Source organism: Enterobacter sp. JBIWA003 (assembly GCF_019968825.1).
In the GTDB taxonomy this organism is placed as follows: Bacteria; Pseudomonadota; Gammaproteobacteria; order Enterobacterales; family Enterobacteriaceae; genus Enterobacter; species Enterobacter quasiroggenkampii.
The window spans coordinates 111472-169142 of the sequence record NZ_CP074170.1 but is presented as its reverse complement, the minus strand read 5'-3'; the positions used below and the strand labels follow the sequence as shown (position 1 = coordinate 169142).

Here is a 57671-nt window from a genome sequence, read left to right as displayed (position 1 = left end):
ATGACTTTATCGTTGCCCGCGAAACCGAAGGTCAGGCGCTGAAAGCGATGATTGAGCAGCGCCTTGAAGGCGTCAGCGCTGAAGTGGCTAAGGTTCGCACCCATATGCCGGAAGTGCTGCAGTGGCAGCGCGAGCGCCTTGTCGCCAAACTGGAAGAAGCAGAAGTTCAGCTGGAAAACACCCGTCTGGAACAAGAGCTGGTGCTGATGGCGCAACGTATCGATGTCGCTGAAGAGCTGGACCGTCTGGAAGCGCACGTTAAAGAGACCTACAACATTCTGAAGAAGAAGGAAGCGGTGGGCCGCCGTCTGGACTTTATGATGCAGGAGTTCAACCGTGAGTCGAACACCCTGGCGTCTAAGTCTATCAATGCAGAAGTCACCAACTCCGCGATTGAGTTGAAAGTGCTGATTGAGCAAATGCGCGAGCAGATCCAGAATATTGAGTAATGCCTTTCCGGGTGGTGTCGACGGCGCCACCCATTATTATTTCTAATCCATCCTAACACCTGATTTTGCGTTTCACCGCCGCTCATCAAGCTCATTCAACTTAACTTGATAAAAATATATAGGGCAAACCCCGTCGCCTTAGAAAAACTCAATCGTGATCTTGCGCACAAATCGCTAACCTCCCCCGCATTCACACCGGAGGGTATATGCTGCTTCACATTCTTTATCTCATTGGCATCACCGCAGAAGCCATGACCGGCGCACTTGCCGCCGGACGTCGCCGTATGGACACCTTCGGCGTGATCATTATTGCTACAGCGACCGCGCTGGGTGGCGGATCGGTACGAGATATCCTGCTGGGACATTATCCGCTCGGCTGGGTAAAAAACCCTGAATACATTGTTATTGTCGCGATTGCCGCCGTGTTGACCACCATCGTGGCGCCCGTTATGCCCCATCTTCGCCGTCTTTTTTTAGTCCTTGACGCTTTGGGTCTGGTGGTTTTCTCCATTATCGGGGCGCAAATCGCGCTGGATATGGGCGAAAGCCCGGTCATAGCCACTATCGCCGCGGTCGTAACAGGTGTATTTGGCGGCGTACTGCGCGATATGTTCTGTAAGCGCATTCCACTGGTTTTCCAGAAAGAGCTTTACGCTGGAATATCCTTTGCCTCTGCCGTTCTGTATATTGCTTTACAACATTATGTTTCGAGCCATGATGTTGTGGTCATTGCCACGTTATTATTTGGTTTTACGGCTCGCTTGCTGGCGCTGCGCTTAAAACTGGGATTGCCCGTTTTTCATTACACGCAGGACACCCATTGAATTCTCAACAAAACCACAACAAAGTAGTAAAAAGCACCTTTTGTTATCCCATATAACCGGGCCAAACGCGATAAAATGTCGCCACTTTGTCCCCATAAACTTGCGTTAAAACAATGTCCTTTGCCAAAACGTCAGCACTGATTATTAATAAAAAACTCAGCAGCCATTTTTTAATTTTGCTGCTCGTTTCCGTGCTGATTCAGTTATGGCCAGTATTTTTAACACAACCTGCGCGATTTGCAGTGCGCATTGCGATTTGTAATGCGCTCTTACTGGTCTGCGCCGCAGCGATCTATCGCACGCTTCCCGGTAAGATCGTCGCATTTGTTTTAACCGCCCTGCTTACGTTGAATTTTGCGGTTGCTTACAGCACATGGAGTGTCTACCAGAGCGAATTTAACACCGTATTTGCGATGAGTATTCTCGGCACTCACGTAGCCGAAGCGAAAAGCATGTCAGGTTTATACCTGCACTGTTTACCAGCCGCGGTTGCTTACTTTGTTGTCACCTGGTACGCAATCAAATCGACGAGCGAGCATGTTTCTTCCCGTGTGAGAACTGTCGGCTTCGTTCTGCTTGCCGTTTATTTGGGCTGGTATTCAACGGCAAACTGGCTAAAAAAACGCCACGATCTTGAAGTTTATTATCCGCTAAGCTCGCGGATTTTAACCAATACGCCGTTTTACACCGGTGCAGAGTTCATTATTGCCCATCGCGATAACGCGCTGGCGGAGAAAATTAGCCAGCACAGCGTCAATTATCCTGCGTTGCAATATCATGATACGGGCATCGAAAACTATGTTGTTATCGTGGGTGAATCCGCACGTCGCAGCAATATGAAGCTCTACGGTTTTCACCAGGATACCACGCCTGTGGAATCCAGGCTGGCGAAGGACGCCCTCATTTTTAGCAATGCTATTGCCCCCGCGTCAGCCACCGTGCTTTCCGTGCCGATGATTTTAAGTAAAGCTGATCCAGACCACTTCACCACCGATAAGCTTGCTGACAATATCGTTAGCGTCGCTAAAAAAACGGGCTATCACACCGAGTGGATTAGCGCCCAGGGTAACACAGACAAGAGCAATAACTACATTGTGGCCATTGCCTCTATCAGCCATAAAGCCCAGTGGATTGATACCCGTTATGACACCGAGCTTTTACCGGCCCTGGATGAGGCGCTTAAAGCCCCCGGCAAGAAGTTAATTTTCCTGCATATCAACGGCAGCCATGAGATGGCCTGCGATCGGTATCCGGCATCAGCGAATATTCTGCATACCGGCAACAAATATGAAGATTGCTACAATAACGCGATTCTGTTTACCGACTACTTCATTGGCGAAGTGGCTAAACGTCTGCAGGGCAGCGCATCCTCTCTGCTCTATTTTTCAGACCATGGGCTGGAAAAAAACCCGCAACTGAATTCCATCTATATGCATGGCTCACGCAACCCAAGCAAAGAGGCTTACCAGGTCCCCCAGTTTATCTGGTATAGCCAGCAAGCCCTGAATGCCCAAAAAAGAGCGGTGGGGTGGGTACATGAAGCGTGGCCCACAGCAAGCAATTATGAGTTGATGTTAACGTGGCTTGGAATCACAACGGGTGTTGATCAATGCAGCTCGGTGCTTGCACCGTGCTATCAGGCTCCTACACTGATCCCGGTAATTGATGGCGGCCGCCACATCTATGACTACGATCAGCTTCGCGAAACCTTCAGTTCACCAGACAGACATACCCCCTGGCGCAAAGCTAAAGCAAGCTCGCTCTAAAATCCGGGCAGACCCTGCTTGCCTAGCCAGGAAGCCAGGCCGGCAACGCCAGGGTCATGGATGAATGCAACAATTTGTCGCGCCTTCTTCTCTCCCGTTCCCGGCAGGCTCTGCCAGTCTTTTGCGTTACGTCCGCTCAACGTTTGCCACGTTACGTCCCCCATCGCCTTCAGCGAAGCCTGTGTCAGCGGAACACCCAGTGCCATGAGCCAGCGGATAAAAGGCTTCTCGCGCACCAGATTAAATCGATGCCAGAGCGCCAGCCCGCGCGCGGAGGAAAATCCAGGCGTAGCCTGCATTTGCGCCTGCGTTAATAACAGCCACGAAAAGAGATGTTCAAAATGATGCGCCTGCCAGAGGGTCCGCCAGCCTGACTCACCTAATCCTTCAATATCAAATACCTGCTTTGAGCTGAGCCACGTCAGTCGGGCAAAGAACTGCTCCATACACTCCGGCGAAGCATAGAAACAGCTAAGCGCATGATACCGCGAGGCGGGAGGCTCAGGTTTATGTCTGTCCGTCCCGCGCCAGACCACCTTATCAAACCGGGGAATACCCTGCCCGGCCAGGCTGACCTGGATCTGATCCCCCGGGGCAATATCCAGCCGCTGCCAGCGCTCAACTGAGCCCAGACTCACCCGCTGCACCTGTTTATCATCCAGTTGCACGGGTTCCAGCGCGGCTACAACGGACATTTTGCCCGTTCGCCCCACGGAAAAATGAATATCACTCACCTCGGCTACCTGGGCTGCTGGCATATATTTCCACGCAACCACCCAGTTGCCTTCGCCCGGCAACCAGCCTTCCCCCGCGGGCGCATCCTCCGACCGCACCACAATGCCATCCGTGGCAAAGGGTACTGCAGCTTCGTGCCAGGCCGCGCGTTGTTTCTCGACGGCGTCAACAGATTCGGCGGGTAGCGTATACCGTGCCGGCAGCGTAAAACCGGCCTGAGACAGTTCAGCTAAAGATGTCTGCATATTTTTCGGCCCATCCGGCCAGGCCCAGATGAATACGCCAAGCTTATTCAATAGCGCGTTATCCTTTTGGCGCATCATCGCACCTGCCACCTTTGCGCGAGCGTTCATCCCACCCATCTGCCGCTGAATGTGACTGTCGCTTAGCCAAAAAAGCTCGCCCTGTAAGACGCTGTTCGCCAGCTTGCCGGTGAGCTTTTGCGGAACAGACGGGATTAAACGTACCTTCCCGGTCCAGTCCTCCCCTTTCAGGCCATCACCGCGACTGATGGCCTGGATTAACTTTCCGTCACGGTAGACCAGCGTTACCGCCACACCGTCAACTTTGGGCTGCATCCACAGATGTTGCCGCGCACGCATCCATTGTTTCAGCTCCTCTTTGCTGGCCACCTTGTGTACGCCCGTATGGGCAACAGGATGTTTGACGCTCCCGGTCAGCGGAGGAAGTTTCTCTCCTGAGAATTCAGTGCCAAAACAGCGCTGCCACTGCGTTAACCGCCCGTTAAGCTGATCGTAAACCTCGTCGTTAACTTCGCTCACGCCCTGCTTCCAGTAAGCGTCATCCCAGCGTTTGATTTGCGCGCTTAATGACGCCATCTCTTTCTCTGCTTTTGCCTGCGACCAGACCGGACATACCGCCGCGCCATAGCCACACCACAACAGCATTAACCCGCTTATCCATCGCCACATCGCTACCCCTCCTTTGCGTTGCAGAAGGTATACCCCGATGTCTGAAACAACGCTAACGGCAACGGTTCACACTGCGAGACGCTATCCGGTATTTCCTGGGGTTGCTGAAAACCACGGATAAAACCTGAAAACGGCACGCAAAATTCAATAATCCAGGGGAAAAAGTGTGACAAAGGCTACGTCACACGGCAGTGACGTGTATAATAAGCCCGTATGTAGGACTTCTTCGTTAACACATACAAAAGACTCTCATGGCTCAAGGCACGCTTTATATTGTTTCTGCCCCTAGTGGCGCGGGTAAATCCAGCCTTATTCAGGCACTGTTAAAAACCCAACCGCTGTACGACACACAGGTTTCTGTTTCTCACACCACGCGAGCGCCGCGTCCGGGTGAAGTGCACGGTGAACACTATTTCTTTGTGGATCACGACGAGTTCAGAGCGATGATCGGCAGAGATGCGTTTCTTGAACACGCTGAAGTATTCGGTAATTACTACGGTACCTCGCGTGAAACCATTGAGCAGGTTCTGGCCACGGGCGTGAATGTGTTCCTGGATATCGACTGGCAGGGTGCACAGCAAATTCGCAAGAAAATGCCTGACTCGCGCAGTATCTTTATTTTACCGCCATCGAAAGATGAGCTGGATCGCCGCCTGCGTGGCCGCGGTCAGGACAGCGAAGAAGTCATCGCAAAGCGTATGGAACAGGCTGTTGCAGAAATGAGCCATTACGCGGAATATGATTACCTTATTGTGAATGATGATTTTGATGCCGCGCTGAGCGATCTCAAAACCATTCTTCGTGCAGAACGTCTGCGTATGAGCCGCCAGAAGCAGCGACATGACGCATTAATCACCAAACTGTTGGCAGACTGAACCCACTTTCAGTATCATGCCCAGTCATTTCTTCACCTGTGGAGCATTTTAAGTATGGCACGCGTAACTGTTCAGGACGCTGTAGAGAAAATTGGTAACCGTTTTGACCTGGTGCTGGTCGCCGCGCGTCGCGCTCGTCAGATGCAGGTAGGCGGTAAAGATCCGCTGGTACCGGAAGAAAACGATAAAACCACCGTTATTGCACTTCGCGAAATCGAAGAAGGTCTGATCAACAACCAGATCCTCGACGTGCGTGAGCGCCAGGAGCAGCAAGAGCAGGAAGCCGCAGAACTGCAGGCCGTAACCGCTATTGCTGAAGGTCGTCGTTAATTAAACCTGCGGGTCGCCCTTGTATCTGTTTGAAAGCCTGAATCAACTGATTCAAACCTACCTGCCTGAAGACCAGATTAAGCGTCTTCAGCAGGCGTATCTCGTTGCACGTGACGCTCACGAGGGCCAGACACGTTCAAGCGGTGAACCCTACATCACGCACCCGGTAGCGGTGGCCTGTATTCTGGCCGAGATGAAACTCGACTACGAAACGCTGATGGCCGCGCTGCTGCACGACGTGATTGAAGATACCCCTGCCACTTACCAGGACATGGAACAGCTGTTTGGCAAAAGCGTTGCCGAACTGGTGGAAGGGGTCTCTAAGCTTGATAAGCTGAATTTCCGCGACAAGAAAGAGGCGCAAGCCGAAAACTTCCGCAAGATGATTATGGCGATGGTGCAGGATATCCGCGTCATTCTCATCAAACTCGCTGACCGCACCCACAACATGCGCACGCTGGGCTCACTTCGCCCGGATAAACGTCGCCGCATTGCCCGTGAAACTCTCGAAATCTACAGTCCGCTGGCGCACCGTTTAGGTATTCACCACATTAAAACCGAGCTGGAAGAGCTGGGTTTTGAAGCGTTGTACCCGAACCGCTATCGCGTAATTAAAGAGGTGGTGAAAGCCGCACGCGGCAACCGTAAAGAGATGATTCAAAAGATCCTCTCTGAAATCGAAGGGCGTTTGCAGGAAGCGGGGATCCCGTGCCGCGTCAGCGGTCGCGAAAAACACCTGTACTCCATCTACTGCAAAATGGTGCTCAAAGAGCAACGTTTTCACTCGATCATGGATATCTACGCCTTCCGCGTGATTGTCCACGATTCAGATACCTGTTATCGCGTGCTGGGGCAGATGCACAGCCTCTATAAACCGCGTCCAGGGCGGATGAAAGATTACATCGCCATTCCAAAAGCGAACGGCTATCAATCTTTGCACACCTCGATGATCGGGCCGCACGGCGTGCCTGTTGAGGTGCAAATTCGTACCGAAGACATGGACCAGATGGCAGAGATGGGTGTGGCCGCGCACTGGGCCTATAAAGAGCACGGTGGCGAAAGCAGCACGACCGCACAAATCCGCGCCCAGCGCTGGATGCAGAGCCTGCTGGAACTTCAGCAGAGTGCGGGTAGCTCGTTTGAATTTATCGAGAGCGTGAAATCCGATCTCTTCCCGGATGAGATTTACGTTTTCACCCCAGAAGGCCGCATTGTCGAACTGCCTGCGGGTGCAACACCGGTCGACTTCGCTTACGCCGTGCATACCGATATCGGCCATGCCTGCGTGGGCGCGCGCGTCGACAGACAGCCTTACCCGCTGTCTCAGCCGCTCTCCAGCGGCCAGACGGTGGAAATCATTACCGCGCCGGGCGCACGTCCAAACGCGGCCTGGCTGAACTTTGTCGTGAGTTCTAAAGCACGCGCCAAAATTCGCCAACTGCTGAAAAACCTCAAGCGTGATGATTCCGTCAGCCTTGGGCGTCGTCTTCTCAACCACGCGTTGGGCGGCAGTCGCAAGCTGGCTGAAATCCCGCAGGAGAACGTCCAGCGTGAACTGGAGCGCATGAAGCTCGCGTCGCTTGATGACCTGCTGGCAGAGATTGGCCTCGGCAACGCCATGAGCGTGGTGGTGGCGAAGAACCTGCAGCAAGGCGACACGACAGCCGTGCCTGCAGCTACGCCAGGCCACGGACATCTGCCGATTAAAGGCGCGGACGGGGTGCTGATCACCTTCGCAAAATGTTGCCGTCCAATTCCTGGCGACCCGATTATTGCGCACGTCAGCCCGGGTAAAGGGCTGGTTATCCACCATGAATCCTGTCGTAACATCCGCGGCTACCAGAAAGAGGCCGAGAAGTTTATGGCGGTCGAATGGGATAAAGAGACCGCGCAGGAATTTATCACCGAAATTAAGGTGGATATGTTCAACCATCAGGGTGCCCTGGCGAACCTGACGGCAGCGATCAACACGGCGTCTTCCAATATTCAAAGCCTGAATACGGAAGAAAAAGATGGCCGCGTGTACAGCGCCTTTATTCGTCTGACCGCCCGCGACCGCGTGCATCTGGCGAATATTATGCGCAAGATCCGCGTCATGCCGGACGTGATTAAAGTCACCCGTAACCGAAACTAGCGGCATGAATTCACAACGTTACGCGCGGATATGCGAAATGCTCGCCAGGCGTCAGCCTGACCTGACGGTCTGCATGGAGCAGGTCCATAAACCGCATAACGTCTCTGCTATCGTTCGTACCGCCGATGCCGTCGGTGTGCATGAAGTGCACGCCGTCTGGCCGGGTCACCGGATGCGAACCATGGTCTCTGCCGCGGCAGGCAGTAACAGCTGGGTTTCCGTCAAATCTCACCAGACAATTGGCGAAGCCGTATCGCACCTGAAAGGACGCGGGATGCAGATCCTTGCCACTAACCTGTCCGCTAAGGCCGTGGATTTCCGCGAGATCGACTACACCCGCCCGACCTGCATTTTGATGGGTCAGGAGAAAACCGGGATCACCCAGGAAGCACTGGATCTGGCGGATCGGGACATCATCATTCCGATGATTGGCATGGTCCAGTCACTCAACGTCTCCGTGGCCTCCGCGCTCATTCTGTATGAAGCGCAGCGCCAGCGTCAGAACGCCGGCATGTACGAGCGCAGCAACAGCATGCTGCCGGAAGAGGAACAGCAGCGCCTGTTGTTTGAAGGTGGCTATCCGGTGCTGGCTCGCGTTGCGAAGCAGAAAAAATTGCCTTACCCCCACGTCAACGCGCAGGGCGAAATTGAAGCCGATGCCGAGTGGTGGGCCACCATGCAGTACGCCGGGTAAGCGATGAAAGGCCGCCTGCTGGATGCCATCCCGCTCAACAGCCTGACGGGCGTGGGCGCGGCGCAAAGCAATAAGCTGGCTAAAATTGGCCTGCACACGGTGCAGGATCTCCTGCTTCACCTCCCCCTGCGTTACGAAGACCGCACCCAGCTTTACAAGATTGGCGATCTCCTTCCCGCCATTTACGCCACCGTTGAAGGCGAAGTTCTGAACTGCAACATCACCTTCGGCGGACGCCGGATGATGACCTGTCAGATCAGCGACGGCACCGGCATTCTCACCATGCGATTTTTCAACTTCAGCGCGGCGATGAAAAACAGCCTGGCAACGGGCCGCAGGGTGCTGGCCTATGGCGAAGCCAAACGCGGAAAATATGGCGCAGAGATGATCCACCCGGAGTACCGCGTGCAGGGCGATCTCAGCACGCCAGAGATGCAGGAGACGCTCACCCCGGTTTACCCGACGACCGAAGGCATCAAGCAGGCGACGCTGCGTAAGCTCACCGATCAGGCGCTGGAGCTGCTGGATACCTGCACCATTACCGAGCTGCTGCCGCCCGAGCTGGCACAGGGCATGATGAGCCTGCCCGAGGCGCTGCGTACCCTGCACCGCCCGCCGCCAACGCTGCAGCTCAGCGACTTAGAAAGCGGCAAACACCCCGCTCAACAGCGTCTTATCCTTGAGGAATTACTGGCCCATAACCTGAGCATGCTGGCGCTGCGCGCCGGCGCGCAGCGTTTCCATGCCCAGCCATTAAGCCCGCGTGATGAGCTCAAAGATAAGCTGCTGGCCTCCCTGCCGTTTAAACCCACCGGCGCACAGGCGCGCGTCACCGCCGAGATTGAACGCGATATGGCGCTCGACGTGCCGATGATGCGCCTGGTGCAGGGCGACGTAGGGTCCGGTAAAACGCTGGTTGCCGCGCTGGCCGCCCTGCGTGCGATTGCCCACGGCAAACAGGTCGCGCTGATGGCACCGACCGAACTGCTGGCGGAACAGCACGCCAACAATTTCCGCGCCTGGTTTGCACCGCTCGGGATTGAAGTCGGCTGGCTTGCCGGAAAGCAAAAAGGCAAAGCGCGCCTTGCGCAACAGGAGGCCATCGCCAGCGGGCAGGTGCAGATGATTGTCGGCACGCACGCTATCTTCCAGGAGCAGGTGCAGTTCAACGGCCTTGCGCTGGTGATTATCGATGAACAGCACCGCTTCGGCGTGCATCAACGTCTGGCGCTGTGGGAAAAGGGACTGCAGCAGGGCTTCCACCCGCATCAGCTGATCATGACCGCCACGCCGATCCCGCGCACCCTGGCGATGACGGCTTACGCCGATCTGGATACCTCCACCATCGACGAACTTCCCCCGGGTCGTACGCCGGTCACAACGGTTGCCATTCCTGACACGCGTCGCAGCGACATCATCGACCGCGTGCGCAACGCCTGCACCCACGAAGGGCGTCAGGCCTACTGGGTTTGTACGCTGATAGAAGAGTCGGAACTGCTGGAAGCGCAGGCTGCCGAAGCCACGTGGGAAGAGCTTAAGCTGGCGCTGCCGGAGCTGAACGTGGGCCTGGTTCACGGACGCATGAAGCCTGCCGAAAAGCAGGCGGTGATGCAGTCGTTTAAGCAGGGCGAGCTGCATTTGCTGGTCGCCACGACGGTCATTGAAGTGGGCGTGGACGTCCCGAATTCTAGCCTGATGATTATCGAAAACCCGGAACGCCTGGGCCTGGCCCAGCTCCACCAGCTGCGCGGACGCGTTGGCCGTGGCGCGGTAGCGTCCCACTGCGTCCTGCTCTACAAAGCCCCGCTCTCGAAAACCGCCCAGATGCGTTTGCAGGTGCTGCGCGACAGTAACGACGGTTTTGTGATTGCGCAAAAAGACCTTGAGATCCGCGGCCCCGGTGAACTGCTGGGCACGCGTCAGACGGGGAACGCGGAATTCAAAGTCGCGGATTTGCTGCGCGATCAGGCCATGATCCCCGAGGTTCAGCGCCTCGCCCGCCACATTCATGAACGCTACCCCGAACAGGCGGCAGCGTTAATTGAGCGCTGGATGCCGGAAACCGAACGCTATTCCAACGCCTGATTCAGGCAAACATCGGCAGCATCAGGTACAGCTTAATCACCAGCGCGTTGACGATATCAATAAAGAACGCCCCGACCATCGGGACCACCAGAAACGCCATGTGCGATGGCCCGAAGCGTTCGGTGATCGCCTGCATGTTGGCGATAGCCGTTGGGGTGGCCCCCAGACCAAACCCGCAGTGACCCGCTGCCAGCACCGCCGCATCATAGTTTTTGCCCATCATCCGCCAGGTGACAAACATGGCGTACAGCGCCATAAACAGGGTTTGCACCGCCAGAATCGCCACTATTGGCAGCGCCAGCGAGGCCAGCTCCCACAGCTTGAGGCTCATCAGCGCCATCGCCAGGAACAGCGACAGGCAGACGTTGCCGAGCACTGACACCGCCCGTTCAAACACGCGGTAGAAGCCCATTAGCGCCAGACCGTTGCTCAGGATCACCCCGATAAACAGCACGCAGACAAACGTTGGCAGCTCAAACGCTGAGCCCGCCAGCCATTGCGCAACCACTTTGCCCACGGTCAGGCAGATGGCGATCATCGCGATGGTTTCAATCAGCACCAGCGAGGTAATGCTGCGCCCGACGTCCGGCTTTTCGAATGCTGTCGGCACCAGCTCATCGTCCGGCCTGCCGTCCGGCGTGGTGGAGTGCTTCACCAGATAGCGAGCCACCGGGCCGCCAATCAGGCCACCCAGCACCAGACCAAAGGTCGCGCAGGCCATCGCCACTTCCGTCGCGTTTTCAAACCCGTAGCGCTCGATAAACAACTTGCTCCACGCGGCCCCGGTACCGTGGCCGCCTGACAGGGTAATCGACCCCGCCAGCAGCCCCATCAGCGGATCCAGTCCCAGCAGCGACGCCATCCCGATACCAATGGCGTTTTGCATCAGCAGCAGCCCCACCACCACAATCAAAAATACACCGAGCACCTTACCGCCCGCCCGCAGGCTCGCCAGGTTGGCATTCAGGCCGATGGTGGCAAAGAAGGCCAGCATCAGCGGGTCTTTCAGGGACATATCAAAATCGATTTCCCAGCCCATGCTTTTTTTCAGCACCAGCAGGGCCAGCGCCACCAGCAGACCACCGGCGACAGGTTCAGGAATGGTGTATTTCTTCAGAAGGGGAACGCTATGTACCAGCTTACGACCAAGCAGTAAGACCAGCGTTGCGGCAACAAGGGTCGACAACGTATCGAGATGAATCATAGAAGGCTCCTTTTTTGCGCGTGTTCCCTACACACGCGGCGTTATCCTGGGCCGGTTTGCGCTCTTCATGAGCCCCCGGCGCAAAAAGTGTAATTTTTTTTCCCGATGCGTTGTAGAAAACCTGCTCACAGCGGCAGATTTTCTTGCCTTTTTTTGCTGGCAATCGTTTGCTTTTACCAGGTGGTCAGATAAAATGCCCGCTTTTCCACCGTGGGATTGCCGCCGATGTCCGTTAACACCATAGAGTCGCCTGATGCGCAACCGATTGCGCAGAAGCAAAATAGCGAACTGATTTACCGCCTTGAAGATCGCCCGCCGCTGCCGCAGACGCTTTTCGCCGCCTGCCAGCATCTTCTGGCGATGTTTGTTGCGGTGATCACCCCGGCGCTGCTGATTTGCCAGGCGCTCGGCTTACCGGCGCAGGACACGCAGCACATTATCAGCATGTCTCTTTTCGCCTCCGGCGTGGCCTCGATTATTCAAATTAAAGCGTGGGGTCCGGTGGGGTCGGGATTATTGTCGATTCAGGGCACCAGCTTTAACTTCGTGGCGCCCCTGATCATGGGCGGTACGGCCCTGAAAACCGGCGGCGCGGATGTCCCGACCATGATGGCGGCGCTGTTCGGCACCCTGATGCTGGCCAGCTGTACGGAGATGGTGATCTCCCGCGTTCTGCATCTGGCTCGCCGCGTTATCACCCCGCTGGTTTCCGGCGTCGTCGTGATGATTATCGGCCTGTCGCTGATTCAGGTGGGCCTTACCTCCATCGGTGGCGGCTATGCCGCGATGAGCGACCACACCTTCGGCGCGCCGAAAAACCTGCTGCTGGCAGGCGTCGTGCTGGCCATCATTATTCTGCTTAACCGTCAGCGTAACCCTTACCTGCGCGTCGCCTCGCTGGTGATCGCCATGGCGGCGGGTTATCTGCTGGCCTGGGCGCTGGGTATGCTGCCGGAAAACACCGCGCCGACCAACAGCGCGCTGATCACCGTCCCCACGCCGCTGTACTACGGTCTGGGCATTGACTGGGGCCTGCTCCTGCCGCTGATGCTGGTCTTTATGATCACCTCTCTGGAGACCATCGGCGACATCACCGCCACCTCCGACGTCTCCGAGCAGCCCGTTTCCGGCCCGCTGTACATGAAGCGCCTGAAAGGCGGCGTGCTGGCGAACGGCCTCAACTCGTTTGTCTCTGCGGTCTTCAACACCTTCCCGAACTCCTGCTTCGGTCAGAACAACGGCGTGATCCAGCTGACCGGCGTGGCCAGCCGCTACGTTGGCTTCGTGGTGGCGCTGATGCTGATCGTCCTCGGCCTGTTCCCGGCGGTGAGCGGCTTTGTGCAGCACATCCCTGAGCCGGTGCTGGGCGGCGCAACGCTGGTGATGTTCGGGACGATCGCGGCCTCCGGCGTGCGTATCGTCTCCCGCGAGCCGCTGAACCGCCGCGCAATCATGATTATCGCGCTTTCGCTGGCCGTCGGTCTGGGCGTTTCTCAGCAGCCGCTGATCCTGCAGTTTGCCCCGGACTGGGTGAAAAACCTGCTCTCTTCCGGCATTGCCGCAGGCGGTATCACCGCTATCGTGCTGAACCTCGTTTTCCCGCCTGAGAAAAACTGATTTCTCTCACGGCAGGCAGTCAATGCCTGCCGTGACATCTAATTACACCATTCCCGCCTTGAGGATTGCGCATAAATCGTGCATAACTCCCTTATGTGCGTTTTGCGGGATGGAAGACCATGAAATTTATTGGAAAGCTACTCGTCTACCTTTTAGTAGCCCTGCTCATTGTGATGCTGGCGCTCTATATTCTGCTCCAGACCCGCTGGGGTGCGGCTCAGGTCAGCAGCTGGGTAACGGTGAATACCGACTACGAACTCAGTTTCGACAAGATGAATCACCGCTTTTCGTCGCCTTCCCACCTCATTCTGGAAAACGTCACCTTCGGTCGGGACGGAAAACCCGCCACCCTGGTTTCCAAAAAAGTGGATATCGGCCTGAGTAGCCGCCAGATAACCGATCCGCTGCACGTGGACACCATCGCCCTGTTCGACGGCACGCTGAACCTCTCCCCGCAGACCGCGCCGCTGCCTTTCCAGGCCGATCGTCTGCAGCTGAACAACATGGCGTTCAACAGCCCGAATACCGAATGGGATCTGAGCGCGCAGAAGGTGACGGGCGGCGTCAGCCCATGGCAGCCGGAAGCGGGCAACGTGCTGGGTAATCACGCGCGGATCCAGATGAGCGCAGGCTCGCTGACCCTGAACGGCGTACCGGCCACCAACGTGCTGATCGAGGGCCAGCTTAACGGCAAGGAGGTGGTGCTGAACACGATTGGCGCCGATATGGCCCGCGGCTCACTCACTGGCTCCGCCCTGCGCAACGCCGACGGGAGCTGGATTATCGACACCATGCGCCTGAATGAAATCCGCCTGCAGAGCGATAAAACGCTGACCGCGTTCTTCGCGCCGCTGGCCACTATCCCCTCTCTGCAGATTGGTCGTCTGGACGTGACCGACGCCCGGCTTCAGGGCCCGGACTGGGCGGTGACCGATCTTGATTTAAGCCTGCGCAACCTGACGCTAAGCAAAGGCGACTGGCAGAGCCAGGAGGGCCGTCTGTCGATGAACGCCAGCGAGTTTATCTACGGCTCCCTGCATCTGTTTGACCCGATCCTGAATGCGGAGTTTTCCCCGCAGGGCATGGCGCTGCGTCAGTTCACCTCCCGCTGGGAAGGCGGCATGGTACGCACCTCCGGCAACTGGCTGCGCGACGGTAAAGCGCTGGTGCTGGACGATGTCGCCATTGCCGGGCTGGAGTACACCCTGCCGCAGAACTGGAAAACGCTGTGGATGGCGCCTCTGCCGGAATGGCTGAACAGCGTCACGCTGCAAAAATTCGGCCTGAGCCGCAACCTGGTGATCGACATCGATCCTGCCTTCCCATGGCAGATCACTTCTCTGGATGGTTATGGCGCAAACCTGCAGCTGGTGAAAGATCGCCAGTGGGGCGTCTGGGGCGGCAGCGCGACCCTGAACGGCGCGGCGGCAACCTTTAACCGCGTCGACGTACGTCGTCCGTCGCTGGCGCTGAATGCCAACGCCGCCACGGTGAATATTACCGACCTCAGCGCGTTTACCGAAAAAGGCATTCTGGAAGCGACGGCGACCGTTTCACAACTCCCGCAGCGGCAGACCGCAGTGAGCCTGAACGGGCGCGGCGTCCCGCTCAACGTGCTGCAGCAGTGGGGCTGGCCTGCGCTGCCGATTGCGGGCGATGGCAATATTCAGCTCACCGCCAGCGGCAGCGTGCAGGCCAGTGCGCCGCTGAAGCCAACGGTGAATGGGAAGCTGAGCGCGGTGAATATGGATAAGCAGCAGGTAGAGCAGACGATGACGGGCGGGGTAGTGTCGGCGGTAGCGCCGGCACAGTAAAAAGCCGGGTGGCGGCTTCGCCTTACCCGGCCTACGAGGTTTTGGTTCCCTCTCCCACAGGGAGAGGGTCAGGGTGAGGGCATCAGAGCGCATAATTACCGTAGGCCCGGTAAGCGAAGCGCCACCGGGCATTTTCCACCTCAGAGCTGAACCACCACCTCATTCCCTTCGGCTTTCACCACCACGCCCCACTCGCTGCCCGCCTGTGAGCCGCCCTTCACGCCGCTCACCGTCTGCACGTTGCGCAAACACACCGACCAGTTTTGCGCGTCTCCCGTGCCGGTAAAGGTCACGATGTCGCCCTGACGCGATGCCTTCAGCGTAAACGCCACCGCGCCGTTCGCCGAAGGCACTTCGCTCACTGCCGTTGCGCCATCATCCAGGTTAAACAGCTGGAAGGCCGTCCCCTCGTGCCACGCGTAGTCGGGTTTCTGGTTATTATTGCCCAGCGCCAGCAGCGTGTTGTCGCGCACGTAGACCGGCAGGCTCATGAAATCGTGCTGCTGCTTATGCCAGCGGCTGCCCTGGATTTCGTCGTTGTGCCACAGGTGCGTCCAGCGCCCTTCCGGCAGGTAGAACTGCACGTCCCCCGCCTCGGAGAACACCGGTGCCACCATTAACGAATCCCCCAGCATGTACTGACGGTCGAGGTAATCGCACGCCGGATCGTCCGGGAACTCCAGCATCATCGCCCGCAGCATCGGCGTGCCGAACTCGCGCGCCAGCGTCGCCTGACGGTACAGATACGGCATCAGTTGGCACTTCAGCTGCGTGAAGTGGCGCACCACGTCGCAGGACTCGTCATCGTACGCCCACGGCACGCGGTAGGATTTGCTGCCGTGCAGGCGGCTGTGGCTGGAGAACAGCCCGAACGCGCACCAGCGCTTGTAGACGTGCGCCGGGGCGGTGTTTTCGAACCCGCCGATATCGTGGCTCCAGAATCCAAAACCGGACAGGCCAATCGACAGCCCGCCGCGCAGGCTTTCCGCCATTGATTCGTAGTTGGCGTAGCAGTCGCCGCCCCAGTGCACCGGGAACTGCTGTGCCCCCACGGACGCGGAGCGGGCAAACAGCACCGCCTCTTCCTCACCCACCGTCTCTTTCAGCACGTTCCACACCAGCTCGTTATAGATGTAGGCGTAATGGTTGTGCATCTTCTGCGGATCGGACCCGTCGAACCACTGGACGTCGGTCGGGATACGCTCGCCGAAGTCGGTCTTGAAGCAGTCGACGCCGATATCCACCAGGCCTTTCAGCTTGTCTGCATACCACTGGCGCGCGTCCGGATTGGTGAAGTCGTAAATCGCCAGCCCCGGCTGCCATTTGTCCCACTGCCACAGGGACCCGTCCGGGCGCTTGAGCAGGTAGCCATTCGCTTTCAGCTCCTGGAAGATCGGCGACTTCTGGCCAATGTACGGGTTAATCCACACGCAGACCTTCAGCCCTTTCTCCTTCAGGCGACGGATCATTCCTTCAGGGTCCGGGAAGGTCACCGGATCCCACTCGAAGTCACACCATTGGAAGGCCTTCATCCAGAAGCAGTCGAAGTGAAAGACGTGCAGCGGCATGTCGCGCTCGGCCATACCGTCGATAAAGCTGTTCACCGTCGCTTCGTCGTAATTGGTGGTGAACGAGGTGGTGAGCCACAGGCCGAACGACCAGGCAGGCGGCAGCGCCGGACGCCCGGTGAAGCGGGTATAGCGGTTCAGCACCTCTTTTGGCGTCGGGCCGTCGATCACGAAGTACTCAAGATATTCCCCTTCCACGCTGAACTGCACCTTAGAGACTTTCTCAGATCCCACTTCGAACGAGACATTTTCAGGATGATTCACCAGCACGCCGTAGCCGCGGTTGGTCAGGTAGAACGGGATATTTTTATAGGACTGCTCGGTGCTGGTGCCGCCGTCGCGGTTCCAGGTCTCGACCATCTGGCCGTTGCGCACCAGCGCGGTGAAGCGCTCGCCCAGACCATAGACCGTTTCCCCCACGCCCAGATCCAGACGCTCAAAAACGTAATTGCGGTGGGTATTGCTGTCCTGCACGTAGCCGTTATTTTTCAGCTGGCTGCCGGTAATGCGCTGGCCGTTGCGCAGGAAGTCCAGCGCCCAGAACTCGCCTTTGGTGACGCGAACGCTGACGCTGCCGCTTTTCAGCTCGGCAAATTCGGCGTTGTTTTCGATCTCAACCTTCACGTCTTTCAGGACGTTCAGCGGATAATGTGGACCATTGTTCAGTGCGCCCTGGAAGTGCTCGATACGCACCCCGACAATCCCTTCCTGTGGAGCAAACAGGCGCACCGTGAACATCAACGTGTCGAGCTGCCAGGTGCGTTCGCGCACGTCACGCGGCGCCACATACACCACCAGGTCATTACCCTGCTGCTCCACGTCGAACACCTGAACCGGATAGGTCACATTCAGGCCCGGTTGAATAAGCCAGTTTCCATCACTGATTTTCATGCTTTCGTCCTCTTAGTTCTGTAATTCTTTGCTGACCGGCAGGGTTTCAAATTCCTGCTGATTACGGCGCGCGCCCTGTGCCAGCTCGCCCAGGATTTTGGTCAGGAAGGGGGTTTTCAGCGTGTAGTAGCGTTTGGCGATGATGGCGCTCAGCACGTAGCAGACCGCCGGGGCCAGGGTAAACAGGCCGATAATGATGCTGATGGTCGCGCTGTTCTGGGTTTTGGCCGCCGCGTCGTAGCCGCCGCCTGCCAGCATCCAGCCGATCATCGCCCCACCCAGCGCCAGACCCAGCTTCAGCACGAACAGCGTGCCCGCAAAGCTGATGCCGGTCAGCCGCTTGCCGTTGGTCCATTCACCGTAGTCGACGGTATCGGACATCATGACCCACTGGATCGGCGTCACCAGCTGGTGCAACACGCCAATGACGAAGATAAAGGCGAACATCACCACGGTGGCATGCATCGGGACGAAGAACATCGCCACGCTGACCACCGCCAGCGCGGCGTTGGTCCACCAGAAGATGCTGACCTTGCACTTCCAGTCGGTGAGCGGTTTCGCCAGCGCGGAGCCAATCAGGTTGCCGACGCAGTAGGTGGTGAGGAACGCGACGAACACTTCCGGCGAGCCCATGATCCAGGTGCAGTAGTACATCATCGCGCCGCCGCGCACGCAGACGGCAAGGATGTTGAGGATGGTCAGCACGCCCACGATGCGCCACTGGTCGTTTTGCCAGATATCGCGCAGGTCTTCGCGCATGGAGGTGGTGCTCGGGGGCACCTGGATACGCTCTTTGGTGGTGAAGAAGCAGAACGCCAGCATCAGGAACGCGACCACCGACAGCACGGCGATGCCGCCCTGGAAGCCGAACGCCTTATCGTCGCCGCCAATCAGCTTCACCAGCGGCATCATCAGCACCGTGGAAAGCATGCCGCCCGCGGTCGCCAGCACAAAGCGCCAGGACTGAAGGGAGATACGCTGCGTCGGGTCACTGGTGATCACGCCGCCCAGCGCGCAGTAAGGAATATTGACCACGGTATAGAGCAGGGTCAGCAGCGTGTAGGTCACGGCGGCATAAACCATTTTGCCGTTGAGGCTAAGGTCCGGCGTGGTGTAGGCCAGCACGCAGACGATGCCGAACGGGATCGCGCCGAACAAAATCCACGGTCGGAACTTGCCCCAACGGCTGCGGGTACGGTCGGCAATCAGCCCCATGCACGGGTCGGAGATCGCATCCAGCGCACGCGCCAGCAGGAACATGGTGCCGACAAACCCGGCGGGAATGCCGAAAATATCGGTATAGAAAAACATCATGTACAACATGACGTTATCAAAAATGATGTGGCTGGCGGCGTCTCCCATGCCGTAGCCAATCTTCTCTTTTACTGACAATACTTCGCTCATCTTTTTTTATCCTTCACGCTATAGGGGGCGCTGAGACCGGTTACAGTGTTTTTAAACCATTGTTTCTTGAGCGGGTATTGCGTTTTCTGGTTAGCAGATTACGTTTCTTGTTTTTTGTGATCGCGGTAAATATTGGAGAGCACGAAGGGCTAACATGAGGATTTTGTTAGGAATTAACTGAAACAGGGGTGTACAGGTCAAAAGAGAGGTGAAAAAAGTGGTGTGGGGTATGTGGTAAATGTCTGAAAGTAGCTATAATGCGCCCCGCCTCCATGTAGCAATCGAGGCGCGGAAGATCGTCATCTCCGGTGAGGTGGCTGGACTTCAAATCCAGTTGGGGACGCCAGCGTTCCCGGGCAGGTTCGACTCCTGTGATCTTCCGCCAATTAGCCTCTACTGAACTCTTCTGGTGTTAACAAAACCCCTTATAAACCCTTATATATTAAGCTTTCTTTGTATTCTGAGGTCAACCAGCTTCAACCTGCATCAAGCAGTTTTTGGGGGTGCATTCGGGGGTGTCATTTTCCTCTTAGAATATCAGCACCCCCATAATGGTAAAAATGTGATATATAACAATGGGATTTAAAGGCATCTTTGTTATACAAGGGGTGCGCTGGGGGTATCAGGTTAGTTACTGGCTGAAATCCCCAGGAGGATGGATTCATCAAAAGCTGGAGGATGTCATGGCGCTAACCGATGTTAAAGTGAAAACCGCGAAGCCAAAAGAAAAGCCCTATAAACTGGCTGATGGCGGCGGTATGTACCTGCTGATTAACGCTAATGGTTCCAAATACTGGCGAATGAAGTACCGCTTCGCCGGTAAAGAAAAGATGCTGTCTATTGGCGTCTACCCCGATGTTTCACTGGCTGATGCGCGCGAAAAGCGCAGCGAAGCTAGAAAAATTCTTGCTGCGGGAAGCGATCCGAGCGAAGTAAAAAAAGAAGAGAAAATGGCCCAGCAAATGAGCCTGAAAAACACTTTCGAGGCGGTTGCTCGCGAGTGGCATCAGACCAAAGCCGATCGCTGGTCATTACGCTATCGTGATGAAATCATCGATACCTTTGAAAAAGATATCTTCCCCTATATCGGCAAACGTCCTATAGCTGAAATCAAACCAATGGAACTATTAGAAGCACTACGTAAAATGGAGAAACGCGGAGCGCTGGAGAAAATGCGCAAGGTTCGTCAGCGCTGTGGCGAGGTGTTCCGCTATGCAATTGTCACAGGCAGGGCCGACTACAACCCCGCTCCCGACCTTGCCAGCGCATTAGCTACGCCGAAAAAAGTACATTTCCCCTTCCTTACTGCCAATGAACTTCCCCACTTCCTCAACGATCTGGCGGGCTATACCGGCAGCGTTATCACGAAAACAGCGACTCAGATCATTATGTTAACCGGTGTACGCACGCAAGAATTGCGTTTCGCACGCTGGGAGGATATCGATTTTGAAACAAAACTATGGGAGATCCCAGCGGAAGTAATGAAAATGAAGCGGCCCCATATTGTGCCGCTCTCAGAGCAGGTTATCGCACTGTTTAAACAGCTTGAGCCGATATCAAAACATCACCCACTGGTGTTTATTGGCAGGAATGATCCGCGCAAGCCGATCAGCAAGGAAAGCATCAATCAGGTCATTGAGTTGTTGGGGTATAAAGGCAGACTGACGGGGCATGGTTTTCGCCACACGATGAGCACCATCCTGCATGAACAGGGCTTTAACTCAGCGTGGATTGAAACGCAGCTTGCACATGTTGATAAGAACGCGATTCGTGGGACGTATAATCATGCGCAGTATCTTGATGGGCGTAGGGAGATGATGCAGTGGTATGCGGATTATATTGGTGAGCTGGGGAAAGGTGGGGTTGTTGTAGAAGGAACGTTTGGGAAGATAGCATAAATTTAAAATCAACCATCTAGAAGTAAGGATGGCTACTGGCAATCTCATGATGCTTTATCATTAAAAAGCTCTGAGCTACGGCAAAAAGAGAAGCTATCGAAGAGGCTAAGCACACACACTGTGGTTCGAAAATGCGTACACTCTTTCAGTGCCCCTATCCCATCAGGCATTAGAAATCCTTAATCATATCCCCGAGCTTAAAGATGAGCGCTCATGCAGCCATGAGCCGATGAGTGAGAACACGGTGAATAACGCACTGCGGCTGATGGGCTACGATACAAAGGTCGATGTCTGTGGTCACGGTTTCAGGGCAATGGCTTGTAGCTCATTGATTGAATCAGGGCTTTGGTCGAGGGATGCTGTTAGGCGCCAGATGAGCCATCAGGAACGTAATGGTGTCCGCGCAGCTTACACTCATAAAGCGGAATTTCTGGATGAGCGCAGACTGATGCGGCAATGGTGGGCTGATTTTCTTGATGCCAATGAGGGGAAACCAGTGAGCCCATTTGACTTCGCAAAACTCCAGTCTCGATAGCAGCCTGCATCAAACCAATGAGGAAAATGCGGGATTCAAAACACGTAGATCGAGATGCAACTCGCTCACGTAGATAAGAACTCAATTCGCGGGAAGTATAACCATGCACAATATCTGGATGAAAGGCGGGAGATGGCGGGTCAAGAACACAGTGGTACGTGGACTACACCAGCAGTATCATTACTACCGTACCTAAGCAGGAAATAGCATGAACTTAGACGGCCGGCCTTGTTGCTGGTCGTCTTTTTTATTTGATATGCGCGTGCTGCGTTACGGGAGAATAGGCATTCATGGTTCTGCAACAACCAAAGCTTAGGATACTTGACCCCGAATGTACTAACCTAAAGTAAAATCTACAGGATGTATCACAGAAATCTTGCTTAAACTGCTTGTATTTTCAGTCGTATCGTAATCACAGTGAAACACTTTCATTGACGTCAAATGAAAACAAAATTGACGTCCTGACGTCTTATTTGTATGATGGGTCTATCATCAAAAAACTGGATATTTACACATGTCTTTGGCTCCGGGTGTTGTTCGAGACTCAATAATCGCCTGTTTTTTAAGGTTAGGAAGAGAAGCCTCGATCGAGGAAATTACCAACAATGTATATAAGGATATTGGGTCAATTTCAAAGTCCTCAATCAGATCTTATCTGAGCCTTAATACTCCAGGCTTGTTTGAGCGAATGGACCGCGGAATTTATCGCCTAAGCGATGAAAGGAGAGGCACCACCTCTGCAAACTTATCGTCACAACCTAAAATTATTGGAAAATCTACGATATTTCTTGATAATGCAATTGAATGGTTAAAAAGGCAAAAAGACAACTCTGTACATGCAGTTGTAACGGATCCCCCTTATGGATTGGTCGAATATACAAAGCAGCAAACTGAAAAACTGAGAGCTGGAAAAGGTGGAATTTGGCGTAAACCTCCGTCTTTTGATGGACATAAAAGAGCTCCTTTGCCTCGGTTTACCGTTTTACGGGAAGAAGACCGCCAAAATATTTCAAGGTTTTTCACTGAACTATCACTCCAACTTGAAAGAGTTGTCGTACCAGGGGGCAATATAGTAATCGCATCGAACCCTCTTTTGTCTCACATCGTCGCGGAGGCTATGTCCTCATCAGGCTTAGAACTGCGGGGATATATTGCAAGGCAAGTCATGACCATGAGAGGTGGTGACAGACCTAAAAATGCACATGATGAATTTGACGGTGTTTCTGTTATGCCTCGTTCTCAATGGGAGCCTTGGGTTATTTTGAGAAAATCGCTAGACGGGAGAGTTCAGGATAATTTAAGAAAATGGAAGACCGGCGGATTCAGGAGGATTTCCGCAGAACAGCCATTCGGTGATGTGATTAAGTCTCATCCAACGCCTGCACATGAGAAGAAAATTGCCCCTCATCCCTCATTAAAACCACAAAATTTCATGCGTAAATTAGTCAGAGGGGTGCTACCGCTAGGTGAGGGGATTATCCTCGACCCATTTATGGGTGCGGGTTCAACTATGGCAGCAGCAAACCATATAGGTTATGAAAGTATCGGTGTTGAAATTGATAGAGAGTTTTTTGAGCTTGCAGAAAAAGCAATCCCTACACTTTCTACTTTACCGTCAAAGACTTAGCTCAAATCTTTATAAATCCAGCTATTCCTTAGTTTCTTCAACCCTTCCTTATGAAGGGTTGCAGTTCTCGTTCCCAGAGCTCCCCGATCATTACGCCTGAAGTCATTTTCATCGACATGACAAAGATATACTTCAGTGAATCTCATTGATTTCCGGTCCGATGCAGGTTCTGTCTCATTATCAACGTTGTAAACAAATACACACATCCATTGAGATCTTGCGCCATGGGTATCTACTGCACCACCACTTTTTCTTGTGGTTTTGATTTCTATACCTTCTTCGCCAGCAGGTACTGCATCATTCGAATATTTCCCCCTGATGACAAGATCAGGATGCCCATTAAAATGCTTATTCTCAACAAGAGATCTGGAGAACTTAGCTAAGGAAGCTGTGACCATGTCTGAAATGAGGCCAGACATGGCAGCAGGTCTCATCATATCATCAAGCCGACGAAGCCCTTTTGTCGATAGGAGATTGTTAACATCATGAAAAAAATCATAAATATCTTCCATTGCATGCTCGAAATCACTAAGCCTTAGAGAATAGGGTAGAGTAATTTCTTGATTAAATCCGTGTCGGTTAACAATAGACCTGTCCTGCATCTTAGTTCCTTGTATAAATTATAGATTCTGATAATAAATCATTATATATTACCAAGAGGATACTTGGCGAACACTGTGTTTTTACCCCCGTTACTTTATCGTGCACCTTATAATGGGAGTTAGCCAGCCCCGCCATGATTACAGTTCCCAAGTCGTCCATGATCCGGGGGGGATGTCGCCGGGTCCATTAGGGCGCTGGTAACTGCTGATACAAGGGGTCAGGCTAGGCACTTTTGCCGGGACTGTCTGGAGCGTAGAGTCGATACCTGCTTCCCGTGGTTATCTGGTTACCAGCAATGTAGTCTGACAGATCGGATTCAATTCTTGACAGGAAAACTTGTATTACAGTACGTAAAATATTTATTTAGCTGCTCAATAACAGACAAATATTCATGCTTTTTTAGTATACCGTCGCAGCCCTTGCTTTTCAGCCTTCCGATGAACAGAATTAATGGTCCTACCTGGTAACATCGAGACAATTCTTCTCCCCAGCACCGGATAAAATTGTCGGAGAATGCTGAGTTCTTCTGACGTCCATGCCTCTGCTCGTTTTAATCCTAATTTGGTCGCCTGCGCAGCAATAGCTCGTCTGGAACGATGGGGTAATAATGCATGAATTTCACTAAGATTATCTGAGTTAGCGTATTGAGAAGTCAGTATCGCGTTCTCTTCACGAGTCCATTTCCTGAGTCGCGCTTTCCCAAGTTTCAGAACAGTAGCTCTGTTCCTCACAGCACTGACACTTTTGTTGAGAGTAATGGCGATATCCTCAACATTCATACGACCATAATGTTCTTTTAAAAATTCAATTGCATCAGGATGCCATTCCCGGACATCGGTGACACCGACTTTAGCTGCCTGTTTTCGGATAGATTCCTTATCACGATGCGGCAACAGTGCCTGCACCATTACAATACCAGCACCATGTGTATAATATTTTTTCACTACCTCAATTTCAGCTGGTGACCACAGTTTAACTCCCGTACGACCAATACCAAGTTTTAGCGCCATTGCTCTGACTGCTGGAATACCTCTCCCCAGCAAACCTGCTATCTGCTGCGTCGGTAGTTTACCGTAATTCTTTTCGACAAACTCCATCTCACTGATACTCCACCGAGAAAAATGATTTCGTCGGAATAAATGTTTATCAGACATTGATTATTGCTCTATGATACATTCGATAGTTCAAGTAAATGAATCAGCGAATTCAAATTACAGGCTACCTGTTGTGCTTTCTCAGCATCAACTACAGGCTTTGCTTTTCAACGAAGAGAGCGCTGGCGAATGTGCAGGTACTGCGCCAAACATTCGTATTAACTTCCCTACTTACCAGGTATTTTCTCTTTTTTGCATCCAGTCTACTCAATGAATAAACGGTGAAAAAGCTCTGGTTAGTATTCTCCTTAATGGCTCAGGAACATCATTCCAGTGATCCCCCCAGCGCTGCGCTTCCTGAAACGCCTTAAATGGTTTTTCACTGCCTGGAGCAGCATACCCCAGCAGATCCTCAACGCACTCTTCCAGCATGATAACTTTACTGGCGTCCCCAACAGCAGCAGCAATTGGAGCATTGAAAACCTCAGCTCCAGGAGTGCCACCATCACGATCATGGATAACAAAAAAATCGACATCCAGCGCACTAAGATACTTCACCAGGCCGATAATTGCAGCCTTACCACGCGCCTTAACAAGTTCTGTTGATGCAAGTAACTTATTTCGCATCACTTGCGGCATTCTGCGGATAGCTTCCTTGATAATAACTTCCTCTGTATCGCCTTCGACAACAACAACCTTTCGGGTAAAAAAGATCCTCGATACATGATCATCCAGCTTAATCAGCATTTTTATCTGATCTTTATCATTATCCTGCAGGGCTTGAAATTTTTCTGTTACTGATAGTGGGTAGACAGTTGTATGCGAATTATCATAATGGAATCGGTTAAGTACTTGCCGGGGCTTCCTTGACAGGTCAATCAAATAAGGTGAATGTGTTGTCGCTATTATTTGCGACTGGCCATCTGACAGTTCATAAATCAAATCCCTCATCTGGTTTGCTGCACTGGGGTGTAAGTATATTTCTGGTTCTTCAAACCCAATAATGAGACTTCTGGTTGCAGCATCATCCTTACCTTTTTTTCTCAACCATTGCTGCCGAAATCTCAGCAATCCAAATACAGCAGCCCGAATCATTCCGGTCCCCTGATTTGACACGCATGTTCTGATGTTACTCGACATTTCAACCGAGAAGGAAGGGAGAAGAACATTGTCAGGATCAGATAAATCAGCCGTAGCATATATCTTTGACTCAGGGAAAACTCCGCTTAAGACACCGTTAAGCTCACCCATCATCATGCCAAATTCTGAAGTTTCATCTGCAGGATCTAGTTCTTTCGCAAGTGCATTCAGGGATTCCTGAGCCTTTCTGTAATTTTCAGAATTACCACGCACATCTTTGAATAACTCATTCAGCGTTTTCTGTAAGGCACCCGTTTTTGTTTCAATTTCATGAGAAGCTGACTCTGCTGGTATTAATAAAAAGGCAGGCAATCGGGACAGTACAACCCCTGCAATTCCACCCGGATTTTTATCCCAGACCTCATCATCATCAGAGATGTCCCAAAGTTCATCAATGAGTTTTAATTTTTCTTTATCAGCCGCATTCAATTTTTTTGCTTGATCTGGAAAATACTCTGAGATAAGTTCAACATCAGCGCCAGCTTCAATCAGATCAGATGCTCTGACAGCAGTTTCAAAACGTGGATTAAGTTGTCTTGAAAGAGACTTCAGTTCAATAACAGCATCACTCCCGGGTTCATATGTTTTTCTGTAAATAAGTGACTTTCCTGTTTCACCACTATCTCCAACATCATAATCAAATATTCTTCCCTTAAAACCTCTCCATTGTAATGCCTCTTCCGGCACATTCCTGAATTCAGCCTCAAGTATAATCGACTCAGTTGCTATTTTATTCTCTCGTGAATCATCAAGCTCACAATAGAAACAGTCAATATCCATCTTCTTTTTATCCGAAAGCAACCATTCAACGGCTTTCAGAACAGAACTTTTACCTGCATTATTGGCACCAATCAAAAATGTGGCATCACCGAACTTTATTTCTGCGGACTGGATACGTTTAAACCCATTTACTTTAAGACTGTATAACTTCATAAAATACTCCCTTAATGAGATTCCTGTTAACCGCTCAATGATTTACATCAGTCACGATGTTTTTCCTGCGCCAGCATATAGACTTGAGCCCGGAGGTGCTGCTCAACCTGCTGAATCTGCTGCTGATGCTGCGGAGAGTCTTCAGGGAGCAGCTTCAACTGCCGAAGCTGTTCTTCCACCGGCACGGTCTGCCGGAAGCTTGTCAGCATGCCAAAGACCTGCGATTTAAGTTCACTGACGGTAATGTATTTTCCCTTCTGACCATCAAGTGCATTCAGTTTATCGGCAAGAGCCTGAAGCTGGGTCATACCTTCATGCCAGCCGTTCGTTTTATCGACAGGAAGAACTGAGACATTAATCTGTTGCTGCCACTGTTGTACCAGGGGCTTTGCCTGCTCCGGCCACAATACCTGGACCTGTTCGATGAGTTTTCTGCTGTATGCAATATCCCAGTCAGGAGGCAACTTATCCAGCCGGGCAAGCTGCTGCTGTGTCTGTGCGATAAGATCCTTCGGTAACGGAGTCTGCTGACGCAATATATCCAGCTGTTCAGGCGTGAGAGGTGCAGGGAACGGAGCCAGTGAAGCAGCAAGCTGAGTCTGTAGAAGGTCTGGCCGATGAAGAAAATGCCAGCTCCACACAGAGACTATGCTTATCACCAGCATGGTACACATGCCGGCAGCGAAGGATTTCCACTTTTTAACCGGAGCAGGCATTGTCGACAGTACTTCCACATTCGGCTGCGGTTCCGGTTGCGCAACGTAAACCCACTTCACTGCACTCGCTGGCGTATCTTCATCCGGACCACCAGCAAATTCTCTCGTGGATGCTGTCGCAGCATTCATCACGGTGGCAGGCAACACGATACCAGGCTGAATGCTTGAGCCGGTACTGGTTATGCCATCGCTGTTTTCCAGCCGGACAGCACTGTTGTGCATCAGGGTACGCAACGTATCAAGCTGACTCAGATGTTTAAGCTCCAGACGCTGCAGTACCTCTCCCAGACCTGTAAGCAGTTGCTCCGCCCGGTACAACTGGCTGAGGTCGCTGTAATTCAGCGGCAGCGAGCGCAACCGTTGCTGCAGACGCTGACTCAGACTGCTGAGGATTTCCATGCGGGCATGGACTGGCTGCGGCCACAGCGCCCCCCACTGATGGCTTATCAGGGCCTCGAGTATCGTCAGCCCTTCATTGAGCCCGAATAAACCGGCCAGTTGCGTACGCGCAAGCGTATACCAGGCTGCTGTTTGCAGTTCCACACCGTTCTGCTCGAACAGTGAGAGACATAGTTTTTCCGCATAACGCCAGTTCACATCCGGGCGAGCCGGATGCGTCAGCTTACTCAGCTCATCACGCAAGGCGGCATAATCAGATAGCGAGCGCGGGTCACCGCCGGTTTTAATCTTACGTTGGGTAATGTCATTCATGACCAGTTGTCCATTCTGACGTGTACGGGAATAAGGATGATTAAGGCTTATGCGGCTTCACTTTCTGCATATTCGAGACTCTGCAGATACTGTAGCGCCACCGGGTCGGCGATATATTCAACCTGGCCGTGATGACGCTCCACCTCATCGATAATTCTGCTGAGCTCGACCCGGAAAAATTCCTTACGCAGGTTAACCCTGTTGATACGGTAGCTTTCCAGATGGTCGTGAAGTGTCTTTTCAAGTGCGGGGGCATCATCGCAGGAAATCATGTCGTGGACGTCAAAATCAAACGGCACGGCTGCCCCGCTCAGTTCTTTCACGCGCTCCATAGGCTCCAGCCGTCGGGTCATACCGATTTTGAAGACGTTTTCACCGAAGGAACCAATATTCGAAATCACATATACGTGTCCCTGCTTCGTGAGCTGGGCCATGGATTTGGCGCGTTCATACTGCTGATGCACGTCCTGGATTTTCTGCTCCAGCTCCAGACGCTGTCTTTCCAGCTCTTCCCGGTGCGTACCTTCAGCGGCGAGCAGAGCTTCTTCCAGTAAACGCTGCTGCTCAGCAAGGCGTTGTTCCTCCTCTTCCGCTTCGCGCTGCTGTTGCTCCAGCTCATCCTGACGCTGTTTCTCTTCCCGCATCTGACGCTTGAGCTCAGCCTGATATTCTTTTTCTTCCTGCGCTTTTTCCAGCAGGGCGACCTTGTCCAGAAACTGCTGTTTTACGCCTTCCCAGTCGGCATTATCTTCCAGCTCCAGAAAGGTGATTTTCTCGCTGATGGCCGCGTAAGCGTCTCTCTCTCTTTTCTGAGCAGGTCGTACTTGCTTTGCCAGTTATTCACCGTGGTGCCGGAAAGCAGGGTTTTGACTTTGAATTTATACGCGGAGTCCACAATACGCTGCAGTGCCCGGGAGGCTTTATTTCTGGCATTGCGAAAGTCATCCCACTGACCGGAAAGCTGTTTCTTTTCCTGATACAGACCGCGAGCCACTTCAGTACGAACCGTTTCGTCAAAGGCTTTCTCTTTCTGAGCCAGGTCCGACATGGCCTGTTCGAGTTCTGTTGTTTTCTTCCGGAAACCCCGGTAAATGAAAATTCGTATTATCAACGCACCGGCTATCAGTAAACCTAAAAACAGACCGATTATTCCGACCGGATTAGACACAGATTCAATCAATCGCTCATTAATATTGATTAATGCTCTTACCGCGACATAAACACCCAAGGCAATGACGCCAATAATAACCAGAATAATTCCCGCAGCATTGTCATCTTTTTTTCTTCGTGCCATATTTTATTTCTTTCCTTTCTTATTTTTATCCTGACGATTTAATCTGAATAATGGAAATAAAATCTTTTCCATATCAAATTAATACTGATTCCCTGAGCAAATCGGTAAATGGGTGTATCCGGGCTTACTGGCCATATAGAGGGGCGCGCATGTGGGCGGTCGGGGTTGGGTACTGACCGGTTCGTCGTTTTCTGCAACACGTTGCGGTTCCTGCTTTTTCGCAGTTGTCACTTTTTTCGCCTTAGCTTTGCTGGTGGAAGTGGGCGGTTTTACCGGATTGCTGGTTGCTGAGGAACCATACCAGGAACAGAATCGTTTCGACTGACTTAAACTCCCGTCATTACAGACAAAGCGTCCATCCGATGTGCAGTGCGCTATACCGCCTTTTGAACCTGAGCAGGGCTGCCTTCCACGCGCAGCATCAGCCTGTGCCGTAAAAAGAATTCCTGAGACCAGTAGAAAGATTAATTTTCTCATTTCCATATCCGTAATTTATTTCGCTATTTTGTGGCTCTTTTCTCCGTCAGCCATTAACTGTTTCGCCAGGTAATTATGCAATAGCTGAAAGGCAAAAAAATATATAACTATTGCTCATTCCGGTTCCGCTATGGAAGGAGCGCCAGAATCAGACCAAAAAATGTGCTCTCATCAAAACCCTGCCCGGAGGGGCATAAAGCAGCAGACGGAGTAAAGGTCCAGTTGTTAACCCGGCCTGACCGCATAAATAATCGCCCCAGTGAAGTCGTATACCTCCCATCATGGAAGGTCGCCTCCACGCACCCGGTCACACCCTGACCATAAAGGAACGCCGGCACAAATTTTACAGACCGGTCGTCTATACGCAGAACGAGGGCGGTAATCTCAAAAGTCCCGTTCTCCACCAGCAGATCCGTAACGGATGTACTGTACGCCTCCACGCTTAGTCCGGTACCTTCCAGCCACACGTCCATCTGCTCCTTAAGTTGCGTCATTCGCAGGCAAAACTCAGCTATATCGGCCTGACTCTTACTGACAGATGAAGCCGGAGCAGACTGTCTGGTCTGCAATTTATCGAGAAACTGTGATTTTACTGACATGATGCCCTTTGGCCTTACAGACGGGTTGCAGTATCGATATACTGCTGTTGCTTAAGATGGCGTAACATTACTCGCCCCTCCGGCATAAACTCAGTGCCATAGCGCACCAGACCAATACCGCTAAGTTCTGCATCAATGGCGTAGCGGAGCTCACCAGGAATTTCCTGATCAAGCAGTAGCACCTCAATAGACTTCAGGCGCGGCTCATATTTCAGCAAGACCGCAGACAGCGTCGACATCAGCTTATGTGCGGTGCCGGGAAGCCCCTGTAGAATTGTGGTCATATCCGGCAGACCGTAGTCCGGCAAATGCGCCAGTGTGCCTGCACGGCAGTTAAGGATCCGCTGCATATTATCCAGCACCGACAGGATGACCTGATTTTCTTCACTGATATGCTGGAGATCGAGATCGCCAACAAAATTACCGTAAAGCATCTCGCATAATGAGGGCGAATTGCGCGGCATGCTCAACCCCTCTCATCCGGAGTTATGGCAAACACGCTGCCGCCATCATCCCTTTCCAGCAGTGACCAACGGGCACGGTGCTTCTGTCCATGCTTATCTTCAAACTCCGGCATAATCTCCTCGGCGCGAGTTTGGGCGTACTGCGTTGTCCCGTTAACAATGGTGGCCCATCGACCGTCAAACGGGGATTTTTCACCACTCCAGCTTGTGATCCTGACCGGCTCCCAGGACTGACCTCCATCCTCTTTTTCCAGTTCAGCACTGGCTTTATCGAAACGTCTGTACCACTTCATTGTGGATTCTTTATCAAACTGGAAGTTTTCATGTTCAGAGTAGAAATGCAGAGAGCGTGAACCGTTAAATCGGACAGGCTTAATTATCTGATTTACTTTCACCAGTAAGGGCGGTAATTCTTCAGTTTGCGTCTCACCCAGACCAGGCGGTAGCGCTCCAGCCTTGAGAATAAGGCCTCCATCATACGGCAGCAGTTCAATCTCTGGTGTGTTCTTCAGTCGATGAGCCAGTTTCTCTTCACCGCCAAGTTTTTCCAGCCAGGGATTGCCCAGAATAGTGTACCAACAAGCCCCTTTCAGGCTGATTGCAGCCCCGGATCCTTCAAGTGTGCCGATAGAATCCACCATCACGCCCGGAAAGCGCTGTGCAAGTTTGTATTCGTAAGGGAACATCCTGTGAAATTCGTAAGGCAGCACAAACGACAGGCCGGCATAACCACTCTCAACGGCAAATGATTCACACAACCACATTAGCCAGGCCTGATAATGTTTTTTCCCATCAGGCTCTTTCAGCAGAGAGAAAGGAAAAGTTAACTTGATGACAGAACGATCATTATCATTATGGAAAATTCGTGTATTCATCACCAGGATACTGTAGTCCGGCGCTTCGTAGTCCTTCTCCGCACTCCCCATGTACCATGAAGCGGTTTCTTCTTCAGTTAAGTCTAAGAGTTGTTGCCATTTTTTCTGATAGTTATTTTCCGTGATCCCAACCCATTTGCTACCAGACACTGTCTTTTTCAGGTTCGATTTAAATTCGGTGTAAAAGCGATCAACACACTCCACCATCTTACGGCGGACTTCTGGCGTATGACCCTCTTTAAAAAATACGGTAATTATCAGCCCAAGGTTTACCGCCTGGCTGCCATCCTTGTACTTCACGGACGCTTCCGGCAGCCACTTCTCGATATAATGCAGATCCAAGTCATTCAGTTCCATTCTTATTCCTTATTGGGTTGCCAGCGCACCGACGGTTCCCGCTCCCAGAACCGCAGCCAGCGCTTCCCAGGCAGTAATTGCCAGACGAATAATCAGTAAAAACGCGGCCAGCAGGGCTTCCGGGACACCTAACGTCACCACCACCCCCCCCACACCGACTGCGACAAGTACCACGCCAACCGTCACAGCCACATCCGTCAGTACCTGTACCCAGTCGACCTGTTTCAGCATATCCAGCGTCATATCGGTGGCTTGCTGGATTTTCAGCCATGCAGTCCGAAGCTGTTCATCCGTCCATGAAGCCGCTGCGCGTCCCGTCTGACTGACCCAGCGCCATGCCTGATGCCCTTGGGAGTATACCCATTCTCCGCTGTCGTTTAGCCAGCCCGCAGCCTGGCCGAGCTTTTGCTGCATCTCTTCTGACAGCGCATGCCAGCCAGCTGCTATATTGTTGATTGCTCCTTCACTGAGGTCACCCACAGCCTTCCCTGCATACGTCCATGGCTCAATTTTCGCCGGCACTGGGGTGGCAGGTGGACGTGGTGTGAAAATGGGTGGGTACAGGAACAGTGGCCAGTATTTCGCCCCGCTGGTCTTCCAGGCTTTCATCGTGACATTGACCACCTGATCGCTCCACTGCTGCTCTTCTGGCCGACAGTCGTGGATCTCAAGAATGGTCATGCGCTCCTCGTTACCAAATCCCCCAACAATTTTCATATAGTCTCTGTATTGCTCCTGCTCCAACCTGTCGCCTGGAAACTTCACCTCCACCAGTCGCTCCAGATTATCAGCGTGCATCTGGCCTTCCGTATCCGCCCCCACAAGCCCCGGCCAGCGGTCATTCATATTTTTGACAATAATGACATCCGGACGGCGGTAAATTCCCTTGCCCGGCACCGGGAAAGGATTGGTGGTGTGCCGCCTGCCAGCGCCTTCGCCCAGTAACGCGCTGCTGAGAAACGGACGTGGCGGAGTGGTGCGCATATCAAACGGGACTTCGGCTTTATACCACCACCGGTAATCGCGTTTGATCTCATCCACGCGAATAAGTCCACTGAGCATCAGTTGCTTCAGGCTCATTTGATAGCTTTTGCCGTTGCGACGGATTTCTGCAGACAACCGTGGAAAACGCATCGCGTACTCCACCTTGATGTGCAGGTATTGCCGGTTATCGCTCGTCGGCAAACGCGACTGTTTCTCCACCATCTCAACGCCGGTTGTCGTACAGTCCCACGGCTGATTATTGGTCCCGGTGGGAATGTCAACGCCCGGGGTATCGGGTAAATCGGGCAGTTCCATTACACATCCTCCCTGTATTCGGTTGTCAGTTGCTGTTGGTCTCCATCACCGATAAACCACATGGATTCTTCCGGCTGCGGCTTGTCCGATACGACATGAAGGTCTACAGCTTCCTGCTCACGGGTATATATCGCTACGGTCCGGCCCTCTGCATCACTGAATCCGCTTGCTTCCTGTCCGGAAGGGGTCTTCAGGTGATAGGGCCTTCCTGCAAGGAGCCTGCCCTGCTCATCCTGCAACTGGTAAACAGCAGAATAAGCATGTGAAATGCCCATCTCAGGGAAAACAAGTGGCCGGCTGCTTCCCCCTTCCGTGTCCAGCCGGCTGGCCTTGCGGGTATAGGTACCTGCAGTCTCGTACTTGATTTGCCCCTGCTCGATGAGGATGGAGCTCCCGCCGCCCACCAGACGTATTCGCTTCTTCCCGGCCAGCAGCATCTCTCTGGCAGAGATAAGGGTCAGTTTCTGCTCGGCGCTCAGGTGCATCACGCCGTGCTGCGCCTGAAACTGTACCGGCCCCTGAGCCGAAATCAGGCTCAGCTTGCCGTGTTGAGCAAACATTCCCACGCTATCGCCCGCCAGTCCGGTGATATGCCCCTGGGTCCCGATACTGATATCACCACCGGCATTCAGGGCAATATTGTCAGTGGCCACCAGCTGCAGATGCTCTGCGCTGGTAAAAGCCATCCCCTCGGGTGCTGAAAAGTGGATCATCTCATTGAGGGTTTTCAGCCGTGCGGCGAACATTGCCTGCTGGCTGGCGATATCAGCTTCGAGGGCTTTCGCCTGGCGGGTGGCTGTGGCCAGTCCCTCGATTTGCGTCCGGACGGTCTCAATCTCTCTGAGAGCCACGTCCATATCCAGCACATCGCCTTCGCCGTGCACTTTGCCATCAGCGGTGACCAGCAACCCCTTCGCCACACGGATGACTCCGAACTCATCGGTGCGCAGCTCAAAGCCGGTGCCCCGCGGCTCGTTCTGTGCATCAACGATATGGCCCTGGTTAAGGGCCGTGGCTCCAAACGGCGTTTTCAGTGCAATATGCTCGCTTTGGCGCTGGTCTTCCATCCGCAGTTCGTTCTGGCCCGCAGTGCGCAGGATGTTCTGGCTGCGGTTATCGCGGGTGACCACGTCCGGATGTTCAGAATCATGGAACGCATGGGCGATATACGGGCGGTCCGGGTCGCCGCCATCAAAGGCAATCCCCACTTCGGTGCCGTCAGTCAGCGGCGTGTGCCAGCCGTACGTTTCCCCGGCGTACGGTTTGGCCTGGCGTATCCACAGGTAGTTATAACCGGGCTCTGCGTCTTCACGGCTGAAGTCCAGCTTCACCCGGTAACGCCCCGTTTCATCGAGATGGGCATACGGTGCGTTCTTCTCGTCACTCTCCACGCGGGCCGTCAGGGTCCCGGCAATCAGCGGACGTGGTACAGGCTCGGGTCTGAAGCAGAATTGCTCGCTGTAGGGCATGCCCCACACGGAAACGTGCAGACGGGTGTCCCGGGCCGCGCGGAAGGTGGTGAGTGTAATCACCATCCCTTCTTTCAGCTCCGGCACGCCACTGTCGCCGGTCTCCAGCACCATCCCGGGCGTCAGATGACTGGCGTTACTGAACAGGTGCAGGCGAATGGCCCTGTTCAGTTCACGTTCGTGATGGATACGAGCATAAAACGCCCCGCTTTCGGTTTCCGGCTCAGAGGTGGTGTCATCGCCCGCTTCGCGGTACGGGGCCGCGTAGCGGTAATGTTCGCCGATAGTTGCCACCTCGTTTCTGACGCTGACCTTTGCATCCATCGGCGTACCGGCCGTGCGGTAGTTGTAGTCCCGGGTGGCCACACTGCCTGTCACCGTGTGGTGCCAAACTCTGGCATCCCACACCGCTTCGGCTGCGCCGTCATGGAGGGCAGAAGGCTCACGATACGGCAGGCGTACATCAAACTGATACTGCAACTGGCTGTCGGCGAAGGTCACCGTATCAAGACCAGTGGTGGTGTTGACCCCGGAGCGGAACCAGATGCCGTCTTCGGCCAGTATTCGCTGAATAAACTGCAGGTCGGTCTCACGCCACTGGGTTATCAGTTCGCGGACCGGGTAAGTCCGTTCCAGCCGGAATTCAAAATCCGCTCCTTCCAGCCCGTGGCTGCGCAGGACCTGCGCCACCAGTTCCGGTACCGAAACATTCTGCCAGACCGCGCAGCGGCGGGTATGGGCAAGCAGCGCCAGGCGCGAGGAAAGCGTCACAGCGAAATGCGTCTGGTCCACGGCCTCTTTGAGGACCTCAAAACCGGTGATAATGCCCTGCACAACCCGGCCTGAGAGCATGCTGAGGGTGGCGTACTTCAGCATCGCATCCTCGCGGGTAATACCTTTCTGAGGTGTGGTGAACTCAATGCGCCATTTGAACGGCGTATTCAGCGCTTCCCGCCCGTGGAAGTTCAGCACATCCGGCTTCAGGATACTGTCGCTTATCTCGAGGCGGTAGCGGGTCTGCCCGTCAAACAGCGCCAGCCAGTTATCGAGGGTGGTGTCCATGGGTTTACTCCTTCACCGGAACCAGGGTCAGCCCGGTGCTGTTGAGCTGGATGGTGCGCGGCTTGTCAGGGTCGAGGTCGTCGCGGCTCAGTACCAGCTTCCAGGTGTTGTTTTTGATATCCGGCCGATTAAACAGCCCCACCACCGCCACAAATTTCGCCTCTTCGTTCATCGGCATATTGAGCGTCACGCTGCCTTTGGGCATCACCAGCAGAGACTTGCTGGCGACGATGTCTTCTTTCAGAGTGGAGTCCGCATCGCGCAGCAGTTTCTGGTAGTCGGCGGCATCCACCTTCTGGCGGTCCTTCAGCTGGTAGACCTGCACCATGGTGGCAAGCGGCGCCTGGCTTTCATCTGCGTTGATGGCCGCACGCGGCTCAAAGTCCAGGCGCAGCACCTTTATTTTTTTGTAGAAAATGGCTCTGGTTGCGCTGACAGTGCCGTCCGACACGGCCTGAGTCAGGCCACATGCGGTCAACAGGGAACAGAGCAGCATTAGCGCAGCACTGCGCGACAGGGAAGCGAAAGTCATTCGAGGAGTCCTTTTCAGCGTTCAGAAACAGGGGCGTGTTGAATGTGTCTGGTCCTGGGTATTGCGTTCCGGAATATCAGTCGAAACGGTAGCCACCGGACTCTGCCGGCTGCAGAGTCTCGCAGGTCAGTCCTTCACAGGTGCCCAGGCTCACGGTAAGGTGCGTGCGGGTCGCGGGTTTGCCCCGTTTCAGACCCAGCACACCGGTGCGCCCCAGCTGTACCCGGTTTGTCTTACCTAAACGGGGTTCAGGCAGACAGCTTACCGGCACCGTGAGGCGAAGACGCACATCGGATCGGTAACCCATATATACCCGCAGCAGTACCATCAGGTCAGTGTGCAGCTGACCGCCGGGCAACCAGCCCTGCGCCTCCTGCGGATTGTCAGTCGCCAGCATCAGGAGGATACGGCTGCAGGCTTCTTTCCCGGTCCTGCCGAGCGTGGCCCGCTGTGACAGCGACACGCGGTTGGCTTTGCCGAGTCCACTGCGGCTCTCCACGGGGACTTTCACCGGGTCCGGGCTGATAACCGTGCTCAGGGTGTCCGGGGCCAGCAGGCTCACCAGCTGGCGGATGCCTTCGGCGTTTCGGGTTGGCAACCGCATGGTGCCAAGCAGCGCCAGGAAGCGGGAGACCGGCGTGGCAATCTGCTCCGCCGTACCCGGGATGCCAAGACCGACCAGTCCCAGCAGGCACTGAGATGTGTCATCCACGCCGCCGTCTTCGAAGGTGGCCGGGTAAGCGTATTTGCGCCAGATACGATAGTACTGGGTGTGAATACGGTGGCTGAAGATATCGAGAAACGCTGTGGTGGCTTCATACCCCTCCCGGCGCTGCGCAATATCATCGAGGTACGCCGTCGGTAGCGGGGAGTCCACCCCGTACATTCCGAGGAAAGTGGTCCGCACCGTCGGCGACAGGTCCGGGTGGTCCTCATCGGTTTCAACCGCCTTCAGTTCGCTGACCGGGAAGCCCATTCCCGGCCACGGACGAAAACGTACCGGGTCGGCGGACAGTTTCTCGGTACTGCCCAGTTTCGGCGCGTCCGGGTTCTCCTGCTCCAGCAACTGACAGAAGCGGTAGAAATTAACCCGCCAGATGTCGTCGCGAAGCGCTTCTGTCAGCCCGGAACGTGCTGGCTGTGATTCTCTTTCCATCGCAGTCGTTTCCCTGTCGGTTGCAGGACCAGCGTGAGCTGATTAAAAAGGTGGACATCGGCATAAAGGGCAAAGAAGCGATGCAGCATCTCGCCAAACAGCGTGACGTCGCCCTCCCCGGCAAAGTTATCGGCATTAAGGGTGATTTCAATGTCCACCCCGCGCAGCATAAAGCCCTTTTCAAAGCGACGAATAAGCGTGTGCTTCACCGCCACAATCGCCTCCAGGCGACGGCGGTTCATCTCATCATCTGTCCAGTCATAGAGTGCCAGGGTACCGCGCAGCACTTCCGGGTTATCCATCATGCTTAAGAAGCTTGAACCCAGGTGGCTCATCACCCGCCAGTGGAAACGATCGTTTGCCGGTGGATAAAGTGGCAAAGTCGGCACCTTCAGGTTCAGGACCCTGACCGGTACCTTGCCCGCTTTCACCACCCGGTCAAGCAGCGTGCTTTCCAGCGAGCGACGTGGCAACTGACCGTTGGTCCCGGTGATACGGATGGAGAGCGACTCCGGAGCCTGCGACAGTTGTTCCATCTCGAACGAGCGGCCGCCGAGGATAAGCCAGGTGTCATACAGCCCCGAGGGGCCGCGCTTCACGCGGGTGTGGAAGTAACGCTCCGGCGCGTCATGGCGCATCATGCCACCGCGGTGGCGGAAACTGGTGAACGGTACGTACGGATGTTTGCCGTTTTTCACCGCACCGTGGATGGAGTCCACGCTGTAGATTTCCGTATGACCGTCCTGCACGCGCATCGGCCGCAGCAGGTATTCGTTCTGCAGCGGGTCAGGCGTCAGCGGGTCCGCTTCCAGTGAGAACAGGTTGATGACCGGCGCACAGTGCAGGCGGAAGTTGTCGGTCTCAAACGGCATGTCTGACGGCCAGCCGCCGTCGAGCACGATATCGGTCTCAAACCAGGTGGTTTTCTGACTCAGCCCGGCAAGCTCCAGCCCCCTAAGCTCCACGAACATAAACTTCTCGCGGAAGCTGAAATACTCCAGCAGCAGCTGGTAGCCACTGAACGCTGAGTCACCTTTTGGCCACAGCCGGTCGGTATCATCAAAGCCCATGGGTTTACACCAGCCGTCAAAACGTACCCTCTCGGTACGGGTCTCACTGTGGCGGACATACATCGCCTGCACCCGGCGTGTCAGCGCCAGATGCAGGGCCGAGGCCACCGGGCTGTCGGCATCGAGGTATATGGCCACCTTATCAATCCCGGCTTTCGACCAGTCCACCTTATCCGGACACTCAAAGCGCAGCCTGATGGCGGCACGACCGTCCGGCTCGGTCTGCAGGCGGGCCTCATTCAGATGCAACGGCTGCAGGGGCACTTCGCGGGTGGTGCGGTACTGGCACACTGTGTTATCGGGTCCAACAGGGCGCGACAGCACGGAGAAGCCGTTTTCCAGCATTTCCATCTTACGCAGCTGACGCCAGTCCGGCGTGAACGCCACCACGGAGAGTGACGGGATAGTCCTCATGTAATGCGGCCACAGCAGGCTCACCAGCCCTTCTGTCAGTTCCGGCAGGTCATCATCAAGCTTTTCACGCAGGCGTCCCATCAGGAAGGCGAAACCCTCGAACAGGCGCTCTACATACGGGTCACGGGCCCCACTTTTATCCAGGTTGAGCATAGCCGCGCGGTCTGGATGAGCACGGGCAAACTCTTTACCTGCTTCACGCAGGTAGCGCATTTCAGCTTCATAGTAGCGCAGGGTTAAATCATCCATGGACGGACTTCCTGAGTGTAGAAATCAACAAAAAGAAAAGAGACGGCATCGGTACAATGTCACGTAAATGCAGAACCTACCCACACAGCACCATCGCACGCGCCGGGTCGAGAGCAATAAGCCCGGCCAGCAGCGCGTCCATTTCAGGGGCGAAGCGCACCTTGTCGCTCTCGCTGCGCCCGGCTTTCATGCGCAGCAGACGAAGTCGGCGGGCCTGAACGTCAAACAACAGCCCTGGTTCCCACTCGCTGAGTGTCAGCTGTGGGGCGCTGTCGGTAAGTTCCCCCAGCAAATGGAGCGCGAGTTCATTACGCCCGTACTGCTCAGCAACCTTTGCCATCAACAAGCGGAGCAGCCAGCGGCTGCGGGGTGAGGCCATGTCCGGGCGACTCTGCAGCCAGCTCAGCGCAGCCTCCGGGCCCTCAGTGTCGCCCTTCGCCATCGCCTCCGTTTCCAGTGCCAGAATATCTTCCGCCTGTGCCGCAGTGGCCACTGCCGGCTCGTCACTGAAGCCGGGCATGTCATCGTTGACCTTTTCGGCGATCCAGCTCAGCGTCACCTCATCAGCAAGTGGCGTACCGTCATTCCATGCGAGTGTTTCCAGACCCGGCAGGCGTTTGAGCAACAGCTTCAGGTCGCTCAGAATATAGTCTGCCCATTGGTCCCAGGGGGTTCCGGCACGGCTCAGCCCCTGCCACAGATACCACTGTAAATCGAGCCAGAAGCGGTTACCGCCTTCGGTGAACATCACGTCCACCTGCTCCACCAGTTCAGTCCAGCTCTGCTGCAGGTACAGGCGTTTAAGCTGGGCGCGGTAGTCAGCCTTTGGCGGCAGCAGGCGCGTGCGGCCGGCTGCATCAAGCGCCGGCAGTTGCGTCACCAGGTCCCAGCGGGCGGCTTTCATCATCCGGTGGGCCGCCAGCCAGCCCTGTGGCTGTTCCACCACCCAACCAGACAATACGCGCAACTGGCGAACCAGCTCCACTTCCGATTTAACGGCCGCGGTTTCCGGTACAGCAGTGCCTGACGTCGGTGTGCTGTGGGTACTTTCACCTGAGCCGTCCGGTCCTGATGAAGCCACCGGTGTATCCAGTCCGCCGCTACCAGCCAGGCGGGTTTCCAGCCTGCGCAGCAAACCGGCAAAGTCAGGGCGTTCCGCATCCGGCAGCTGTTCCAGGGCCGTTTCCAGCAAGCACAGCGCGGCTGCTGTTCTGGCTGTCTCCTCACGCGTCACGTCCGGCCAGCGCGAGAATGTATCGAGCACTTTCTCACTGTTCAGCCAGTCGAGTGCGGCCAGTCTTGCGGTGCTGCGCTGTGGGTGGCAGTGCTGCCCCGCCTGCTCCAGCATGGCTGCCAGCAGCAGGATGCCATCCGTCAGCCCGGCATCGCCTTCACGCTGCATACGGGCAAAGACATACCAGGTGACGACACGGATATCACGGGCCTGGTGGGTCAGAATGCTTTCCGCCAGGCGACAAAGCACCCCGGTATCGGTGCCGGAAAGCTTGTTGATCTCCTCGCGCATCAGCTGGAAATCATCCTCATAGGTCGGGTCATCCCCGGCTCCATTACCCGTCGGGAGTGGTGTCAGCCACGGCGACCACAGAGAGAGGCTTTCCCGGCTCTTAGCGAGCAGTGCGGTACGCTGGACCGCATCCGGAAGACACAGGGTCAGGAGCGTTTCTGCAGTCGCCATTTATTCGTCTCCTGCAAGGGTGAGTGAGCCGTCAGTCGCGCCCACGGAAAAAATAGTCTGTGGCAGACTGAAGCCCTGCAGTTCGAGCAGCGCCAGTGGCCCGTTGCTAAGCTCACTGCGCATGATGAATTTCAGCGGATTGCCGTCCGGCGTGATCCACACCAGTTGGGTACGGCTGCTGTCGAGCGGGGTGATAAGCGCCTTATCCAGCAGACGGATAAAGCCCCAGTTTCCCTGATTACTGGCATACAGGCGCATTTCTGTATTGACTGAGCGCCAGCTCAGATCCGCACCGGGATAATACGTATTGCCCGGCCAGGTGAAGCTCTGCCAGCTTTCCATCTGGTTGAAGTAATCCAGTTTCTGACCATCGATCGTCAGCTGGGTGCGGGCCACATCGCGTGACGGTCGGGCCATCAGTTCGAAATGAACCCCTGCATCGCCCTGGGCAAAGACGATATCCGAGATATCGGCAAGCTTGTTGATGGCGGCAAGAAACGCCGGGCTGATGCTCATTCCCTGACTGGCAGCCGGATCCACCACCCAGTGACTGCCTTCCTGATGCAGCATGCCGCCGAGGTTGGTTTTGATAAACGCGGCGATACGCCCGGAGTCACTGCGCAGGAACTGGGCCAGCAGTGGCAGTGAGGCATCGCTGCCGGTGGCCTTAAACGGATAGCGTCCGGCAAAGGCGGTGTTCCACTGCGAAACAATGGTGCTCTGCCAGCGGGCATTGAGGCTGCCTGCCGCCGGAGCCAGCACCTGACGCCAGGCCAGGTCGAGCGGCTGCACAAACAGCGCCTGCCCGAAACCGTTCCACTCCTGCCCGAGACTTGCCGCTACCAGAGAGCCGTAGTCACGGGCGTCAGTCAGATCGATGGCTTTTCCCTGGAAGACGGTCTGAGCCAGCATCTGCGCCATCGCCTGCGGATCAGGGGCGCTGGTCACCTGCTGCAGCTTGAGACGCACCTGGGTTACACGGGCAAGCCAGGACTGGAAGCTGAGGTTACCGTTTGAGCCGGTACCGTCCTTGCCGGCCATCAGCCCCGTGAGCGGACCAAAGACGCCATCCAGCGGCCCTTTCGGCCCCTGCGCCTGTTCAATAAACTGTTTTGCACTCTTCTGACGCCCCACCAGTTTTTTCGCCGAGTCCACCAGGGTGTCAGCCAGAGCCTCTCCTTTTGTCCCGGTCTGTCCCTGCCAGGCAAGCGTATTCATCAGTGCCACCAGAGGCGACTGACGCACATCTGCCAGCAGGTTCAGCTGCGCAATGGCCTCCGAAAGCGATGACGCTTCGTGCCACTGAATGCTGTTGGCCATGTTGAGCCAGGCGTTGCCAAAGTCAGTGAAGTAACGCTCAGTCAGGCGCTGTTTCAGCGCTTCCGGTGACACATCACTGCCCGGCTGATGGGTTTTGTCGGTCAGCACCCAGTCGATTTCATCGCGGCGGGTCTTCACCACTTCATCAATCGCATCTTCAACCTGCTCTTCCCACGCCTGACGTGTAAACATCCCCGGCACCACTTCTTCAGAAGAAAACAGGGTTGACGCGTCCGTGTCGCCGGTCATATCCGCCAGGGTTAAATCCGGCCAGTTTCGGGCAATGCGCCCGAGCATCTCCTGGTACAAACCAGATTCGGCGTTACGCTGCCCAATTTGTTTGAGCAAAATCTGGCGCACCGTACCCACCAGTTCGCGGTCAGGGGTAATTTTCCACTCCGGGTGTGCCGGCAGGTTCTGCGCCCAGAAGCCGAGCAGCTTCGGCGCCTGGGTCTGCCACACGCTGTCCGGCACGCCGCTGCGGTGCGGCCAGGCCTTCAGCATATTTCCCGCCAGCCACTCCGCATCCGCTTTGTCTGGACGGGCCAGCATCAGGTAGCCTTTAAGCAGGCCGTAGGTCTTCTGGGTGGCTGACGTTCGTGCGGTGCTTGCCGGTGGCAACTGCACAAAAGCGTTAAGCTGGCGGTGAAGTTCGTCAGCCAGCGCATCGCGCATCAGCTGCTGGTTGTTACGGGCGTATAATGGCCAGAGCATCTTCAGCGTGTCGCTGTCCTGGTTCAGGCCAAAGCGGGTGTACCACGGCGCACCGTGCACTTCGCGGTTCTGCAGGCGGGCAATGGTCTGCTGCAGTGCTAACTGGTTACGCAGGCGCTCCGGCAGAGGCTGTTTAGTGTCAGCAGCAATCCGGGCCGTATCCTGAGCCAGCCAGATTTGGGTGCGGTTGACGGACAGGGACAGTAGCGTACCCGCCCCCCAGAGCAGTACCAGACCGAGCAGCACCAGGCGCAGCACCTTTTGCCAGTGGAAACCGATTTTACGGGCATGCACCTGCAGGCTGTCGTTTTCGAGCGCCTGCCAGACCGGTGGTGAAAGGCGCACATGCGGCACCGTTTTGGTCCCTGGCAATGCCGGACTGAACATCACACCACGCAGACGGTATGGGGCTGGCCCTGACATCAGCTTGGTCAGCAGCGGGATCAGGGAGCGTCGCAACGAGCCGCGCAGGGCTTTCGACAGGCTCAACAGCCAGTGGTGCTGAGAGTTCTCCAGCAGCGCCGACACGCCTGGGATTTGCAGGTCCGACGAGAGTGAGGTCAATGTCGAACGGACCTCTTCCGTTGTCGCACCTGGACCAAACAGCGCGCCGGCTGGAGGTACACCCACTCCGTCCTGGTCCCAGTAGCCTTCCCGGACAAGCCACAGCCAGACCGGCAGTTGCCAGCCCAGCTGAGTATCGGTTTTCTGACGCACGCGCACCAGGGTATCCTGTTTTGCCGTATCGGGCAGTGCAGCCGCGTTCATCACCTGCACCACGCCATCCAGCGGACGCTGTGGTCGCACTGCTTTCAGCACGGACAGGAACTCATCATCCGGCACGCTTTCCGCAAGACCGCCGTAAATAAGCACAATACCGTCACTTTCCTGCCAGCGATCGCCCTTAAGACCCGGCACCACCTTTTCGATATCACTGTCGGTACCCTGTACCAGCAACAGGCGAACTTTGGCTTTCCAGCGACGACGGTAGCGCAGGCGCAGATGATCGACCAGCGCCTCAGCCACAAACCGGGAGGTGTCCGCATCGGTATGCTTTGCTTCAGGCTGGGATGCAGCAGCCTGCTGTCCGGCGGCGACCACATCCAGCTTTCCCTGTTTCTCACCGTTCTTAGCGAATACGGTTTCAAGCACCCAGCCGATAATCAATGCTGCCAGCATCAGCAGCAGGCTGATTATCACTATGCCGGTCGTACTGAATGGCCCTATATTGAAGGTGTCCTTAACCCACTCCGGCCATAACAAGAGTGCGCCGCCAATGAGGCAGACAGACAGTGCGCCCAGAAGCAGCGCAAGCAGAAAAGTGGATGCGATTTTCATAACGGAGGAGAGCAATCCCTTGAGAGTTATTCCGGGGTGACAATACAGAGTTGTCGGTTGTCTTCTGAAAGTTCGGTGACAATTAGCTGGGCTTCGCTGTCGCTCAAACACTGACGGGCTGCCAGCTGTAACGCCTGCCAGGGAGCGGCAACGCCCGAAAATCCGACAACCGTATCAATATGGGTAATTTTATCGGCTTTAAGCCCCGGGGCATGTGCCTCCCGGGCCTTGCTGAAGATATCGCCGGAGGCCATCTGGCCGCCGCTGGTCCAGGCCTGCTTCAGTGCAGTTTTTTCCAGCCCTGACCACATCATGACGCGTTCAAATGCCCGATCGAGATTGCCATCGCGACAGATCTGCGGCCGGTGAATCCTGACCGACACATCCGGAATGTCCTTCAGGCGGCAGTTGGTAAGCAGTAACATGGAAATGGCCTCGCCACTGTCCTCTGGCGGGTGTTCGTAAAGCTGAGCGCTGACCAGCAGTAACGCGGCTGCATGGTCATAATGGCAGTCCAGCCAGTAGTCCAGGATTTCCAGCCCCGTCAGGTCGCGAATGCGTACCAGCGGATGGCACATGCTTTTTTGCAGGAGCGATGGCAGTGTCGAAAACTGTTCACCGGTATCCACCGCCAGATAGCAGGTCAGCGTTGACGGGAGCAACGACACCAGATTCTGGACGTGGGCGATGACCTCCTGAAAATAGTGCGCTTCCCGGTCAGCCATTTCCCCGGCGACCGACAGCGCCCGGTGACGAACCGGATTGCCACCATTAACGGGCTCACAGGGCATCATCAGGGGCTTTTTAGCTAACACAGCCTCGTGTGTCATCGGGCTGGCAGACCCCAGCCCGTTAATCAGTACTTCGCCGATAAGCCAGGCAAAGCGCTGTCCGCGCGCAACGTCTGCACGGTAGCGTGCGGCAGTCGTGGCATTTTTCTGGTCGCAGCGCCCGCAAAGAAGGGCATATCCCAGATAGCGTCCGACAACCAGCAGGCCCCACAACACGACAGGCAATCCTGTTGCCAGCCCCCAGAAAGCGGCACCTGAGCGCTCGCCCTTCCAGAACAGGAATGTGGTCGCAACCCCTACCAACAACATCACAATGCCCAGGAGGAGCCAGCGTTTAAAACGCGGACGGGGCGGCAGTTTTTCCTGCGCGGGAATACGCTCAAGTTCAACCGGCACGTTTACCCCACCAGAGCATTGGGCAGTGAGCTGATAAGCGTGCAGCCACAGCCACACTTGTGGCCATGGAAGGCCACAGGAACACCGCGATCGCGATAATTTGGGTTACCTTCGACAATAGTGGTATCACCATGCTCAGGGCAGGAAACTCGATCACCTTTACGGGCCACACCAATATCACCAAAAAGCATGGTCGTTGAGCAGGACAATACGGCACCACCGTGTGTGGTTTTATCGCCTAACCGGATTATTCCTTGCATATTCATCCTTTAGTTAATAATTGCTGTTAGTAGTAACACAATTACGATGATCACCAACATCAATCTGATGACAAAACATCAATTCGTTGCAATGTCATTTTTGTTTGACATTCATAAATTGATATTTTTTCACTGAGAGAAACTTCACTTTTTTCGAGTCCCTCAACCTTACCACAGATTTTGTTCTTATCAGATACCCACAATTTAGCGTCATGCATTAATTGCTTCCTAATCGCGACGGAAAAACCATTCCAAACGGCGTTCAATTCCTTATCAGCAGTTTTATACTCATTAGATACGTACCGATACTTTCTTTCTTTAATCTTCTTTGTTATATCATCGGAGTTTACTTTAAACCAAGCAACACCAAAAATAGTTGCAGATACCATATTTGGCTCAAAAATATCGACATTAAAACTCTTATCATTTTTATATTCAATATCATAGTAGATTTTCTGAGTAATTAATCCGTCAGCAAGAACAGTATGATAGTAATCAGGGAAGTATTGCCCAGCGAGTATTGCCGCTTCTTTATAATAGTGAAGGTCATCGCTACCAAGGTTTTTGGAGACATTGTCATCGATACCGACTTCAACGCTGGCCAGACACCTTAAACCGTTCGCCCTTTTGAACTGAGTTGTATATTTATCAATTTTAACTGGCACTTGATGGATACTTTTGTCATTTATAGATCCAGAATTAAGAGAATCAATCTCGGAGTAAATTTTATCTGAGAGGGCATTTTTCAGTAAGTGTGAACCACATGACAACTCTTCTGAATGCACTCGTGTACAAAATACGAATAAAACAAACAAGCCGAGAGTGTATTTAGCCACTTATTCTATCCCATTTATTATAATACGTAAAACCGAGTTCATCCAACCGTTGCTCAGTCGAACTTGAGTGACAATCATATATCTTTGTTTTTTCCTGTAACGAAAGAGTATCAGACTGAACAAGTTTCATATCACCACATTGTTTGTTCTTAAAGGCGATCCATTTTAAGGCATCCTTTTTCATCTTTTGCCTCACATTAGAAGAGAGATTTCCCCATTGAAGATTTAATTCTCCATTAAGGTAATCATACTTACTCTTTGCATTTTCATAACGTAGTTCTGGCAATCCATCAGTCAGGCGCTTTTCATTCATCTCAAACCATGCAAGAGCATTTATAACGTTATCTAAACGAGATGTCTGCATATCAACAATGACATCTTTATGGTCATCTGTGACAATAAAATTAGCGTAAAAAGAATTTATTAGAACATAATTATCCCCCATATCTTGAATAAGCGAATACATTGTACTTTGTTCATAAACACGAATGGTGGCCTGATCATATTCATGGGAATATGCCTTTATAAATTTCAATAAACCCTCATCAGCGGTAATTTTTATACGAAATGCACAATTAAACCCTATCTTCTGCGGAACATTAGGAAAACCTTCATAATTAATAGGAAATTTCTTAATGATATCTCTGTTAACACCATTACCAATATGCAATGCATTCTCTCTAATAAACTTTGTTAACGCATTAAAAACTTCTTGTGAATTGCAATCAAAGCCTTTCGCAAAGGAATGTCCAGAAAAGAATAACAGAAAGAATACACATGCCATTTTTCTTAGCATCTACAGCCTCTATAAAAAATTGCCATTACCATTAAAAATTGACGACTTACTTTTATCGTTCAGTAACAACATCGTAACGTGAGGTCTGCGTATTGAGTTTATAATTAACACTCACGTCAGGCCCAGTACTGTAACAATTCAATCGAATTTGAGAGCCATCGCTTTCTATATTTTGAAAGATAGATGTCATATACGAACCAAATTCACAACCATTCATCTGCGGGTTGATGACCTGTATTAACTTACCACTTTTCTTATCAATAACATTTACTTTGTTAATTACAATACCATCCGCACTCGCTTCATAAAGACCAATGAAACCATGTTGTTTAGTCTGCCCCCAAAATGGAATATCCAATGTCTTAGCACTTCCATTTATAGCACCATCACTAACTTGAACCGTCTCCTTTAAATCTACTTTTAAAGCTGACCGTTCATTATGCCACTCACCAAGAAAACCAGTTGGGCTCCGTGTTAGATTGAAAGGGCATTTTGAAACGTCAACCCCCTCTCCTTGAACAATATATTTTTCGAAACTTTCATCGCTGACAGCCTCACATAATACAATTGAACTTGATTCATTTACGCCATATAGAGGAATGGGTGACCTGTGGTTATCGTAATAGTAACTCCCCTCTACATTTACCTTTCCCCCAAAGTCATAAAACTGAAGAGACAAATGCACGGGATATTTCCCGATATAACCTTCATAATTTCTTACGACATATGGCATGTATGCAGCTTGAATTGAAGCACTCAGGAATAGTGTACAAAAACAAAAAGCAACTTTAATTTTAGTCATCGTTCCACCTCGATTTTGAATAAATTAAAACGCATCAGCAAAGACGTTAGTTGATTTGATTTTTTCAAAATGTCCACGTCGTTTTTCATAGCTAGTTGTATGAAGATTCACTTTTGCCGTGATTTTATCTACTACTGCTCCCGTATCACCCTGATCAGCAAGTTCATAAAGTTTTTCACGGAGCCAGAAGTAAACAGCAGAGCGTACGCAATAGGTCCCTTTCTCAAGTATTGATGGATTGTTTATAAAATCAACATCGGTGTCCCAGTTCTTTTTATAATAATCGGAAAACCCTTGGTAATTTACTTTTCCTGTTAGATGAATACCACCTCTACCTCGGTATGTACTTCCATCACCTGACGAAACATTTCCATTCCCTAATCTGTTAGCATAAACTCTATCAGCAATAGCAATCTCATTTGCATGTTTCGTGATTTTTCCATTAACTTTAGTATATGAGTATTCCTTTGCTTCTACAGGATGAGTTCTAAAATAACTAAAATTAGCCTTCAACCCCTCTTCGCTGTAATTAAGACCCTCAACAGGACTTGCAGCACTGCCCATCTCCTCTCTTAACTGAGCAAAAAAGTGGTTAACTCTCAAAATGGTATCCAATTTATATTCACTTGCATGAGTATTAATCTCATCCGCAATTTCCTGAAGGAATGAGGACTTCGTAGGTGATTTTAAGCCATTGAACACTTTATAAAGCATATCCACTGTTATATGAATAGTACGTTTATCTGCAATGGCGTTCAAAAAAATCACCGGATGCATATGCCAGACAGACTTACCACTGCTGAATCCCTCCACCTTGCTCATCCATTCCATGTCATCAAACCACTTTCTGACATAGCTGATGCACAGCGGGTCCATCTGCTTTAAAAACGTTTTCCAGCGGTGATGGCTGCTGCCACCAAACCACTCACTGTCGTGTCTGACCACCATTCGTGCCGCGATATCCCTGACATCCAGTTCCGCGTAATTCACCGCATGACGCAGTTCTTCGCCGGAAAGGTCACCACTGTTGTCACTGTCCATTTTCTGCAGGAGGGCTTTGTAGTAGTCAGAGACCTGTTTTTCCCGGATACCGCGTTCAGGGCGTACCCACTCCGCCATTCTGGTGAACCCGTCTTTGATCCACCCCTCACGCAGGGATTTCGTCATATCGGATGTGGACGGCTCTTCAAATGCTTTAAAGCCCAGTTTGTCCAGGTCGTACTGGCCGATATCCGCATCGACATCGTCTTCGCTTACCCAGGCCCCGTCCCCGATATCAAACCAGCGCTTGCCGCTGCTGTCAGTGAACGGATGGCATTTTTCCTGCGGCATAATTTTGTGAATATCTTTCTTCACCTTACCTTCAGTTTTGGTGAAGGTATCCCCGGAACGGGCATAGACAGAACTCTCCGGGTGGATATGAACAAATTTCGGGCCGCTCTTCACCTGTGCCTTATTGCGCAGAAAATCGACCATCCGGCTGTCGGTGCTGATTACTTCAATGTGTGTGAACGCACTTTTCTCCACACCGTGTAAGTCGCAGGGGGCAATGTCTTCCGCGAGGTAACCCACGGCATCACCAGCTGCAACTTCCATTCTGGTTGCCGGTTTAACGACGGTATCAAATGTGCCCTGCGCTACAGCCTGCTGCATCCAGGCTGGCAGGTGTGCCCGCTGTTTACCGGCAGGTGTCATATATTGCGGGTCAAGCGACACCCAGAACGCCCCGCCGGTCATTTCGGATTTGCTGTTGAGCATCCGGGCAAGCCCGAACGTCTGTGTCTGTCCCTTCAGGTCGAAGGTGAGCTCACGCAGCACAATGACGCTGTCGCCCGTTTTCAGCTTATCCTTCGCAACCGGCGCCTTATCTCCGTCTTTTTCTTTGCCGGTGTATTCGCGCTGACTCAGCCCGTCCCCCTTGTCAGTAACCTGATACAGCTTGTGCTCCGGAAAGGCAGACAGCGGAGCAAGCCCGATATACAGCGAGTAAAAATCGAGGCTGTTGTCCTTTTTTTCGGGATCGGGGGTACAGGTCGATTTAACCAGCACAAACGTACCGGAATACTGCAGCGGGTTATTGATGTATTTACCGGTCAGATAGTCCTGATTAATGCGCCAGGCCACCACTTCGCCGCCCGCCATAAACTGAAGTGGCACCGCCGTCTCTGCCGTCTCCTTTGTCAGGACTGAGCCCGGGGCGCTCTTACGGGTAATGTGGATCCCGCCGTGCCACATGTTATTTGTTCCGGCCAGCCAGGAGCCGTGTGGCTCCTGACAGAGCGGCTGCATCATGTCATCCAGGGTGGCGTACTGCTCGCCATTCGCTTTTCGGGCAGGAAAACAGATTTTCATTCCGGTTATCCTTAACGTGAAGGGATATTACGTGTTTTAGGCGGCGTCACGCTGGCGTTTGTCTGGCTAAACCTGGGCGGCGTAATATCCATGCTGCCACCCGCCATCGGTGAGCGGTAATGCGCGGATTTGACCAGGTAATCTCCCGGGGTTTCTTCCAGAATGCCGCCGTTGTCCAGCGTGATACTGGAGCCGCCGCCGTTAAGTCGCAGTTTAGGCGCACTGATGAGCAGTTCATCCTTGTTACTGCTGATGGTAAACAGCAGCTCAGATGTCATCTCCATCGAACTCGCTTCAGCGCGGATCTCAACATCCCCCTGATTAGCAATCATCTTCGCCCCGGACTGATGAGCAAACAGCCCGACAGACTCACTGGCAGCCAGCGTGATGTTCTTCATTGCTCCCATATCCAGATGCTGACCTGCACTCAGGATGGTGTTCTGCTTGCTGGTCATCTGAAGATGCTCACCCGACGTGAACGCCACGCCCTGCGGTGCGCTGCCGAGTAGTGCCGCGGACTGAAGGTCTCTCAGGCGGTTTTCCAGCAGTCTGTTCTGGCTTTCGAGGTCACAGGTGAGTGCCTGAGCCTGCTGCGCAAGCAGATTGAGCCGCTTCATTTCGGCCGCTGACTGGTTCAGGCGTTCAATAGCCGGCGCCATATCCAGCATTTTGCCCTGTGCCGCCGGTTGGGCATCAGCAGTCAGGAACATCCCCCGTCCGGCACGCAGCGCCCCGTATTCATCGGTGCGCAGTTCAAAACCGGTTCCGCGGGGCTCACGCTCACTATCTACAACGTGACCGCCGTTGAGTTGCGTCTTGCCAAACGGCGTCGCCAGCTTGAAATGCTCTTCCTGACGCTTGTCCTCCAGACGGAATTTGTTGTCTCCGGCCGTACGCCAGATGTTGCGCGTGTGATTATCACGGGTGACGTGGTCCGGGTGTTCTGAATCGTGCTGAGCGTGGGCAATGTACGGGCGGTCAGGGTCCCCCCCGTCGAACATCACCGAGACTTCAGTGCCATCAAGCAGCGGGGAGTGGAAGCCGTAGGTATCCCCGGCGTACGGTTTTGCCATGCGCAGCCAGAGGTAGGCATAGCCCTGTTCGGTGCTGTTACGGTCAAAATCAAGCCGGACGCGATACCGCCCCAGGTTGTCGAGATACGCGTAGGTATCATGCTTCTCATCGCTCTCCACCCGGGCAGGCAGGGAGCCGGCCACCACCGGGCGGTTCAACAGAGCCGGACGAAAACAAACCGTTTCGCTGTAAGGAATGCCCGTAAAGCGCAGCTGAAAGCCTTTGTCACGTGCACCTGAGGTGTGAATACCGGTGATGACGATGCCGTTCTTCAGCGAGTCAGGCAGCCCACTGCCCTGTGGCTCCAGTACTTCGCCCGGAGCCAGAACCGGCCTACTTGCGCGCCCCGTTACTGTTTGCTGGGCATTGAGGTAGCGCTCATGGCGCAGGCGGGCATACCAGGCACCGCTCTCCGGCGTTTCCGTATCCCCTTCACTCAGGAACGGCTCGGCATAGTGATACACCTCACCGGTGGTCGCCCCGCCCTCCTGGCGAACCGTCACCGAACTGTCCTGTGGGGCCAGCGCATCGCGGTAGTTATAGTCGCGGGTAGCCACACTACCGGTGACCACGCGGTCTTTCGGCCGAATATCCCAGACGCTCTCCTGTCCGTTGTCGCTGGTGCGTGACGGCGGAATAATGGGCAGCTTTACACCAAACTGATACTGCATCTGACTGTCCTGGAAAATCACCACATCCTGCTCGATGCGGCCGTCCATCTCAAAGCGCCAGAAGATACCCACCTCAGCCAGCAGGCGCTGAACAAAAGCCAGGTCTGTCTCACGCCACTGGGTGATAAGCTCCCGGGCCGGGTAGGTCTGCGACAGACGAAATTCAAAATCTGCCCCTTCCAGCCCATGAGAGCGCAGGATTTGCTCCACCACTTCAGGTACGGACTGATTGAGATATACCGCGCATCGCTCGGTATGCTGCATCAGGGCAATACGCGGCACGAGTCGCAGGGCGTAGGTGATTTCATCCCCTGAGCCAGAGATCCGACGGAATGTATCCACCACGCCGTATACCGTGCGCACCGGCGCAGCCGGCGTGCCATCAAACAATGGCGTCTGAAAGGTGAAGGATGCCGGTTTCAGCATCACCTCATTGCTGGCAATGCTCGCCGCACAGGTGAAGGTGACATCGTAGTGCCACGGCTGGCTCAGCGTTTCACTGGCGCGAAAACGCAGCACGTCCAGAAAGTGTGAACAGTCATGGATATCCACACGATAACGGGACAGCCCCAGCACTTCGTCTGTTTTCTTCTGTGCCAGACTGGTCGGGTTCTCCATCATCAAGCCTCTCCTGTGGTGTCCGTGGCATCAAATTCAAGCACTATCCCCTCTTCGTCATTCCAGCCGAGCGTCAGGGAGTCCGGTTTCTGTTTCGCGGCCATGTGGGTCAGCAGCTGCTGGCTCAGCACCGGCAGGATTTGCTGGCTGAGCAGGCTGTCCACGTTGCGCGCACCGGTATCCGGCAGCAGGCAGGCGTCGGTCAGCGCGTCATACAGGCTCTCATCTATCTGCGTGGTCAGGCCGTAGTGACGGTTCAGTCGCCTGCTGACCTGTGCGAGTTTCATCTCCACGATGGTGCGCATAGCCGCTTCCGCCAGAGGACGGTAAATCACGGTCTGGAAACGCGCCAGCAGCGCCGGCTGGAAGTGGTCGCGCAATATCGGGCGCAGCAGTTCGTGCAGGTCGGCTTCGCTGGCCTCCGGTTGTTCGTCGAGCAGCTGCATCAGGTGGTCGCTGCCGAGGTTGGAGGTCATCAGGATAACGGTGTTGCGGAAGTCGATTTCACGCCCTTCACCGTCGCGCATAAACCCGCGGTCGAAGACCTGGTAGAACAGGTTCATCACGTCGCGGTGCGCTTTCTCCACTTCATCGAGCAGCACCACGCTGTACGGACGTTTGCGCACGGCTTCGGTGAGAATACCGCCCTGACCGTAGCCGACGTAACCCGGCGGGGAGCCTTTCAGCTGCGACACGGTGTGCGGCTCCTGGTACTCCGACAGGTTGATGGTGATGAGGGATTTCTCACCGCCGTACAGCACGTCCGCCAGCGCCAGCGCGGTTTCGGTCTTACCCACCCCGCTCGGGCCAACCAGCAGGAACACGCCCTGCGGACCATTCCCGGACGTCAGCCCGGTCTTTGCCGCACGCAGACGCCGGGCGATAGCCTCGAGAGAAACATCCTGACCGACGACACGCTGGCCGATTTCACTTTCCAGGGTCAGCAGCTCAGTCTGCTCATCTTTCATCAGGGAAGAGAGCGGCACGCCCGTCCAGTCGGCAATCACGTTGGCAACCGTGCGGGTGTCCACATCCACCTGAACCAGCACGTCTCCCTGCTGCGCCTGTTCGAGCTGCTGCTGCAGGCCGGAAATCTCAGCCTGATTGCTGATGTCCTGGCGGCTGGCCATCAGCTGCTGCGCCAGCGCTTTTTCGTTGCTGAAACGCGCTTCCTGCTCCGCAATACGCGCTTCCAGTTCAGTCCGCTGCTGCTCAATGGCACCCAGGCGGTCACCATGGCGGTTGCTGCCGGCGGCGATATCTTCCAGCAGCGCCTGCTCTTCCAGTTCCAGCGCGGTCAATTGTGCTTTCAGGCGCACAATCTGTTCCGGCACCGTATCAAGGCTCATACGCACGCGCGCGGCGGCGGTATCCAGCAAATCAACGGCCTTGTCCGGCAGCTGGCGGCCCGTCAGGTAGCGGCGCGACAGGGTGACAGCGGCTTTGACCGCATCGTCAGTAATATGCACGTTGTGGTGTTCGGCGTAGCGGGATTTCAGGCCTCTGAGCATCAGGCACGCCGTCTCATCGTCCGGCTCGTCCACCTTCACCATCTGGAAGCGGCGCTCCAGCGCGGCGTCACGCTCAAAATACTGCTTGTATTCAGACCAGGTCGTCGCGGCAATGGTGCGCAGTTCGCCGCGCGCCAGCGCCGGTTTCAGCAGGTTGGCCGCATCCGCGCCACCCGCCTGATTGCCAGCCCCGATAATGGTGTGGGCTTCGTCGATAAACAGTAAAATCGGCACCGGTGACTGCTGCACCGCGTCGATGACGTTTTTCAGGCGCTGTTCGAACTCGCCTTTCACACCTGCGCCCGCCTGCAACAGGCCGAGGTCAAGGGTACGCAGGATGACTGGCCTGAGCGATTCAGGCACGTTGCCCTCTGCAATACGCAGCGCCAGGCCTTCAACCAGCGCGGTTTTACCCACGCCGGGTTCACCGACAAGGATTGGGTTATTTTTACGGCGGCGCGAGAGAATGTCCACCATCTGGCGGATTTCAGTATCACGGCCGAATACCGGGTCAATCCTGCCCTCTTTCGCTTTGGCCGTAACGTCGAGGGTGAATTTATCCAGCGCGTTCTGCAGCGCCGGGGTCAGTTCGCCCTCTTTCAGCTCTGCACCGACCGGGCGGTCAACAAACTCCACGTCACCACCGTGATTCAGCGCCAGCTCTTCTTCGTGCTGCACTTCCGGGCGCTCGTCAGACTGCGCATCCAGTAACGGGCGCAGGCGGGACAGCTGGCTCATCCCGAGCGTCAGCAGTGGCCACAGGCCGTCGCAGTGAGGGAGTCGTGGGTTTTCCGTCAGCGCCATCAGCAGGTGTACGCTGCGGATACTGTCCTCTCCGGCAAGTGAGGCCTGCATCCAGGCTTCCTGCATTAGCGTCTGAATGCTGTCTGAAAGCTGCGGGCGACGGCGAACAGAGCGGGGAAGTGAATCCAGCCAGCTGAGCAAATCCTGCCACAGCGCATCCATATCCCACTCGTAGCGGCGTGCCAGCACCGTCAGGTCACCTTCCCCCTGTTCGAGCAGCTTCAGCAGCCAGTGCTCCGGCAAAATTTCCGCATGGGCGCGGGTCTGACAGAGTGACGCGGCCCCTTCCATCGCACGGGCACAGTAAGGGTTCAGACGTCGCAGCAGGATGGCTGGATTTTCCATGACTCTCTCTCTTTGTCGGTTCCTGGACACGCTACCGCCCCTCGCTGTTTCCCGTGAAGGAGACCAAAGCGCATGCGGTCGGGCTGGCAGATTGTGGGTTTCTTTGCTCAACGCCCGGACGGGCAGACGTTCAGCAAAGACAAAAAAGCGGACAGAGGGGACTGTCCGCTTGTGACTTACGCGGTGGCGCGTTCGTTCCAGGAATCGGAATGAATGATGTTGCCGTCTTTGTAGGTCCAGGTGATTTTTTCGTAGCGCAGCTCAATCTGCTCCAGATGGTTGTGCTTCTCAAAAGACGGATCCTTGATGTCGTGCATCACCGGATTCACCTTCACTACCTTCACGTTCTCAAGCTTCGTGTTGAAGTACTCCACTTCCTGACCCGCATCGTTGATTTTGTACCACCTGAATTCAGCGGATTTCAGGGTCTGACCGGTTGTCACCGCCTTGTACAGGTACGGGCTTGAGGAGTCGATTTCCTTGGTGAACCTGAACGGGGTGTGGATACGGGTACCGGTCAGCTTGCCGGTGTTGTTGTCGGTCGGGATGTACAGGTTATGCTCCTGAGCGACAACTTCGATGCTGCCGTCACGATCCTGAACGTCCACAGAACCTTTGATGTCCGCGCCGCCGTCGTCTTTGAGCCAGAGATAAACAGGAATTGCCATGGAATTACTCTCCATTGTGTTGTGATGCGTCATCATCCTGCGATGACGTCTGGGTGTTGCCCGGTACCTGGCAGGCATTCGCCTGCGGTACCAGACTGATTTCGACACGGCGGTTGAGCGCGCGCCCATCCGGGGTGTCATTGGTTGCGATCGGACGGCTCTCGCCATAGCCCTGAACCGCAAAACAGCTTTCCGGCACGTCACCGGTGTCACGCATCCAGTTGCGCACCGCCTCAGCACGTTTCTGTGACAGCGTCTGGTTAAGCTGTGCGTTACCTGTATTGTCTGTATGACCCGCGACCACAATCAGCCAGCCCGGTTTGGCCTTCACGCCGACCAGAGAATTGACCAGCATTCTGGTCGAGCCGGTTTTCAGCACCGCTTTGCCGGAGTCAAACAGCGACATACTGTCGAGACGGACAATTTTCGGTACCGGCTTTAGCTTCGGTTTTGGCGGTGGCGGCGGAGGCACATACGTATCAATAGCCTGCTGCACGGCCAGCCACAGACGGTTGCCCGGATACAGCCCGAGCCCGTAGAGATATGGCTCACCCTGACGCTGCCAGCGCTCCAGCAACAATGCATCCTGCTGCAGGGCGTGCAGGGCCTGCGCTTTCGGGGAATAGTGGTTCATCGGGATAGCCTGCCAGCGCTGAAGGTCGGCGCTGACCGTGCGGATAAGCGACTGGTTATTCCGCACGGACAGGGCAATGGCACCCAGGGCGCATAACAGCAGAATCATCACCACCCGACGCGCGGTTTTGCCACCCTGCAACGGGGTGG

Annotated in this window: 40 protein-coding genes, 1 tRNA gene and 2 pseudogenes (2 of these 43 only partly in view); 14 read left to right on the top strand and 29 right to left on the bottom strand. The window is 54.3% G+C overall.

Annotated features, from left to right (window positions below; genetic code table 11):
* The 3 genes from KGP25_RS00845 to KGP25_RS00835 form a co-directional block, all read left to right on the top strand.
* Positions 1-449, top strand: the 3' portion of a protein-coding gene (locus tag KGP25_RS00845) for a YicC/YloC family endoribonuclease (RefSeq protein WP_008502687.1). The gene continues 415 nt to the left of window position 1, outside the view; the window shows 449 of its 864 coding nt (coding positions 416-864); its start codon lies beyond the left edge, outside the window; the stop codon is at positions 447-449.
* Positions 450-655: 206 nt separating this feature from the next.
* Positions 656-1273 (top strand): trimeric intracellular cation channel family protein, encoded by a 618-nt coding sequence (locus KGP25_RS00840; protein WP_045907917.1) that lies wholly within the window; start codon positions 656-658, stop codon positions 1271-1273.
* 113 nt (positions 1274-1386) lie between these two features.
* Positions 1387-3039 (top strand): phosphoethanolamine transferase, encoded by a 1653-nt coding sequence (locus KGP25_RS00835; RefSeq protein WP_223539824.1) that lies wholly within the window; start codon positions 1387-1389, stop codon positions 3037-3039.
* Here the strand turns inward: KGP25_RS00835 and ligB are convergent.
* Complete coding sequence (gene ligB, locus KGP25_RS00830; RefSeq protein WP_223539823.1) at positions 3036-4706, bottom strand: NAD-dependent DNA ligase LigB; 1671 nt, start codon at positions 4704-4706, stop codon at positions 3036-3038. The two genes, KGP25_RS00835 and ligB, sit on opposite strands and share 4 nt — an antisense overlap.
* Before the next feature lie 251 nt (positions 4707-4957).
* Between ligB and gmk the strand changes: the two genes are divergently transcribed.
* From gmk to recG, 5 genes are read left to right on the top strand one after another with little or no spacing between them, the layout of a single operon-like run.
* Positions 4958-5581, top strand: a complete 624-nt coding sequence (gmk, locus tag KGP25_RS00825) for a guanylate kinase (RefSeq protein ID WP_010426438.1) — start codon at positions 4958-4960, stop codon at positions 5579-5581.
* A 54-nt stretch (positions 5582-5635) separates the two neighbouring features.
* Complete coding sequence (gene rpoZ / locus KGP25_RS00820) at positions 5636-5911, top strand: DNA-directed RNA polymerase subunit omega (RefSeq protein WP_000135058.1); 276 nt, start codon at positions 5636-5638, stop codon at positions 5909-5911.
* A 19-nt stretch (positions 5912-5930) separates the two neighbouring features.
* Complete coding sequence (gene spoT, locus KGP25_RS00815) at positions 5931-8045, top strand: bifunctional GTP diphosphokinase/guanosine-3',5'-bis pyrophosphate 3'-pyrophosphohydrolase (RefSeq protein ID WP_045907920.1); 2115 nt, start codon at positions 5931-5933, stop codon at positions 8043-8045.
* 4 nt (positions 8046-8049) lie between these two features.
* The gene (trmH, locus tag KGP25_RS00810; RefSeq protein ID WP_048028145.1) at positions 8050-8739 is read left to right on the top strand and encodes a tRNA (guanosine(18)-2'-O)-methyltransferase TrmH; all 690 of its coding nucleotides are present in this window, start codon (positions 8050-8052) and stop codon (positions 8737-8739) included.
* Between the two features lie 3 nt (positions 8740-8742).
* Complete coding sequence (recG, locus tag KGP25_RS00805; protein WP_069720520.1) at positions 8743-10824, top strand: ATP-dependent DNA helicase RecG; 2082 nt, start codon at positions 8743-8745, stop codon at positions 10822-10824.
* A gap of 1 nt (position 10825) precedes the next feature.
* Here recG and gltS read toward each other — a convergent pair whose 3' ends face one another.
* Positions 10826-12028, bottom strand: a complete 1203-nt coding sequence (gltS, locus tag KGP25_RS00800) for a sodium/glutamate symporter (RefSeq protein ID WP_223539822.1) — start codon at positions 12026-12028, stop codon at positions 10826-10828.
* A 225-nt stretch (positions 12029-12253) separates the two neighbouring features.
* Here gltS and xanP point away from each other — a divergent pair, with 225 nt between their 5' ends.
* Positions 12254-13645 carry a xanthine/proton symporter XanP gene (xanP, locus tag KGP25_RS00795; protein WP_014881972.1) on the top strand — a complete coding sequence of 464 codons (1392 nt, stop codon included), beginning with the start codon at positions 12254-12256 and terminating at the stop codon, positions 13643-13645.
* 119 nt (positions 13646-13764) lie between these two features.
* Positions 13765-15459 (top strand): AsmA family protein, encoded by a 1695-nt coding sequence (locus tag KGP25_RS00790; RefSeq protein WP_223539821.1) that lies wholly within the window; start codon positions 13765-13767, stop codon positions 15457-15459.
* 140 nt (positions 15460-15599) lie between these two features.
* Here the strand turns inward: KGP25_RS00790 and yicI are convergent, their stop codons facing one another.
* A complete protein-coding gene (yicI, locus tag KGP25_RS00785) occupies positions 15600-17918 on the bottom strand; it encodes an alpha-xylosidase (RefSeq protein ID WP_223539820.1) in 2319 nt (772 codons plus the stop codon).
* Positions 17919-17930: 12 nt separating this feature from the next.
* On the bottom strand, positions 17931-19322 hold the full coding sequence (locus KGP25_RS00780) for a glycoside-pentoside-hexuronide family transporter (RefSeq protein ID WP_063622793.1): 1392 nt from the start codon (positions 19320-19322) through the stop codon (positions 17931-17933).
* A 290-nt stretch (positions 19323-19612) separates the two neighbouring features.
* On the opposite strand from KGP25_RS00780, the gene KGP25_RS00775 reads away from it, so the two are divergent.
* The 4 genes and pseudogenes from KGP25_RS00775 to KGP25_RS00760 all read left to right on the top strand — a co-directional run bounded on the left by KGP25_RS00775 (position 19613) and on the right by KGP25_RS00760 (position 23382).
* A tRNA-Sec gene (locus KGP25_RS00775) sits at positions 19613-19707 on the top strand.
* Between the two features lie 298 nt (positions 19708-20005).
* The gene (locus tag KGP25_RS00770) at positions 20006-21220 is read left to right on the top strand and encodes an integrase arm-type DNA-binding domain-containing protein (protein ID WP_050863098.1); all 1215 of its coding nucleotides are present in this window, start codon (positions 20006-20008) and stop codon (positions 21218-21220) included.
* An 83-nt stretch (positions 21221-21303) separates the two neighbouring features.
* A pseudogene (locus KGP25_RS00765) lies at positions 21304-21755 on the top strand (tyrosine-type recombinase/integrase); the annotation flags it as partial.
* A 514-nt stretch (positions 21756-22269) separates the two neighbouring features.
* Positions 22270-23382: a DNA methyltransferase gene (locus KGP25_RS00760; protein ID WP_223539819.1), complete on the top strand. Its 1113-nt coding sequence runs from the start codon at positions 22270-22272 to the stop codon at positions 23380-23382.
* On the opposite strand, the gene KGP25_RS00755 is transcribed toward KGP25_RS00760, so the two are convergent.
* The 25 genes and pseudogenes from KGP25_RS00755 to KGP25_RS00635 form a co-directional block, all read right to left on the bottom strand.
* Positions 23379-23984 carry a hypothetical protein gene (locus KGP25_RS00755; RefSeq protein WP_223539818.1) on the bottom strand — a complete coding sequence of 202 codons (606 nt, stop codon included), beginning with the start codon at positions 23982-23984 and terminating at the stop codon, positions 23379-23381. The two genes, KGP25_RS00760 and KGP25_RS00755, sit on opposite strands and share 4 nt — an antisense overlap.
* A 390-nt stretch (positions 23985-24374) precedes the next feature.
* Entirely contained in the window at positions 24375-25139 is a 765-nt protein-coding gene (locus KGP25_RS00750; RefSeq protein ID WP_223539817.1) for a hypothetical protein, read from the bottom strand.
* 207 nt (positions 25140-25346) lie between these two features.
* Positions 25347-27152, bottom strand: coding sequence for an AAA family ATPase (locus KGP25_RS00745; RefSeq protein ID WP_223539816.1), 1806 nt, complete (start codon positions 27150-27152; stop codon positions 25347-25349).
* A gap of 47 nt (positions 27153-27199) precedes the next feature.
* Positions 27200-28579: a VasL domain-containing protein gene (locus tag KGP25_RS00740; RefSeq protein WP_223539815.1), complete on the bottom strand. Its 1380-nt coding sequence runs from the start codon at positions 28577-28579 to the stop codon at positions 27200-27202.
* 47 nt (positions 28580-28626) lie between these two features.
* A pseudogene (locus KGP25_RS00735) lies at positions 28627-29873 on the bottom strand (GIY-YIG nuclease family protein).
* 605 nt (positions 29874-30478) lie between these two features.
* Positions 30479-30949, bottom strand: a complete 471-nt coding sequence (locus KGP25_RS00730) for a hypothetical protein (RefSeq protein WP_223539814.1) — start codon at positions 30947-30949, stop codon at positions 30479-30481.
* 14 nt (positions 30950-30963) lie between these two features.
* Positions 30964-31413 carry a type VI secretion system baseplate subunit TssE gene (gene tssE, locus KGP25_RS00725; RefSeq protein WP_223539813.1) on the bottom strand — a complete coding sequence of 150 codons (450 nt, stop codon included), beginning with the start codon at positions 31411-31413 and terminating at the stop codon, positions 30964-30966.
* Between the two features lie 2 nt (positions 31414-31415).
* Positions 31416-32645, bottom strand: coding sequence for a DUF3396 domain-containing protein (locus tag KGP25_RS00720; protein ID WP_223539812.1), 1230 nt, complete (start codon positions 32643-32645; stop codon positions 31416-31418).
* Between the two features lie 9 nt (positions 32646-32654).
* Entirely contained in the window at positions 32655-33944 is a 1290-nt protein-coding gene (locus KGP25_RS00715) for a VRR-NUC domain-containing protein (RefSeq protein WP_223539811.1), read from the bottom strand.
* Positions 33944-36475, bottom strand: a complete 2532-nt coding sequence (gene vgrG / locus KGP25_RS00710) for a type VI secretion system Vgr family protein (RefSeq protein ID WP_223539810.1) — start codon at positions 36473-36475, stop codon at positions 33944-33946. The genes KGP25_RS00715 and vgrG (KGP25_RS00710) overlap by 1 nt, the downstream gene beginning before the upstream one ends.
* Positions 36476-36479: 4 nt before the next feature.
* Positions 36480-37007: a type VI secretion system lipoprotein TssJ gene (gene tssJ / locus KGP25_RS00705; RefSeq protein ID WP_125310757.1), complete on the bottom strand. Its 528-nt coding sequence runs from the start codon at positions 37005-37007 to the stop codon at positions 36480-36482.
* Positions 37008-37083: 76 nt separating this feature from the next.
* Positions 37084-38163 carry a type VI secretion system baseplate subunit TssG gene (gene tssG, locus KGP25_RS00700; protein WP_223539809.1) on the bottom strand — a complete coding sequence of 360 codons (1080 nt, stop codon included), beginning with the start codon at positions 38161-38163 and terminating at the stop codon, positions 37084-37086.
* Positions 38127-39896 (bottom strand): type VI secretion system baseplate subunit TssF, encoded by a 1770-nt coding sequence (tssF, locus tag KGP25_RS00695; RefSeq protein ID WP_223539808.1) that lies wholly within the window; start codon positions 39894-39896, stop codon positions 38127-38129. Before tssF ends, tssG begins: the two co-directional genes overlap by 37 nt.
* Before the next feature lie 76 nt (positions 39897-39972).
* On the bottom strand, positions 39973-41592 hold the full coding sequence (tssA, locus tag KGP25_RS00690) for a type VI secretion system protein TssA (protein ID WP_223539807.1): 1620 nt from the start codon (positions 41590-41592) through the stop codon (positions 39973-39975).
* Entirely contained in the window at positions 41593-44964 is a 3372-nt protein-coding gene (locus KGP25_RS00685) for an ImcF-related family protein (RefSeq protein WP_223539806.1), read from the bottom strand. It abuts the gene before it with no gap.
* A gap of 26 nt (positions 44965-44990) precedes the next feature.
* Complete coding sequence (locus tag KGP25_RS00680; RefSeq protein ID WP_223539805.1) at positions 44991-46151, bottom strand: hypothetical protein; 1161 nt, start codon at positions 46149-46151, stop codon at positions 44991-44993.
* A 2-nt stretch (positions 46152-46153) separates the two neighbouring features.
* A complete protein-coding gene (locus KGP25_RS00675; RefSeq protein WP_072000524.1) occupies positions 46154-46411 on the bottom strand; it encodes a PAAR domain-containing protein in 258 nt (85 codons plus the stop codon).
* Positions 46412-46470: 59 nt separating this feature from the next.
* Entirely contained in the window at positions 46471-47247 is a 777-nt protein-coding gene (locus KGP25_RS00670) for a lysozyme inhibitor LprI family protein (protein WP_223539804.1), read from the bottom strand.
* Positions 47240-48043, bottom strand: coding sequence for a lysozyme inhibitor LprI family protein (locus tag KGP25_RS00665; protein WP_223539803.1), 804 nt, complete (start codon positions 48041-48043; stop codon positions 47240-47242). The genes KGP25_RS00670 and KGP25_RS00665 overlap by 8 nt, the downstream gene beginning before the upstream one ends.
* A gap of 52 nt (positions 48044-48095) precedes the next feature.
* A complete protein-coding gene (locus tag KGP25_RS00660) occupies positions 48096-48845 on the bottom strand; it encodes a hypothetical protein (protein ID WP_223539802.1) in 750 nt (249 codons plus the stop codon).
* Between the two features lie 24 nt (positions 48846-48869).
* Positions 48870-51197, bottom strand: coding sequence for a hypothetical protein (locus tag KGP25_RS00655; RefSeq protein ID WP_223539801.1), 2328 nt, complete (start codon positions 51195-51197; stop codon positions 48870-48872).
* 11 nt (positions 51198-51208) lie between these two features.
* Positions 51209-53563 (bottom strand): type VI secretion system Vgr family protein, encoded by a 2355-nt coding sequence (gene vgrG, locus KGP25_RS00650; protein ID WP_223539800.1) that lies wholly within the window; start codon positions 53561-53563, stop codon positions 51209-51211.
* A complete protein-coding gene (gene tssH / locus KGP25_RS00645; protein ID WP_223539799.1) occupies positions 53563-56220 on the bottom strand; it encodes a type VI secretion system ATPase TssH in 2658 nt (885 codons plus the stop codon). Before tssH ends, vgrG (KGP25_RS00650) begins: the two co-directional genes overlap by 1 nt.
* A gap of 176 nt (positions 56221-56396) precedes the next feature.
* The gene (gene hcp, locus KGP25_RS00640) at positions 56397-56888 is read right to left on the bottom strand and encodes a type VI secretion system effector Hcp (RefSeq protein ID WP_223539798.1); all 492 of its coding nucleotides are present in this window, start codon (positions 56886-56888) and stop codon (positions 56397-56399) included.
* A gap of 4 nt (positions 56889-56892) precedes the next feature.
* A protein-coding gene (locus tag KGP25_RS00635; protein WP_223539797.1) for an OmpA family protein crosses the window boundary here: on the bottom strand, positions 56893-57671 show its 3' portion. It continues 904 nt past the right edge of the window; only the last 779 of its 1683 coding nucleotides appear in the window; its start codon lies off the right edge, out of view; it ends in the stop codon at positions 56893-56895.

Bases quoted from the DNA above. Each gene is read 5' to 3' on its own strand.
- gmk (WP_010426438.1), top strand. From the start codon at position 4,958: ATGGCTCAAGGCACGCTTTATATTGTTTCTGCCCCTAGTGGCGCGGGT.
- ligB (WP_223539823.1), bottom strand. From the start codon at position 4,706: ATGTGGCGATGGATAAGCGGGTTAATGCTGTTGTGGTGTGGCTATGGC.
- vgrG (WP_223539800.1), bottom strand. From the start codon at position 53,563: ATGATGGAGAACCCGACCAGTCTGGCACAGAAGAAAACAGACGAAGTG.
- KGP25_RS00720 (WP_223539812.1), bottom strand. From the start codon at position 32,645: ATGGAACTGAATGACTTGGATCTGCATTATATCGAGAAGTGGCTGCCG.
- hcp (WP_223539798.1), bottom strand. From the start codon at position 56,888: ATGGCAATTCCTGTTTATCTCTGGCTCAAAGACGACGGCGGCGCGGAC.
- KGP25_RS00750 (WP_223539817.1), bottom strand. From the start codon at position 25,139: ATGTCTGATAAACATTTATTCCGACGAAATCATTTTTCTCGGTGGAGT.
- KGP25_RS00745 (WP_223539816.1), bottom strand. From the start codon at position 27,152: ATGAAGTTATACAGTCTTAAAGTAAATGGGTTTAAACGTATCCAGTCC.
- gltS (WP_223539822.1), bottom strand. From the start codon at position 12,028: ATGATTCATCTCGATACGTTGTCGACCCTTGTTGCCGCAACGCTGGTC.
- vgrG (WP_223539810.1), bottom strand. From the start codon at position 36,475: ATGGACACCACCCTCGATAACTGGCTGGCGCTGTTTGACGGGCAGACC.
- KGP25_RS00790 (WP_223539821.1), top strand. From the start codon at position 13,765: ATGAAATTTATTGGAAAGCTACTCGTCTACCTTTTAGTAGCCCTGCTC.
- recG (WP_069720520.1), top strand. From the start codon at position 8,743: ATGAAAGGCCGCCTGCTGGATGCCATCCCGCTCAACAGCCTGACGGGC.
- rpoZ (WP_000135058.1), top strand. From the start codon at position 5,636: ATGGCACGCGTAACTGTTCAGGACGCTGTAGAGAAAATTGGTAACCGT.
- xanP (WP_014881972.1), top strand. From the start codon at position 12,254: ATGTCCGTTAACACCATAGAGTCGCCTGATGCGCAACCGATTGCGCAG.
- KGP25_RS00730 (WP_223539814.1), bottom strand. From the start codon at position 30,949: ATGTCAGTAAAATCACAGTTTCTCGATAAATTGCAGACCAGACAGTCT.
- KGP25_RS00715 (WP_223539811.1), bottom strand. From the start codon at position 33,944: ATGGAACTGCCCGATTTACCCGATACCCCGGGCGTTGACATTCCCACC.
- KGP25_RS00660 (WP_223539802.1), bottom strand. From the start codon at position 48,845: ATGACTAAAATTAAAGTTGCTTTTTGTTTTTGTACACTATTCCTGAGT.
- tssH (WP_223539799.1), bottom strand. From the start codon at position 56,220: ATGGAAAATCCAGCCATCCTGCTGCGACGTCTGAACCCTTACTGTGCC.
- KGP25_RS00665 (WP_223539803.1), bottom strand. From the start codon at position 48,043: ATGCTAAGAAAAATGGCATGTGTATTCTTTCTGTTATTCTTTTCTGGA.
- KGP25_RS00675 (WP_072000524.1), bottom strand. From the start codon at position 46,411: ATGCAAGGAATAATCCGGTTAGGCGATAAAACCACACACGGTGGTGCC.
- KGP25_RS00755 (WP_223539818.1), bottom strand. From the start codon at position 23,984: ATGCAGGACAGGTCTATTGTTAACCGACACGGATTTAATCAAGAAATT.
- KGP25_RS00685 (WP_223539806.1), bottom strand. From the start codon at position 44,964: ATGAAAATCGCATCCACTTTTCTGCTTGCGCTGCTTCTGGGCGCACTG.
- tssE (WP_223539813.1), bottom strand. From the start codon at position 31,413: ATGCCGCGCAATTCGCCCTCATTATGCGAGATGCTTTACGGTAATTTT.
- KGP25_RS00835 (WP_223539824.1), top strand. From the start codon at position 1,387: ATGTCCTTTGCCAAAACGTCAGCACTGATTATTAATAAAAAACTCAGC.
- KGP25_RS00655 (WP_223539801.1), bottom strand. From the start codon at position 51,197: ATGAAAATCTGTTTTCCTGCCCGAAAAGCGAATGGCGAGCAGTACGCC.
- trmH (WP_048028145.1), top strand. From the start codon at position 8,050: ATGAATTCACAACGTTACGCGCGGATATGCGAAATGCTCGCCAGGCGT.
- KGP25_RS00760 (WP_223539819.1), top strand. From the start codon at position 22,270: ATGTCTTTGGCTCCGGGTGTTGTTCGAGACTCAATAATCGCCTGTTTT.
- yicI (WP_223539820.1), bottom strand. From the start codon at position 17,918: ATGAAAATCAGTGATGGAAACTGGCTTATTCAACCGGGCCTGAATGTG.
- tssA (WP_223539807.1), bottom strand. From the start codon at position 41,592: ATGGCGACTGCAGAAACGCTCCTGACCCTGTGTCTTCCGGATGCGGTC.
- KGP25_RS00840 (WP_045907917.1), top strand. From the start codon at position 656: ATGCTGCTTCACATTCTTTATCTCATTGGCATCACCGCAGAAGCCATG.
- KGP25_RS00780 (WP_063622793.1), bottom strand. From the start codon at position 19,322: ATGAGCGAAGTATTGTCAGTAAAAGAGAAGATTGGCTACGGCATGGGA.
- KGP25_RS00770 (WP_050863098.1), top strand. From the start codon at position 20,006: ATGGCGCTAACCGATGTTAAAGTGAAAACCGCGAAGCCAAAAGAAAAG.
- tssG (WP_223539809.1), bottom strand. From the start codon at position 38,163: ATGGAAAGAGAATCACAGCCAGCACGTTCCGGGCTGACAGAAGCGCTT.
- KGP25_RS00740 (WP_223539815.1), bottom strand. From the start codon at position 28,579: ATGAATGACATTACCCAACGTAAGATTAAAACCGGCGGTGACCCGCGC.
- tssJ (WP_125310757.1), bottom strand. From the start codon at position 37,007: ATGACTTTCGCTTCCCTGTCGCGCAGTGCTGCGCTAATGCTGCTCTGT.
- tssF (WP_223539808.1), bottom strand. From the start codon at position 39,896: ATGGATGATTTAACCCTGCGCTACTATGAAGCTGAAATGCGCTACCTG.